The 57,671-nt window shown below is 38.5% G+C and carries 50 protein-coding genes, 1 pseudogene, 1 riboswitch and 1 other annotated feature (2 of these 53 cut by a window edge); of the genes and pseudogenes, 20 read left to right on the top strand and 31 right to left on the bottom strand.

Annotation, left to right across the window (positions count from 1 at the left end; genetic code table 11):
• Together DCE79_RS02130 and DCE79_RS02125 are read right to left on the bottom strand one after the other, a co-directional pair.
• A protein-coding gene (locus tag DCE79_RS02130) for an HD domain-containing protein (RefSeq protein WP_108711484.1) crosses the window boundary here: on the bottom strand, positions 1 to 900 show its 5' portion. The gene continues 405 nt to the left of window position 1, outside the view; only the first 900 of its 1,305 coding nucleotides appear in the window; the start codon lies at positions 898 to 900; the stop codon falls past the left edge of the window.
• A gap of 446 nt (positions 901 to 1,346) precedes the next feature.
• Complete coding sequence (locus DCE79_RS02125; RefSeq protein WP_008404549.1) at positions 1,347 to 1,571, bottom strand: YuzB family protein; 225 nt, start codon at positions 1,569 to 1,571, stop codon at positions 1,347 to 1,349.
• Between the two features lie 216 nt (positions 1,572 to 1,787).
• Between DCE79_RS02125 and DCE79_RS02120 the strand changes: the two genes are divergently transcribed.
• Complete coding sequence (locus tag DCE79_RS02120; protein ID WP_108711483.1) at positions 1,788 to 2,435, top strand: RsfA family transcriptional regulator; 648 nt, start codon at positions 1,788 to 1,790, stop codon at positions 2,433 to 2,435.
• Between the two features lie 15 nt (positions 2,436 to 2,450).
• Here the strand turns inward: DCE79_RS02120 and DCE79_RS02115 are convergent, their stop codons facing one another.
• Complete coding sequence (locus tag DCE79_RS02115; protein WP_108711482.1) at positions 2,451 to 3,275, bottom strand: octanoyl-[GcvH]:protein N-octanoyltransferase; 825 nt, start codon at positions 3,273 to 3,275, stop codon at positions 2,451 to 2,453.
• Between the two features lie 165 nt (positions 3,276 to 3,440).
• Here DCE79_RS02115 and hemQ point away from each other — a divergent pair, with 165 nt between their 5' ends.
• Positions 3,441 to 4,178, top strand: a complete 738-nt coding sequence (gene hemQ / locus DCE79_RS02110) for a hydrogen peroxide-dependent heme synthase (protein WP_108711481.1) — start codon at positions 3,441 to 3,443, stop codon at positions 4,176 to 4,178.
• A gap of 112 nt (positions 4,179 to 4,290) precedes the next feature.
• Here hemQ and DCE79_RS02105 read toward each other — a convergent pair whose 3' ends face one another.
• Positions 4,291 to 4,506 carry a hypothetical protein gene (locus DCE79_RS02105; RefSeq protein WP_108711480.1) on the bottom strand — a complete coding sequence of 72 codons (216 nt, stop codon included), beginning with the start codon at positions 4,504 to 4,506 and terminating at the stop codon, positions 4,291 to 4,293.
• A gap of 418 nt (positions 4,507 to 4,924) precedes the next feature.
• On the opposite strand from DCE79_RS02105, the gene gerQ reads away from it, so the two are divergent.
• Entirely contained in the window at positions 4,925 to 5,236 is a 312-nt protein-coding gene (gerQ, locus tag DCE79_RS02100; protein ID WP_108714401.1) for a spore coat protein GerQ, read from the top strand.
• Positions 5,237 to 5,468: 232 nt separating this feature from the next.
• Here the strand turns inward: gerQ and DCE79_RS02095 are convergent, their stop codons facing one another.
• The 6 genes from DCE79_RS02095 to DCE79_RS02070 all read right to left on the bottom strand — a co-directional run bounded on the left by DCE79_RS02095 (position 5,469) and on the right by DCE79_RS02070 (position 10,184).
• Positions 5,469 to 7,157, bottom strand: coding sequence for a methyl-accepting chemotaxis protein (locus DCE79_RS02095; protein ID WP_108711479.1), 1,689 nt, complete (start codon positions 7,155 to 7,157; stop codon positions 5,469 to 5,471).
• Between the two features lie 58 nt (positions 7,158 to 7,215).
• Complete coding sequence (locus DCE79_RS02090) at positions 7,216 to 8,397, bottom strand: M20 family metallopeptidase (protein WP_108711478.1); 1,182 nt, start codon at positions 8,395 to 8,397, stop codon at positions 7,216 to 7,218.
• Between the two features lie 184 nt (positions 8,398 to 8,581).
• Positions 8,582 to 8,959, bottom strand: a complete 378-nt coding sequence (locus tag DCE79_RS02085; protein ID WP_108711477.1) for a DUF423 domain-containing protein — start codon at positions 8,957 to 8,959, stop codon at positions 8,582 to 8,584.
• Positions 8,960 to 8,983: 24 nt separating this feature from the next.
• On the bottom strand, positions 8,984 to 9,271 hold the full coding sequence (locus DCE79_RS02080) for a YwdI family protein (protein ID WP_108711476.1): 288 nt from the start codon (positions 9,269 to 9,271) through the stop codon (positions 8,984 to 8,986).
• On the bottom strand, positions 9,268 to 9,444 hold the full coding sequence (locus tag DCE79_RS02075; RefSeq protein ID WP_108711475.1) for a uracil-DNA glycosylase: 177 nt from the start codon (positions 9,442 to 9,444) through the stop codon (positions 9,268 to 9,270). The genes DCE79_RS02080 and DCE79_RS02075 overlap by 4 nt, the downstream gene beginning before the upstream one ends.
• Positions 9,445 to 9,467: 23 nt before the next feature.
• On the bottom strand, positions 9,468 to 10,184 hold the full coding sequence (locus DCE79_RS02070; protein ID WP_108711474.1) for a uracil-DNA glycosylase: 717 nt from the start codon (positions 10,182 to 10,184) through the stop codon (positions 9,468 to 9,470).
• 163 nt (positions 10,185 to 10,347) lie between these two features.
• Between DCE79_RS02070 and thiD the strand changes: the two genes are divergently transcribed.
• The 5 genes from thiD (at position 10,348) to ilvA (ending at position 15,423) form a co-directional block, all read left to right on the top strand.
• Positions 10,348 to 11,196: a bifunctional hydroxymethylpyrimidine kinase/phosphomethylpyrimidine kinase gene (thiD, locus tag DCE79_RS02065; protein WP_108711473.1), complete on the top strand. Its 849-nt coding sequence runs from the start codon at positions 10,348 to 10,350 to the stop codon at positions 11,194 to 11,196.
• A 110-nt stretch (positions 11,197 to 11,306) separates the two neighbouring features.
• Complete coding sequence (locus tag DCE79_RS02060; RefSeq protein WP_108711472.1) at positions 11,307 to 11,657, top strand: YojF family protein; 351 nt, start codon at positions 11,307 to 11,309, stop codon at positions 11,655 to 11,657.
• Positions 11,658 to 11,670: 13 nt separating this feature from the next.
• Positions 11,671 to 12,348, top strand: coding sequence for a bacillithiol biosynthesis deacetylase BshB2 (gene bshB2 / locus DCE79_RS02055; RefSeq protein WP_108711471.1), 678 nt, complete (start codon positions 11,671 to 11,673; stop codon positions 12,346 to 12,348).
• Positions 12,349 to 12,618: 270 nt separating this feature from the next.
• Complete coding sequence (locus DCE79_RS02050; protein WP_108711470.1) at positions 12,619 to 13,971, top strand: YjiH family protein; 1,353 nt, start codon at positions 12,619 to 12,621, stop codon at positions 13,969 to 13,971.
• A gap of 189 nt (positions 13,972 to 14,160) precedes the next feature.
• Complete coding sequence (ilvA, locus tag DCE79_RS02045) at positions 14,161 to 15,423, top strand: threonine ammonia-lyase IlvA (protein WP_108711469.1); 1,263 nt, start codon at positions 14,161 to 14,163, stop codon at positions 15,421 to 15,423.
• A gap of 150 nt (positions 15,424 to 15,573) precedes the next feature.
• Here the strand turns inward: ilvA and DCE79_RS02040 are convergent, their stop codons facing one another.
• The 5 genes from DCE79_RS02040 to DCE79_RS02020 all read right to left on the bottom strand — a co-directional run bounded on the left by DCE79_RS02040 (position 15,574) and on the right by DCE79_RS02020 (position 24,945).
• The gene (locus DCE79_RS02040; RefSeq protein ID WP_108711468.1) at positions 15,574 to 20,694 is read right to left on the bottom strand and encodes an ATP-binding protein; all 5,121 of its coding nucleotides are present in this window, start codon (positions 20,692 to 20,694) and stop codon (positions 15,574 to 15,576) included.
• Positions 20,695 to 20,917: 223 nt separating this feature from the next.
• On the bottom strand, positions 20,918 to 21,712 hold the full coding sequence (locus DCE79_RS02035) for an ABC transporter ATP-binding protein (protein ID WP_108711467.1): 795 nt from the start codon (positions 21,710 to 21,712) through the stop codon (positions 20,918 to 20,920).
• A complete protein-coding gene (locus tag DCE79_RS02030) occupies positions 21,705 to 22,748 on the bottom strand; it encodes an ABC transporter permease (protein WP_108711466.1) in 1,044 nt (347 codons plus the stop codon). The genes DCE79_RS02035 and DCE79_RS02030 overlap by 8 nt, the downstream gene beginning before the upstream one ends.
• Before the next feature lie 54 nt (positions 22,749 to 22,802).
• Positions 22,803 to 23,819: an ABC transporter substrate-binding protein gene (locus tag DCE79_RS02025; RefSeq protein WP_108711465.1), complete on the bottom strand. Its 1,017-nt coding sequence runs from the start codon at positions 23,817 to 23,819 to the stop codon at positions 22,803 to 22,805.
• Positions 23,820 to 24,120: 301 nt separating this feature from the next.
• Positions 24,121 to 24,945 carry a methyl-accepting chemotaxis protein gene (locus DCE79_RS02020; RefSeq protein ID WP_108711464.1) on the bottom strand — a complete coding sequence of 275 codons (825 nt, stop codon included), beginning with the start codon at positions 24,943 to 24,945 and terminating at the stop codon, positions 24,121 to 24,123.
• A gap of 176 nt (positions 24,946 to 25,121) precedes the next feature.
• Positions 25,122 to 25,166: riboswitch (PreQ1 riboswitch) on the top strand.
• Between the two features lie 6 nt (positions 25,167 to 25,172).
• On the opposite strand from DCE79_RS02020, the gene DCE79_RS02015 reads away from it, so the two are divergent.
• The 8 genes from DCE79_RS02015 (at position 25,173) to DCE79_RS01980 (ending at position 31,789) form a co-directional block, all read left to right on the top strand.
• The gene (locus DCE79_RS02015; RefSeq protein ID WP_108711463.1) at positions 25,173 to 25,658 is read left to right on the top strand and encodes a QueT transporter family protein; all 486 of its coding nucleotides are present in this window, start codon (positions 25,173 to 25,175) and stop codon (positions 25,656 to 25,658) included.
• A 184-nt stretch (positions 25,659 to 25,842) separates the two neighbouring features.
• Positions 25,843 to 26,049, top strand: a binding site (T-box leader).
• Between the two features lie 94 nt (positions 26,050 to 26,143).
• Positions 26,144 to 27,106: a chorismate-binding protein gene (locus DCE79_RS02010; protein WP_234417309.1), complete on the top strand. Its 963-nt coding sequence runs from the start codon at positions 26,144 to 26,146 to the stop codon at positions 27,104 to 27,106.
• Complete coding sequence (trpD, locus tag DCE79_RS02005) at positions 27,107 to 28,144, top strand: anthranilate phosphoribosyltransferase (protein ID WP_108711461.1); 1,038 nt, start codon at positions 27,107 to 27,109, stop codon at positions 28,142 to 28,144.
• Entirely contained in the window at positions 28,141 to 28,932 is a 792-nt protein-coding gene (trpC, locus tag DCE79_RS02000) for an indole-3-glycerol phosphate synthase TrpC (RefSeq protein WP_108711460.1), read from the top strand. Before trpD ends, trpC begins: the two co-directional genes overlap by 4 nt.
• Positions 28,933 to 29,550: a phosphoribosylanthranilate isomerase gene (locus tag DCE79_RS01995; protein ID WP_108711459.1), complete on the top strand. Its 618-nt coding sequence runs from the start codon at positions 28,933 to 28,935 to the stop codon at positions 29,548 to 29,550.
• Positions 29,547 to 30,734, top strand: coding sequence for a tryptophan synthase subunit beta (gene trpB, locus DCE79_RS01990; protein ID WP_108711458.1), 1,188 nt, complete (start codon positions 29,547 to 29,549; stop codon positions 30,732 to 30,734). Before DCE79_RS01995 ends, trpB begins: the two co-directional genes overlap by 4 nt.
• A complete protein-coding gene (trpA, locus tag DCE79_RS01985) occupies positions 30,731 to 31,510 on the top strand; it encodes a tryptophan synthase subunit alpha (protein ID WP_108711457.1) in 780 nt (259 codons plus the stop codon). The genes trpB and trpA overlap by 4 nt, the downstream gene beginning before the upstream one ends.
• Before the next feature lie 63 nt (positions 31,511 to 31,573).
• A complete protein-coding gene (locus DCE79_RS01980) occupies positions 31,574 to 31,789 on the top strand; it encodes a sulfate permease (protein WP_108711456.1) in 216 nt (71 codons plus the stop codon).
• Between the two features lie 177 nt (positions 31,790 to 31,966).
• Here DCE79_RS01980 and DCE79_RS01975 read toward each other — a convergent pair whose 3' ends face one another.
• The 4 genes from DCE79_RS01975 to DCE79_RS01960 form a co-directional block, all read right to left on the bottom strand.
• Positions 31,967 to 32,905 carry an L-threonine 3-dehydrogenase gene (locus DCE79_RS01975; RefSeq protein ID WP_199912311.1) on the bottom strand — a complete coding sequence of 313 codons (939 nt, stop codon included), beginning with the start codon at positions 32,903 to 32,905 and terminating at the stop codon, positions 31,967 to 31,969.
• A gap of 259 nt (positions 32,906 to 33,164) precedes the next feature.
• A complete protein-coding gene (locus DCE79_RS01970) occupies positions 33,165 to 33,485 on the bottom strand; it encodes a YolD-like family protein (RefSeq protein WP_108711454.1) in 321 nt (106 codons plus the stop codon).
• Between the two features lie 12 nt (positions 33,486 to 33,497).
• Positions 33,498 to 34,751 (bottom strand): Y-family DNA polymerase, encoded by a 1,254-nt coding sequence (locus DCE79_RS01965; RefSeq protein WP_108711453.1) that lies wholly within the window; start codon positions 34,749 to 34,751, stop codon positions 33,498 to 33,500.
• Positions 34,752 to 34,963: 212 nt separating this feature from the next.
• Entirely contained in the window at positions 34,964 to 35,755 is a 792-nt protein-coding gene (locus tag DCE79_RS01960) for a carbon-nitrogen family hydrolase (protein ID WP_108711452.1), read from the bottom strand.
• Positions 35,756 to 35,909: 154 nt separating this feature from the next.
• Here DCE79_RS01960 and DCE79_RS01955 point away from each other — a divergent pair, with 154 nt between their 5' ends.
• Together DCE79_RS01955 and DCE79_RS01950 are read left to right on the top strand one after the other, a co-directional pair.
• A complete protein-coding gene (locus DCE79_RS01955) occupies positions 35,910 to 37,091 on the top strand; it encodes a pyridoxal phosphate-dependent aminotransferase (RefSeq protein ID WP_108711451.1) in 1,182 nt (393 codons plus the stop codon).
• A 158-nt stretch (positions 37,092 to 37,249) separates the two neighbouring features.
• Positions 37,250 to 38,401: a cation:proton antiporter gene (locus DCE79_RS01950; RefSeq protein WP_108711450.1), complete on the top strand. Its 1,152-nt coding sequence runs from the start codon at positions 37,250 to 37,252 to the stop codon at positions 38,399 to 38,401.
• 274 nt (positions 38,402 to 38,675) lie between these two features.
• Here the strand turns inward: DCE79_RS01950 and DCE79_RS01945 are convergent, their stop codons facing one another.
• The 6 genes from DCE79_RS01945 to DCE79_RS01920 all read right to left on the bottom strand — a co-directional run bounded on the left by DCE79_RS01945 (position 38,676) and on the right by DCE79_RS01920 (position 46,253).
• Positions 38,676 to 39,866 carry a glycine C-acetyltransferase gene (locus DCE79_RS01945; protein WP_108711449.1) on the bottom strand — a complete coding sequence of 397 codons (1,191 nt, stop codon included), beginning with the start codon at positions 39,864 to 39,866 and terminating at the stop codon, positions 38,676 to 38,678.
• 71 nt (positions 39,867 to 39,937) lie between these two features.
• The gene (locus DCE79_RS01940) at positions 39,938 to 40,555 is read right to left on the bottom strand and encodes a YczE/YyaS/YitT family protein (RefSeq protein WP_108711448.1); all 618 of its coding nucleotides are present in this window, start codon (positions 40,553 to 40,555) and stop codon (positions 39,938 to 39,940) included.
• Positions 40,556 to 40,578: 23 nt separating this feature from the next.
• A complete protein-coding gene (gene ybaK, locus DCE79_RS01935; protein WP_108711447.1) occupies positions 40,579 to 41,064 on the bottom strand; it encodes a Cys-tRNA(Pro) deacylase in 486 nt (161 codons plus the stop codon).
• Between the two features lie 101 nt (positions 41,065 to 41,165).
• Positions 41,166 to 41,903 carry a hypothetical protein gene (locus tag DCE79_RS01930; RefSeq protein WP_135841911.1) on the bottom strand — a complete coding sequence of 246 codons (738 nt, stop codon included), beginning with the start codon at positions 41,901 to 41,903 and terminating at the stop codon, positions 41,166 to 41,168.
• A gap of 360 nt (positions 41,904 to 42,263) precedes the next feature.
• On the bottom strand, positions 42,264 to 44,450 hold the full coding sequence (locus tag DCE79_RS01925; RefSeq protein WP_108711445.1) for a DNA topoisomerase III: 2,187 nt from the start codon (positions 44,448 to 44,450) through the stop codon (positions 42,264 to 42,266).
• A gap of 120 nt (positions 44,451 to 44,570) precedes the next feature.
• A complete protein-coding gene (locus DCE79_RS01920) occupies positions 44,571 to 46,253 on the bottom strand; it encodes a methyl-accepting chemotaxis protein (RefSeq protein WP_108711444.1) in 1,683 nt (560 codons plus the stop codon).
• Positions 46,254 to 46,767: 514 nt separating this feature from the next.
• On the opposite strand from DCE79_RS01920, the gene DCE79_RS01915 reads away from it, so the two are divergent.
• Complete coding sequence (locus DCE79_RS01915; protein ID WP_108711443.1) at positions 46,768 to 46,968, top strand: cold-shock protein; 201 nt, start codon at positions 46,768 to 46,770, stop codon at positions 46,966 to 46,968.
• Between the two features lie 2,373 nt (positions 46,969 to 49,341).
• On the opposite strand, the gene DCE79_RS01910 is transcribed toward DCE79_RS01915, so the two are convergent.
• The 5 genes and pseudogenes from DCE79_RS01910 to helD form a co-directional block, all read right to left on the bottom strand.
• Positions 49,342 to 50,508: an aminotransferase-like domain-containing protein gene (locus DCE79_RS01910; protein WP_108711442.1), complete on the bottom strand. Its 1,167-nt coding sequence runs from the start codon at positions 50,506 to 50,508 to the stop codon at positions 49,342 to 49,344.
• Positions 50,509 to 50,640: 132 nt separating this feature from the next.
• Positions 50,641 to 51,824, bottom strand: a pseudogene (locus DCE79_RS01905) (MFS transporter).
• Entirely contained in the window at positions 51,817 to 52,236 is a 420-nt protein-coding gene (locus DCE79_RS01900) for a MarR family winged helix-turn-helix transcriptional regulator (protein WP_108711441.1), read from the bottom strand. The pseudogene DCE79_RS01905 and the gene DCE79_RS01900 overlap by 8 nt, the downstream one beginning before the upstream one ends.
• Positions 52,237 to 52,362: 126 nt before the next feature.
• Positions 52,363 to 53,178, bottom strand: coding sequence for an undecaprenyl-diphosphate phosphatase (locus DCE79_RS01895; RefSeq protein WP_108711440.1), 816 nt, complete (start codon positions 53,176 to 53,178; stop codon positions 52,363 to 52,365).
• A 37-nt stretch (positions 53,179 to 53,215) separates the two neighbouring features.
• Complete coding sequence (gene helD / locus DCE79_RS01890; protein WP_108711439.1) at positions 53,216 to 55,408, bottom strand: RNA polymerase recycling motor HelD; 2,193 nt, start codon at positions 55,406 to 55,408, stop codon at positions 53,216 to 53,218.
• Positions 55,409 to 56,050: 642 nt separating this feature from the next.
• Between helD and DCE79_RS01885 the strand changes: the two genes are divergently transcribed.
• Complete coding sequence (locus DCE79_RS01885; RefSeq protein ID WP_234417308.1) at positions 56,051 to 57,094, top strand: Cj0069 family protein; 1,044 nt, start codon at positions 56,051 to 56,053, stop codon at positions 57,092 to 57,094.
• A gap of 54 nt (positions 57,095 to 57,148) precedes the next feature.
• Here the strand turns inward: DCE79_RS01885 and DCE79_RS01880 are convergent, their stop codons facing one another.
• Positions 57,149 to 57,671, bottom strand: partial view of an NADPH-dependent FMN reductase gene (locus DCE79_RS01880; protein ID WP_108711438.1) — the 3' portion only. The gene runs 32 nt beyond the window's last position; the window shows 523 of its 555 coding nt (coding positions 33-555); the start codon falls outside the window, past its right edge; it ends in the stop codon at positions 57,149 to 57,151.

Genomic DNA, 57,671 nt, shown 5'->3' with positions numbered 1-57,671 from the left:
ATGAATCCAAAATTGGAAATACGCGAGCAATATACTTTCATCTAACGCTAAATAATCTTCTACCGTAACGTTCCCTTTGAAAAACGGTTGAAAATACGTTGGTTCTTGTTTAAATTGATATCCTTGTTGGCACAGTACCTTCACGCGTTTTAATATATGATTTAACACGACTTCTGCACTGCGTGACACGGGATGGAAATAAATTTGTAAATACATTTGATAACGAGACATGATATAGTCCTCGACCGCGTGCATACCGCTTTCTTTAATGACCACCCCATTTTCACGTGGGCGCATGACGCGCATAATGCGTTCCATATCAAAATGTCCGTAGCTTACACCTGTATAATAGGCATCTCGCTGCAAGTAATCCATACGATCCGCATCAATTTGACTCGAAATTAGACTAACGACTAATTCATTTGGATACGTTTTTTCAATGACTTGCGCTACTTTTTCAGGAAAATCCTCCGCAACACGGCGAAGTATGCTGTTTACTTCGGTATCTCCTAATAAAATTTGACGCGTAAAATATTCGTGATCGGTTTCAAATACATTTTCAAATGCATGTGAGAATGGGCCATGTCCTAAATCATGGAGAAGTGCTGCACATAATACGAGTAAGCGCTCGTTTTCATCCCATTCCGGGCGTCCTTTAAATACATCATCCATAATACGGCGAACAATTTCGTATACACCAAGAGAATGACTGAAACGGCTATGTTCAGCGCCGTGGAATACTAAATAGGTTGTGCCGAGTTGTTTAATTCTGCGTAAGCGTTGGAATTCACGGGTTTTGACTAAATCCCAAATCACTTGATCGCGTACGTGGACGTATCGGTGGACGGGGTCTTTAAATACTTTTTCTTCTTGTAATTTTGCCGTTGCATATGTAGTCAAATGAACCGACCTCCTTGCTCTTTATTTCCTATTATACTTGGTGCTTGTTATAAAATGAAATGGAGAGTGTCATAGGTTAATCAAAATTCTATGAAAGTGTTTCGGACTTTGGCGGGCTGGGCACCGCATAGGAAGGATTCTATATATTAGAAGACTGGCGCCTACCATTGTAAGCGCCAGTACGTGAATACAAGTAAAAGGAAAATGGATACACCATCTATTGGTGGGTCTTTCACGAAGCACAAAGGCGAGTCGTACAGATATGTGCAACATGTCTGTGCGGCTTGCGTGCGAAGAACCCACCAAATGACTATCCCCGAATCATCTCTATATTAGAAGAACTATCCCCGTTGATAATAGTCTTTACCAACCTTATAGGAACAACGCCGTATTAGAAAACAAAACCACCAATCACAAAATTTCATGTGGTTGGTGGTTTTATGTTGTTACTTCTTTAGTTTGTCGAGTACCTTTACCATTAACTCCTCTTCAGTTAATGCGGCTACTGGACGGTTGTTTACGAATGTGAATGTTTTTTTGCGACCTGGGCCACAGTATGAATGACAGCCAATTTCAATCGTTGCTTCTGGATCAATTTCTTTTAATTTTGGAATTAACGTCTTTAAATTAACGGCCTGACATTCATCGCAAACGTGGAATAAGTTTGCCATTGTGCCAACACCTTTCTATTCTTTTTAACCTATTTGCTATTGTATCGTATCACTACATCTTCCTTCAAGCAAAATCCTAGTATTTCCGCCAAATGTCTGATAGTTAAAATAAGCTGCAGAAATCTAGTAATTGATTACGATTTATTGAATAAGTTCCCCCCCCTTGGACATGATAGATTTGAGCAATCAAACTATCGAAAGGCAGGAGGTCAATGAATGACAAAAGTAAGACAAGATGCTTGGGTAAAAGAAAATGATGAATTATTAGCAGAGGCGGTTTTGCGACATGTAAAGGAAGGCAGTACACAGTTAAATGCCTTTGAAGAAGCAAGCGATTTATTAAATCGAACGGCTGCAGCCTGTGGATTTCGCTGGAATGCGGTCGTACGTCGCATTTACGAAGAAGAATTAACGAGTGCGAAAAAAGAACGGAAAGAACGGATGCGTGTATTAAATGCTGCATCGAAACGAAGAACGAATCCATTTTACTTAGTACCAACGAACGAAGAGGAACCAGCTTCAATCCCTCTTTCAGCGCTCTCACTTGATATTGTGATCGCCTACTTAGTCAGACTTCAACACTCTAATACATCTGAACAGGATATTTTAAAATGGCGGAAATTAACGAGTCTACTGACTGAGCAAAAGAAAGAATTGGAGAAACAGCTAGCCGTTCTTCAAAAAGAAAATAAATCGATTAAAGAAGATTACGAGCAATTTGTATCGATTATGAATCGGGCGCGTCGACTTGTGACACTTGAAACAGAGGAAGAACCCGCTGGACCTACATTTAAAATGGAGAAAAACGGTAATCTTGTTCCTCACAACCCTTTAAATACTGAAAATGGCGAAGTGCATTATTAAGCACCTCGCCTTTTTTTAGCGTAACATCGATTCGTTACGTTTTAAAATACGCTCTAAATAAAATTGATACAGGTCCATTTCATCTTGCTGTAATGGCATTTCGTTATATTGTCCATTCCAACCTTGAAGAAGCTGACGAATGCGTTCGTTCACTTGTTGTACCGTTATATCTGTCCCTGTAAGCTCCTGCAACGACGCCATAACATGCGGTGTGATCACTGGATAGCTAAATTTCGTTTCCTCACCTTGTAAACCTGCTTCATAAAACTTTTTCACAAGCTCCGCGCGTTCACTGCCACTGCCTTCCACGCCCAAATAAATTTGCACAGCAATACCATTTTTCATACGGCGCTGTGAAATACCTGCAAACTTTTTACCATCAATACTCAAATCATATGAACCTGGGCAATACGAGCCGACAATTTCATAAGCTTCGATCTTGTGTGCTATTTCCGGGAACAATAGACGAATAAACTCAACCATATACTCAAATGCTGCATTAATGCTTAACGGTTCATTTTCATTTAATACAATCGAAATATTTAGTACGCCTGCATCTAAAACAACTGCCAAGCCTCCTGAATTTCGGACGATTGGATGGTAGCCATGCGCGATTAATTGATCCATTCCAGATTCAATATGTGGAAGACGGTGATCTTGAATACCTAGCACAACCGCGTCATGATGCACCCAAGTACGAATAGCGGGATTGCTCCTATTTTGTCCAATAAGATGGCAAAGTGTATCATCCACCGCAAAGGATTCTAACGGTGAGCGCTTGTTGGCACTAATCGATTGATCGATAAAACGCCAGTTCGTTTGCTCAAAAATTTCAGTCATAATTTTAACTCCTATAGTTAATTTCTATTTCCTTTAGCATACCGCAAATGAAAGTCATGTCAAATTGATGAAATCTGCCATTTTGCGGGTTTCAGTCGATTTTTTTTAATGCTTTTGTGCTAAACTAATTGTGAATCATTTTCAATAACGAGGAGTGTTTATAATATGAATGAAGCAGCAATTACATTAGATGGCTGGTACGCATTACATGAATTCCGTTCAATGGATTGGACATCATGGAAATTAGTTTCAGCTGAAGAGCGCGAAGCAGCAACAAAAGAATTTATCCAATACTTAGAGGATCTAAATAAAGATACTGGCTCAAATGCCTTCTACTCAATCATTGGTCAAAAAGCAGACTTTATGATGATGACGTTACGTGAAACACCAGAAGAATTAAATGAAATCGAAACAAAATTTGCGAAACTTGCGATTGCAGATTTCACAATTCCAACGTATTCATATGTGTCAGTAGTCGAATTATCAAACTACTTAGCAGGGAAATCAGATGAAGATCCTTACCAAAACCCACATATTCGTGCGCGTTTATACCCTGAATTACCAAAGTCTAAATACGTTTGTTTCTATCCAATGGATAAAAAACGTGAAGGTAACGACAACTGGTACATGCTTTCAATGGAAGAACGTCGTGAATTAATGTATTCACACGGTTTAATCGGTCGTAGTTACGCTGGTAAAATCAAACAAATCATTACAGGTTCTGTTGGTCTAGACGATCACGAATGGGGCGTAACTTTATTCTCTGATAATATGTTAGAATTCAAAAAAATCGTTTATGAAATGCGCTTTGATGAAGTATCAGCTCGCTACGGCGAATTCGGTGAGTTCTTAGTTGGGAACTTATTAGATAACGAAAAATTAGAGAAGCTTTTAGCCATCTAATTAATACATGTTAATGGAGCTATTTGACTCGTCAGATAGCTCCATTTTTTAGATGAAGAAGATTTTTTACGTAACGAAAAAGCGAAAAAGAAAAAAGCTTGATTGGCGTCAATCAAGCTTTCTTTTTCAAGTGGGTATCGGTCGTTTTTTGCTCACTGTCCGTTTGACAAATTAAAATTACGGTATGAACAAAAAAGCCAATGCACAATAATACGATATATAAAAACCACGGTATCTGTGGATTCATCCATTTTCCAAAAGCGATTGCAACAGTAGCACAAATGACAATGACAAGTGCAAGTTTCCATTGTACTTTAGGTTGTTCCACCTATTCACTTCTTTCTTATTTTTTGATGAATTTCTTATATTCTGTCCTCAAACAGTATCATCACCCCTGCTCACCCAATTTGTTAAAAATTTTTACATAATTATTTCACATAGGTTATTCAAGTTTCCATAAAATTATACGCCATTTTGAAATCATCATTTTTTCAATGGTGCATATACTGTTTGAAAAGGAGGTGCTTCATTCGCCTGACTTTCAAACAAATAATCGATATACTACGCTACTAACTCTATCATGCGGGCTGAAGCAGAAGGCGAATGTCCATAAGCAGTACTATGAACAGTTGCATAGCGGGCACTTTAAGGCACGTTGCTTCTTTTCGCCAACGACTTCCGATTGTATTAACATGTAATTTTCTTATAGAAAGGATGCAAAATTGACTTACTATTGGACTTCTCCAATGCAACAAATGAATCCGTCTGGTATACCGTCCCAAGCAAATTTACAAGGTTCGACGTTTCCGCGCGAAGAATCCTATATTGAAAACATTTTACGTTTAAATCGAGGAAAACCTGGGAACTTTTATTTTTCGTTTGATAATGCGGTTGCGGGCAACAATACGCGTGCGGTTCGTGGGGTCGTTGAAGCAGCGGGCCGAGATCATGTGATTTTACGCGATTTAAAAACGGATCATCGCTTTTTATTCCCGATGATTTACTTTGATTATGCAGAATTTGATGAAGAACTCAATTATTTCACCCAAACACCATAAGAACAAAAGTGCTAAAGAGCCGTTTAGCCCCGATAAGCTTTGGAGGACCCGACAAGAAAGTAAACGTTCCACCACTTTCGTAGGAGGGGCCGAAAAGCTCGAGGAGCTGGCGCTGTTGCCTAGACGTGAAGTACACTTTATTTTTAAAATTATCCATACTACGAGCGATTTACAATTTACTTACTTACAAAAAACGCCTCCTACAGCTGTCTAAGCTATAGGAGGCGTTTTATTAACGTACTTTAAATTGTTGGATTTCGCTTTGTAAATCCTGTGCATTTTCCGTTAATGTAATGGCTACTGCATTAACTTGTTGCATTGTTGCAGATTGTTCCTCTACTGCTGCAGCTATCATTTCAAGATTGCTACTCGATTCACTTGAACCAATGGCAATTTCATTAACAGAAGCGGTTACCTCTTCCGCACTTGCTGATAATTGCTCTGACGTTGCGGAAATTTCTTGAATTTGCGTTGTCATTTGATTGACTGCTTTTGCAATCGATGTAAACGACTCGCCCGCTTCCGTAATAATTTGAACGCCGTCTTTTACGGATACTAACGATTCTGATACAGCGCGCTCTACATTTTCGGTGTCTGCTTTAATTTCTAGTGTTAAGCTAACGATTGAGCTTGCTGAGTTTTTCGATTGTTCGGCTAGCTTACGAACTTCATCTGCTACAACAGCGAAGCCTTTTCCATGCTCTCCTGCACGTGCGGCTTCGATCGCTGCATTTAATGATAACAAGTTCGTTTGATCCGTAATATCTGTAATGACTTTTGAAATATTATTAATTTCCTCTGTTTGTTGCGCTAATTTTTGGACTAACGCATTGACTGAATTTGTTGATTCATTAATAATTTTCATTTGGTCTTTTGCTTGAACAATAATCGTTCCACCATTCGTTGCTGTATGTGACGCATCTAATGAATTGGAATGTAAGGCTTGTGTCGCTTCTGCAATTCGGTGTATCCCTTGTGCGGTTTCTTCCATCGCTCGGGCACTTTCCGTTGATGCTTGTGCTGATACTTGCGCAGTTTCTGTCGTAGCCTCTACGCGCATTGTTACTTCTTCGGTCGATGCTGAAATTTCTTCTGTACTTGCTGAAAGCTCCTGTGCAGAACCACTTAACTGCTCTGAATTCACTTGAATATTTTTGATTAAATTCGATAAATTATTTTTCATCGCATTGAATGCATCACCTAATTGACCAATTTCATCTTTTGTTTTCATGCGAACATCTTCACGAGATAAATCACCTGATGCCACATATTTTGCTTCACTAACTACTAGTTTTAATGGCATAGTAATTGTTTTTCGAATAGATATAATAAAGCTAAATACAATAATGACACAAATTATTAAAGCGATGATGGCCACTATTTTTGTTAAAGCAATGGCTGCATCTGTTTCTTTGCTGATTTTATCTAGTTGTTCTTCTTGATATTGTACGATTTGTGCCGCAACCTCTAAAATCCCGTTATTCGCATCACGCAATTTTGTATTGATAAATCCATTTGCTAAACGCGTTTCCCCTCGATTATACGTATCGACCATATCTAACGCCCCATTATTAAAGGCTTTGTTATACGATTTAATTTCTTCAATATAAGCAACCATCTGTTCATTTGTCGTTAAACTTTCTAAATGAGTGATTGCATCAGTTAGATAGGTCTTATAAAGTTCAAAATTTTCGAAACTCTCATCTTTCCCATCTAAAACAACTGAACGAGCATATAAGCCTTGCATGGCAGTCCCAAATCGAATATCATCCACTGCACGAATTTGTTCAACTCGATTATTTAAAGCTTCTTCTGTTTTACTTTCAATATTATTTATACTGAAAAAGTTTACTACTACGGTTAATGTAAATATCGCAATCATCGAATAGAAAGCCATATTTAGCTTTGTTCCAACGCTCATTTCTTACTTCCTCTCTTAAATAACTCTATTTTATTTTTATTTGTCCAGCATTAGTTTTTCATTCAACTTCGCTATTTAAATAGTCTAATGTCGCTTTTCCTAAAACTTGTGCCGCAATTAACATCGCACGCTCATCAAAGTCAAACTTCGCATGATGATGTGGATAAGCCTCTTCCCACTCTGGATTTTTGGCTCCAGTGAAGAAAAATGTACCTGGAACATGCTGCATATAATAACCAAAATCTTCGCCAATCATAAATGGCGGACAAACAGAAACTTGTTCAACCGATGGAATTTGTTGTGCTACTTGCGCAATAAATTGCGTATCGTGCGCATGATTCACTACCGGCGGGTATCCATCAAAATAGGCATATTCATAAGTGGCATGCATCGCTTTACATGTATAGTTTAATAAATGTTCAATTTCTTCTTTAATTTGTTCGCGGACTTGTTCGTCAAATGCTCGAACCGTCCCCTGAATTTTCACTGTATCCGCAATGACATTGAACGGATTAATGGCTTCAAAAAGGCCGACTGTTATCACAGCAGATTGTAAAGGGGCTACTCTACGCGACACAATTGTTTGTAATTGCGTTACAAAATGGGCGCCTACAACAATGGCGTCCACCGAATGTTGTGGTTCTGCACCGTGCCCGCCTTTGCCTTGAATGACGAGTTCAAAGCGGTCTGCTGCCGCCATAATTGCCCCTTCACAGACAAGTACTTCTCCTAGTGGTGTCGGTGCCCATAAATGCGTGCCGTAAATGACGTCAACACCATCTAAACAGCCATCCTCAATCATCGCCTTTGCACCACCCGGAGCTACTTCTTCAGCATGTTGATGAATGAAAACAACATTTCCTGATAACGCTTCACGCATTTCCACCAAAATTTTGGCTAATACTAATAGCGTTGCGGTATGTCCGTCATGTCCACATGCATGCATAATGCCATCGTTTTTTGATTTATAAGGTAAATCATTTAATTCCTGAATCGCTAGACCGTCAAAGTCTGCTCGTAATGCAACCGTTTTTCCAAGCTTTGCACCCCGAAGCGTTGCAACGACACCGCGTCCGCCTACCTGTTCGCGAACTTCTAAGCCGAGCTCGCGGTAAAAACTTGCGATATAAGCGGGTGTATGTACTTCTTCATGAGACAATTCGGGATACTCATGTAAGTAACGTCTAATGATAACCATTTCTTCAAAGCTTTCTTGTAACTTCGTTAATAATTGATCCATTCATTTCCCACCTTTTTCCGATTACTATATAACTATACAATAAATTCCGACAATTTTGAAAAACTTTTACTTTTTACCTAAATTTAGATTTTAAAAAATAGAGAAATGGAAGTATTTCATAAAAAAAAGCACAAATTTGACCAGGTCAAATTCGTACTTTAGGCGTTGTAAGTTATTTTTCTCTTTATGCTTTTTTCAGTGCTGTTTTAATAATCATAAACCAGCCAATTAAAAATAGTACGCCACCAATTGGTGTGATGGCACCTAATACTTTAATTCCTGTAATAGCAAGAACCATTAGGCTACCTGAGAAGAAAATGATTCCTAAGTTGAAGCAGATCATCGCCGTTTTTAATGCTTTTACTTCGCCAAAAATGGCTTTTGACATTAAGATGCCGACTATAATAAGAGCCACGGCATGGAACATTTGGTATTGAACTGCTGTATCCCAAATACCTGCACCGTAATCATCTAATACTTCCTTTAATGCATGTGCAGCGAATGCACCAAGCGCTACAGCTAAAAATCCGTGAATCGCACCTGAAACAATTGAACTTTTCATTAGTATTACCTCTCTTTTTCTCTATTAGAAATCAAAAATAGAATCACCATTCGCATCCGCTTCTTCTAGCTTTTGCGACGAATTCATCACTGGTTGTGTAAAAACGGGCGATGGGATTGATTGATTTACAAAATTCGATTCTGTATATGATGTGCGCGATTGGTTTGACTGAACCGCATCATCATTCAATACGACATCGCATAATGCGCGAATCGCTGTTAGCTGTTCGCGGACATGCTGTTCATCTTTTGTATCGTTCGCTTGTACGGCAAGCTTTGCAATTTGCGCTACAATTTTTTCATATGTAATCATCGCTGATCCTCCCGTTTTTTTGGTACAAATTTTAAGCAATCCATACCAGAAGATTTCTTCACTAGAACAGATGGCAGCTGCTTTGTTTTAAAGCCATATGCTGAGCAGCCACGTGGATTGTTTGGATCCCAAGTTACGCGGAAGTATTGACATTTAAAGCAATCGACATTCATCAGTTACTCCCTCTCTTTCATACTCACTTTACCATGCTTTCATCAAAAAGTTTAGCCTGTTTATGCGGGATACACCAATCGATGGGTGCTTGTCCTAATTGAATTAATGCATCATTTGTTTTGGAATATGGGTTACTGCCAAAAAAGCCACGATGCGCGCTTAATGGACTAGGATGTGGCGCTTCTAAAATGATATGCCCATTTGGATAGCGTTCAATTATTTGACGTTTACTTTGTGCAGGTTTTCCCCACAATAAAAAGACAACAGGCTGCTCGCGTTTGGCTATACTTTCAATAACTGCATCTGTGAATTGTTCCCAACCCTGCCCTTTATGCGAATGTGCTTCACCCGCGCGCACAGTTAATACTGTATTTAATAACAGAACTCCCTGCTTTGCCCAATGTGTCAGCTCCCCGTGATCTGGCAATTCGCACCCTAAATCGTCCTGTAATTCTTTCATCATATTTCTTAGACTGGGTGGAAGCTTTTGTCCTGGTAATACGGAAAAACTTAACCCATGTGCTTGACGTGGTCCATGATACGGATCTTGTCCTAATAATACGACTTTCACATCATCATAATCTGTGTATGTTAATGCGTTAAGGACAGCTTCTTGCTTCGGATAAATCGTAGCTTCGTTATATTCTTTGGCTAAAAATGTTTGCAACTTCTTATAATAATCATAGGTTGTTTGTTCATGTAATACATCACGCCATTTATTCGTTACTGTTTCAATCATTTCGTTCACCTCTTCTTTCAAAAGTAGTCAATTCATAAAAAAATTTCAAGCAGAAATTCTGACCTTATAGTTTTTTTAATTTCTGGCTATTTTTATATAGTCAGTTGCGCGTTATACTAAATGCAATTATACTTCGAATTTTCAATTTAAGGAGAAATGCGATATGACGCTCAAAAAAACATTAACAATTGCAGGTTCAGATACATCAGCTGGTGCAGGAATGCAAGCTGATTTAAAGGCTTTCCAAGAACATGGAACATACGGGATGGTCGCGTTAACGGTTGTTGTCACGATGGATCCAAAAACGTGGAGCCACAATGTGACACCACTTCCAACAGAACTTTTACAAAAACAGTTGGATACCGCGCTATCTACAGGCGTTGATGCCATTAAAACTGGCATGCTTTCTACAGAGGAAATTATTCAAATGGCTTCAAAAGCGATTCAAAACTCTGGTACAGATAAAATTGTCATCGATCCCGTAATGATTTGTAAAGGCGACGACGAAGTGTTGAATCCTGGGAATACTACAGCGATGATTCACTACTTATTACCTTTTGCAACAGTTGTAACACCAAACTTATTTGAGGCAGGTCAGTTAGCTGGCGTACCTACACCAAAAACAATTGAAGAAATGCAAAGCGCTGCCCAAAAAATTCATGCGCTAGGTGCTAAAAATGTTGTCATTAAAGGCGGCAAAGCATTAGCACATGATAAAGCCGTCGATTTATTCTTTAACGGGACTGAGTTTAAATTATTAGAAACAGAAAAAGTCGCTTCTACTTATAATCACGGTGCCGGCTGTACATTTGCTGCGAGCGTTTGTGCAAACTTAGCAATTGGACTTTCTGTTGAAGAAGCAGTCATCGAAGCAAAACAATTTGTTTCTGCTGCCATTAAACATGGATGGGCATTAAACGAGCATGTTGGACCAGTCATGCACGGCGCAAAACCCCGCTACGGCGCGCCTAAAGTAACCGTAACGACGATTTCAAATGAAACGATTATGTAAATGAATGCATTCGTCACACAACAAATTAACCGGTTGTGTGACTTTTTCTTTTCATCCTTTGAAAAACTTTACTATACTTAACTTAATATGATTCGAAAGGAGAATTAGAGATGAAAGAAGTAAATACTCAAGAGCTCCAAGAATTACTCAATTCTTTTGCGAACAAAGACGTATATATTCATCTAGAAACAACAAATGGCTCGTATGCCACACATTATAATGAACAATTTTTCAATGCGGGGGCATTTATCCGCAATGTAAAAATACGCTATGAATTAGGAAAAGTCGTGGATAATTCACCACATCGTGTCGGTTTAAAAATGGAACATGGCTGGGTTTACGCGCAAGGTATTACCCACTTTGAATTGGATGATCAAGGTCGTTTACTAATGGCTGGATTAGATTTTACAGGAAAGCTAGCGGTTGCACTTGAAATTAGTGAATCGCCATTTGCTTATTAAGGAGGAGATTGAGATGACTTTACAAGAAGAACGTCACGTATTAGTTGTTTACCCTCACCCAGATGATGAAGCCTTTTCTGTTGCGGGTTCTGTACGTATGTATCGTAATATGGGGGTCCCTGTTACATATGCTTGCTTAACATTAGGCGAAATGGGACGTAACCTTGGAAATCCCCCATTTGCAACACGTGAATCATTACCTGAAGTCCGTCGTAAAGAATTAATTGCGGCCTGTGCTGCGATGGGGATTGAAGATTTACGTATGATGGGATTACGTGATAAAACAGTGGAATTTGAAGATGATGAAAAAATGGTGCAACTTGTTACGGATTTAATCGACGAATTGAACCCCTCATTAATTTTCACGTTCTTGCCAAACTATGCGGTGCACCCTGACCATGAAGCAACAGCACGTGCTGTTGTTGAAGCAGTACGCCGAATCGATAAAGAAAAACGTCCACGTATTTTAGCCTGTGCATTTGCTAACGATACAATCGAAAAGATTGGCGAACCACATGTTACAATCGATATTCAATCAGTAAAAAATGATAAATTAAATGCTTTAAAAGCACATGCCTCTCAAACGGGCTGGATGATACAAGAAACAGCGAAACGTGCCGATGACGGTGAAGTATTAACGGACAGTTGGTTAAGTGTTGAGAAGTTTTATAATGTCACGTTTAACGATTAATTTTACTAGTTAAAGCATCAGAGCGAGGGATATTTTCTCTCGCTTTTTGTTATGCGTAATTTTGTATTTTTATACTATTCAAATCCACTGAATTTCTTTTAGAAAACTGTCTTCTCTGCCTTTTATCAATACCCTCCAACTCTTTATATTCATATTCTATCCACTTATATTATCTGAAAATATAATCTTTATGCAAAACAGTGGACAAGTGTATATTATTCATTTTATAGTGTATAAATATTCAAATCTACTAGTAAGAGGTTATTATAAATGAAAACAAAATTTTCTTTTTATACATGGTTCCTATTCATCGCCCTCTCTGCATTAGGGGTATTTTTATTTATCACTCCGATTAATACGGCAGATGGCATGAAAGTTCCGATTGCGATTCTTGCCAATTTACTTGCAGGAAAAGTAGAACCGTTTATCCATTGGTTCGCCTTTATTGTGTTTATCATTGCAGCGGTTGGCTCTGTGGTGATGCAGTTTATTCCACAAAAGGGTCCTCGTACGTTAATGGATTCTTTATTCCGTGTCCACTGGTTTTGGATGATCATGCGTGTCCTTGCTGTATTTTTTGCTGGGATGTACATTTTCCAAGTAGGTCCTGAAAGCTTCACGAGTGCTGATACAACGGGTGTATTAATTGATCCTGTTTCTGGACTTGTGACATTTATGTTTGTCCTGTTTTTATTTGCAGGCTTACTTTTACCATTATTAACAGACTACGGTTTGTTAGAGTTTTTCGGCTCCATGATGGTCAAAGTGATGCGTCCATTATTTAAAATTCCAGGGCGTTCTGCCATCGACTGTCTTGCCTCATGGGTTGGGGATGGTACGATTGGTGTTCTTTTAACAAGTAAACAGTACGAAGAAAAGAACTATACCAGTCGAGAAGCAGCGACGATTGCGACAACCTTCTCTGTTGTTTCGATTACATTTTGCTTAGTCGTTGTTGAAACAATTGGTATTGCGGATTACTTCGCTGAGTTTTATATTTCCGTTATTTTATGTGGTGTTATTTTAGCCTTCATCATGCCACGTATTTATCCGTTGAAACAAAAAGCGGATACGTTAATCGATGGCTCTGAAGTTCCAAAAAATCGCGAGGATGTAAAAGAAGGCTTTAACGTCTTTACGTTCGGTTTACACAGTGCATTATCAAAAGCCGATTCCAATCGTAATTTAGGACTAATGTTCAAAAACGGCTTTATCAATGTATTAGAAATGTGGTTCGCTGTCACACCTATTATTATGGCATTCGGTTCCATCGCGTTAGTATTAGCTGAATTCACAAGCTTTTTCCGTATTTTAGGAATGCCGTTCGAACCGATTTTAGCATTATTACAAATTCCTGAAGCCGGTGAAGCTGCACAAACAATGATTGTTGGATTTGCAGATATGCTGCTTCCTTCTATTTTAGGAGCCGGAATTGAATCTGAAATGACTCGCTTCTTTATCGCTACCGTTTCCGTTACACAATTAATTTACATGTCAGAAGTCGGTGGATTAATTCTTGGTACGAAGCTCCCAATTAAATTATGGGACTTGTTCGCGATTTTCTTAATCCGTACACTTATCTCGATTCCAATTATTGCAGTCATTGCACATATTTTATTTTAATTAAACGTAACGCACGACATGTTTTTAATCATGTTCGTGCGTTTTTTTATTTCTTAAATCCAACTATAAACCGCTTTCATTAGGAAGTTTCTGCAAAATTTCTAAATTTACTGAATTTTTAAACATTGAAGGTTCGTTTCGTGATAAAATAATACAATCTTTTACACAGATGACGGAGGTTACATAGAGATGGAACTTACACAAACGAAAACGATAGCAGTGGAAAACGTATTAATCGCACATCACTTTTTAAAAGATGTCGTCGTACACACACCGCTACAATTAAATGATTATTTATCCGAAAAGTACGAGGCAAAAATTTATTTTAAGCGTGAGGACTTACAGCATGTTCGATCATTTAAGTTACGCGGGGCTTACTATAAAATTAAAAAGATTGAAGAACAGGCACGTCTTTCAGGAATTGTTTGTGCGAGTGCTGGTAACCATGCACAAGGTGTGGCTTACGCATGCGCCAAGTTAGAAATTCAAGCGACTATCTTCATGCCAAAAACAACACCAAAACAAAAAATTGACCAAGTGCGCATGTTTGGACGTGAATTTGTGGAGATCCGGTTAGCGGGTGATACATTTGATGATTCTGCAAAAAGTGCAATAGCTTATTGTGAAGAAGAAAATCGCCTCTTCATTCACCCATTCGATGATTATGACGTAATGGCTGGTCAAGGGACGGTTGCTGTTGAAATCATGAATGATATTGAAGAACCGATTGATTTTGTGTTTGGTAGCATTGGTGGTGGTGGGTTAATGTCTGGTGTTTCTGCCTACATTAAGAATTTGTCGCCAACTAGTAAAGTGATCGGTGTTGAGCCTGCTGGGGCATCCAGTATGAAAGCCGCTTTTGAAAAAGAAGGCCCAGTCGCACTTGAATGGATTGATAAATTCGTGGATGGTGCAGCTGTAAAATGTGTTGGAAATGATACGTATCAAGTATGTAAAACCTATTTAGACGATATTCTAACTGTACCAGAAGGGAAAGTTTGTACGACGATTTTAGATTTATATAATAAGCATGCAATTATTGCGGAGCCTGCTGGGGCGTTACCTGTAGCAGCACTTGATTTATATGCTGAGCAAATTCGTGGGAAATCCGTTGTTGTCATTATCTCTGGTGGTAATAACGATATTGGACGCATGCAGGAGATTAAAGAGCGTTCTCTTATTTATGAGGGGTTATTACATTACTTCATCGTTAGTTTCCCACAGCGTTCAGGCGCACTTCGCCAATTTTTAACTGAAGTACTTGGACCAAATGATGATATTACAACATTTGAATATACAAAGAAAAACAACAAAGAAAGCGGTCCCGCCCTCGTTGGTATTGAAATTAGCGACCCAACTGATCATGTTGGCTTGTTAGAACGCATGCGGGCAAATGGTTTTGAATATAAAGAGGTCAATAACGATAGCACTTTGTTCGCGTTGTTGGTGTAAACCATAGCTTTTAAAGGACTTAAGCCCTTCCTACTAGAGGGGTTGAGTCCTTTTTTTGTGGTTTCCCAGTTTTGCAGTACAAAAAGGAGATATCCTGAAATTACTTCCCGAATATCTCCTTGGTTTTTAATTTTTATCTACTCCATTTTCTCATTCCATATTTAGAATAGCAGATGGACTTTCTTTTAAAACAGGCAGTCTAATGGTCATCGTTGTTCCTTTTTGTCCATCACTGCTCACACGAAGGCTACCCCCGTGATGTTCAATAATTTGTTTGCAAATTGCGAGCCCTATTCCATGAGATTCTTTACGATGATTATTGGAAGCAGAGAAATGCATATCAAATATAAATGGAAGGTCCTTTTCTGGTATTCCTTGCCCTTCATCACTTAACGAAATTTCGATGAATTGATCTGTACTATTAATCGAAAAGTGAACCGTTCCTTCATTTGCATATTTTCGAATATTACTCGTTAAATTATCGATGACTTGCGTAATTCTTTCTATATCAACAACAAGCCTTCCATTTTCCCCTCTAAAGCTTCTGACATAGTGAACGGATTTTTCTTCAAGTCCATTTTGGATGGAATCATCAAGTAATGCAAATAATTGTTTAGCCGATAATTCTTCTTTTTTATATTCGATACGTCCGCCTTCTAACAAAGCAATATCAAATAAGTCTTGAATCAAATGATTTAAAGAGAGTAATCGACTTTTACTTCGAGCTAAATATTGCTTTTGTTGCTCTTCCGTCTTAACTAAACCATCTGAAAGCGCCTCAACATAACCTAATACAGATGTAAGCGGCGAACGTAAATCATGCGAGATATGCTGAATGAAATATTTTCGTTCTTCTTCATTTTGCTTTAAGCGATCATTCATTTGTTGCAACTGATTATTAACTTGTACCAGTTCAAGTGTTCTTTCCTTTACCTCTTGTTCTAAAATATTTTTGCTTTCAATATTCTCTTTAGCCATCAACATTTGTGTAGCCAAAATCGTTACTAAATCAATTTTTGTTTTTGTAAATATCGATGCAATCGTATCATTTGAGCAGTAGATTAATGCCTTTAAATGGCCATTCATAAATATTGGTAAACAAATGACTGACTTTCCTTTTGCCATTACCTCATTATTAAAAGCCATTTTCTTTGATGTAATGACTTCCTGCAAAATTTCTGACATAAAAGAAGGAACGATATCATCCTGTGCATTTTCGTAATAGATATACTCCTCTTTCACGCTATTTGCGTAGGCTACTACCTTAGGCGTATCCATCTTTACGGTAAATAAATAAATGGACTCCGCATCTAAATGCTTCATGATTTCTAACAAACTGTTTTTTAATAATTCCTTTACTTCGCTCTCACTTGCGATCGTTTGATACATATTAACAATCGGTTGAATATCAAACCCTTGATTTTCGGAAGGTTGATCAAAGACTAATACTCTTTTTCTTAAATAATAATAATGCTCATCCCATACTTGGACGACTCGGGGTGCTTGCCAAGCATACAACGTTTGAATCGCTCGTTGCATATAGTCTTTCGCTTTTTGGGATTCATGTTGAGATTCATAAAACAGCGCTGCGCTTAATAGGGCAATTGCTTTATCACAATTATTATTAGCTAATTTGGCCAACTGAACGGCACGATCAAAATGAAGTACGGCTTTCGTAATTTGATTTGTAAATCGGTAGTATTGTGCCTTTAGTAGCATCAACATATGTTCGAAATTTTGCGGATTGTGCTGAACATACTTTTTTACTTCCTTCATACAATTTTTAATATCCTTCATCAAACTTACTACCATTTTCTTTGGTAAGTCTTCTTCTAACTGTCTAAAATTCCACAACGCTCGGTAATAGTAATATTGTGGTCGATTTGCCGTTAAAATGGAGTCATTTAAAATAGCCTGAATTTCTTGTAATAGGGCTTCCGCCTGCTGTTTATCATGTAATAAATAACTCATTTGCAAGCGTAAAACTAAATGACTTTCCCAAAAGGAAGCTCGTATTTTCGTCTCTACTGGAAATTCCCAATCAATTTTCACATTTGGATCTTGTAGTATGTGTATCCAATGGACGATTTCATTTGCATATACTTGAGACAATCGATTATTCGTTGCTTCTAAGTAAATTTTTTGGTCGTTATATTCTTCCTTAATCATCGTTAACTTCGCGCCTTGAACAAGCATGAAGTTAAGTGTATAAGCACTGGCCATCGCATTAAATAAATGATGTAAGGAATTATTTAAATGGTATTTTTGGGTTTGTGCTAAATAATAAATAGACGTATCATACGATTTTTTTAAATAGCTAATCGTAATTCCGTAATTCATATACACATTACTTTTATAAAAGGGATTATCGTATTTATCTACATGTTTTACAGAGAGCAATCCAAAACGGTGCGCTTGCTTTAAATCTTTGAATCCTGTCACTAAAATATTCGCAAAGTTTCCGTAAAACACCGAGGCAAATTCGACCTCTCCGTATTTAATAATTAAACGAATCGCCTTCATATTAATCCACGCATATAGTTTCTCATCTACGATCAATGCTGCACCTGAAATATTCATTAATAAGCTTAATACTAATTTCATCGTCTTATTTTTTGTTTTCGGCAAATTCAGCAGTTGATAAGCTGGATATTTATTTAGCATGCTTTTTAATAACAGGTATTCTTTAGCGACCTGAATCGTAGACATATTTGTTCGTATCGAGATGTTCATCGGCTTTAACGCCTCATCAGCCATTTGTAAAATTTCTATTAAATTCATCTGGAAGCTATCGTCGGCTTGTCCCATCATATAAAATAGGCTTTTTTCATTGTAAACAAATAGGCGATCATATGTTTTTTCACAATGCTTTAATGCGGCTTCAAATATTTCATTCGCCTGTTTATGACCATTTAAGTACAGGGCATTGGCATGCATCACATAAACTTCTAATGTTAACTGATAGTCATTTTTCCAGTGCGCTGGTGTTAATACATCGTATGCCACTTGTGAAAAACTCAAACTTTCACGGAACATGCCACTTTTCAACGCTTTATTGCCCAATTCGAAGTTCAATCTCAGAAAATTATCAAGCTCTTGTTTTGTTAATAACTCCTGACAAAAACGCAAATGGTGAACAAGTAAGCGTTTTTCAACATCGATTTGCTCTTTTTCACTAAAAAAATAGGAAGAAATCGCATAATGTATTGTACCTAGTTCTTCTGCTGTCACTAATTTTAATGTTGTTTCAAGTAAATCTTCACATAAGAAGACCACTGGAATTTTGATCTCTCCAAGCATATTAAAATCCATATACGTTCGAAATAATGCTACTTGTTCATGTCTCGCTATAAAAAATCGATTTCTTAATAATTCAGTGAAAATCTGTAAAGTCTTTTCCTTATGAAATGGAACAATGTTTAATAACGTTTCGAGATCGAATTGCATTCCGATGCACGCTGCATACTTCAACACAATCACTTCTTGCTGTGATAACTTTTCGATACCGCGCGCGATAAATTCATGGAAAGTTGCGATATTTCCCTTCAGTTGACTTGCGTGTATATCAAATTGCCATTCATGGCTGTGATGATCGTATTTCAGCACTTGCTGCTCACAAACTACTAAAAATAATTCTTGAATAAATAATGGATTCCCTTGTGTAATATCAAATAAAAATTCTGCTAATTGGCGAAGTGCCTCTTCATTACTTTTAAAAGAATACGCTATCCATTCCATTACTTCTTCTTTTGAAATAAATAAAATTTGATGTTCAATAAACGGTCGATTATTTTGTTGTAGCCAGTGCGTAATATCATTCGTTTGTTGCTCGGCAAACAGGAAAATATACGGTCGTTGTTTTTTTATTAAAAATTCAATAAACTTTTGAGAGTCTAAATCTAATTTCAGCCAATCATCTACAATAATGACTGCTGGCAAGGCTTGTGTATGAAATACTTCGATGATCTGAGAAAATATCATAAATAATTGATCTTGTTCAATGACCTCTTGCTGCTCTGTTATATTCAACTCATCTTTATAAGGTTCTAATTCAGGAAAATATGTGAGCACTAATTTTGGAAACGTTAAGTTGAGCGACAAAAGCCTTTGCTTCCAATTATGCCTTGTTTGTTCATTTACCTCTATGAAACGCATAAATTGTTGACGGTAGGCTAATAAAAATACAGGAATTTTCGTTTTTGCATGCTTCGTATCTTTTGCAAATTGCAGTACAAATCTTGACTCAGCTAAACAGGATTTATACATCGTTAACAGCGCATAACTTTTTCCTGCTCCGTCTTTTCCTTTAAGTAGATGAATTTGTTGCTGTTCTTGGTACTGTTCGATTTGCTTGGATAATTCATTTATCATTCGCTGTCTTGTTGGGATAATGACATTTAAATTTCGTTGGTTGATATTATCTTGCATGGCTAATTCAAAATCACTTAGTGGAAGTTTATTGGTGAAACGGTACCAACAAAGGGCCAAATCCTCTTTCACACCGATTGCACTTTGATAACGATTTTCCTTATTTTTACTTAAGAGCTTCTGAATAATTTTTTCAATAATCGCAGGTACTTTTATACCTAACTCCGTAAATGTTGGTGGGGACGTTGTTAGCATCTTATTTAATAATGTGGTTGAGTCCCCTATATAGGGCGTTCTTCTTGAAATCATTTTAAAAAATAAGACACCTAAACTATATAAATCCGTTTGAAAATCAATTTCGCTCGTTACTCTTCCTGTTTCTTCGGGTGCTACATAATCTAGTCGATGGTTAGGAAGCTCTTTTTCGATTCCTAAGGAGTGCGCATAATTGGAATACTTGAAAACATGTTCGGTATTGTATAGTTTTATATCATATGTCTGTGGATCGATTAAAAAATGTTTCGGATGGACGTTTCGATAAATATAAGAAGCTTGATGTAAATCAATAAAGCAGTTCGTAATATTGATGGCGATTTTTAAGAAGTCATATGTAGTTAAAGACGCAGAAATGTATTCTGCTAACGATATGTATTTTTGTTGCGTGCTTTGATAGGTTAACTTTATGTATTGATCGTTTTGTTCGATTGCAATCGGTTGTAGCATCGTTGATAAATTCAACTCATTGGCTAATTCTAGCTCATAGTGTAACTGGGCGATTTTTTTTTTATTTTTCCGATTAACAACTTTCGACATGTCGTGGTTACCATGCTCATTTACTTTATGTTCTAAGAGCCAGTCATCATGGCTTTCGATTATTGAAAACTGATCTAGCGAATACGACATCTTGAACCACCTTTTTTAATTCATCGTATTATATCCGAAGTTAGAACGCAATATTAGAAAAGCGCTAAAGCCCTCCCTTTAGTTCCGACCGCTTTGGAGAACACGACATAAAAGTAAAACCGCAGCCTATTGATTGTTATCAACAAGCTACGGTATTGTTTTGTTTTAAGCATTATTCTGGTGTTCTTATTTTGCAGGGACCGCTATCATCGATACTCCATTTTCATCCTAGTAACGCACGGTCTGAGTTCATTTTTTCGCCGCGAATACGTTCAAACTCGGCCATTAAATCCGGAATGGTCAAGTCTGGTTTACGATCTTCGGTCACTTCTAAAATGATCTGTCCTTTATCCATCATAATAAGGCGATTACCTAAGTCTAGGGCTTGCTGCATATTATGCGTAACCATTAAAGTTGTTAACTTACTTTCTTCGACAAGCTCTTTTGTTAATTTTGTAATCAGCTCAGCACGTGATGGATCAAGTGCTGCTGTATGTTCATCTAATAATAAAATGGACGGCTTTGTGAATGTTGCCATTAGTAAACTAAGTGCCTGACGTTCTCCACCTGATAACAGCCCTACTTTTGCTGATAAGCGATTTTCTAAATTTAAGTGAAGCTTTTCAAGGGATGTTTTGAAAAATTCTCGACGCTTTTTATCGACACCAAAACGTAAAGCACGCTTCGCATTACGCGAATAAGCAATCGCTAAATTTTCTTCAATCGTCATTGACGGTGCAGTACCAGCCATGGGATCCTGGAATACACGGCCGATATGAACTGCACGCTTATGCTCTGGTAATCGTGTTAAATCATTACCCGCAATTGAAATCACTCCGAAATCTGGTGTTAAAGCACCTGAAATCATATTCATCATCGTCGATTTTCCTGCACCATTACTTCCGATAATGGTAACGAAATCTCCCGGTGCCAAATGCAAATTAATAGTGTCTAGCGCGATTTTTTCATCGGGGGTTCCCTCATTAAATACTTTGTTAATACCATCTAATTTAAGCAAGGCTCTTCCCTCCCTGCTCGATTTCAAGTTGTTTCATTTGTTGTGCTGTACGTCGTTCTTCTAAACGCTTTGCTTTACGCTTTCTTTCTTTTTGCTTGTTTAATAATTGTGGAATGACTAATGCTAAAATGACGATAATGGCTGTAATGAGCTTCATATCCCCTGTATCTAACCAGCCTACGCGCAGTGCTAATGCGTAGATTAAACGGTAAACAATCGCACCTGCGACAACGGCAAATGTTGTACGCACGATTGATTTTGTACCGAAAATGGCCTCCCCGATAATAACCGAAGCTAATCCAACAACGATCATCCCAATACCAAGACCCACATCTGCGAATTTTGTGTATTGTGCGATTAACGCACCCGCTAATGCCACCATTGCATTTGAAATACCAAGTCCTAAAATAATAAGTGAATCTGTATTCGCTGAGAAACTACGAATCATGCGTTTATTGTCCCCTGTTGCACGAATCGCTAGACCCACTTCTGTTTTCAAGAACCAGTCCACGATTAATTTAATAATAAATGTAACGATTAACATCAAAATTAAAATGCCCCATGTTGATGGAACCGATTTTAGACCCATTGCTGTTAAGACATTTGAAAATACACTGTCAATGCCAAGATTTGACCAGAAGCTACCGAACATAGAGAACACCGTATCTGTATTTAATAATGGAATATTGGGACGTGTTACACCTGTATCAGAAGTAATCCCCATAATACGAAGGTTGATGGAATAAAGTGCAATCATCATTAAAATCCCCGAAAGTAGCGGATTAATTTTCCCTTTTGTGTGTAAAATGCCTGTCATACATCCAGCAATAAATCCAGCAACTGTTGCTACCAATGTCGCTAGTATTGGGTTATAGCCGAGCACGATCATTGTCGCTGCTGTTGCTGCACCCGTTACAAAGCTGCCATCAACGGTTAAATCCGGAAAATCTAACACTCGGAATGTTAAATACACCCCGAGCGCCATAATTGCATAGATGATTCCTTGCTCTACCGAACCAAACAAAGCTGTAAACATCTTGAACCATCTCCTAAACTTTTATCCATTATGCTTTGGCATAGAATGAACAAATTATTGTACTTCTGCGCCCCACTCAGATTTAATTTCTATACCTAAGTTTTCTGCAACTGCTTTATTAATGACTAATTTTAAGTTTGCTGGGAAAGCAGCTGGAATTTCTGAAGGTGATTTTCCTTCTATTAAAATCTGCGCTGCCATTTGACCTGCTTCATAGCCGATATCATAGTAATCGAAGCCGTAAGCTGCCAAACCGCCACGTTCTACAGAGTCTATTTCCCCAACGATTAATGGTAACTTGTTTGCATTTGCCACATCGATTACTGATTCTAACGCTGTGACAACTGTGTTATCTGTAATGATGTAAAATGCATCTACTTTACCTAATAACGATTCTGTAGCTTGCTTTACTTCAGCTGATGTTGATGCCGAAGCTTCCACAATTGTAATTCCTTCTTTTGCTGCTAATTCTTTTGCAGTTGAAACTTGAGCTACTGAGTTTTGCTCTCCTGCGTTATAAACCATCCCTACATTTTTAGCACCTAATTCTTTTAAGAACGCCATTGTTTTTGGCATTGTTTCTGGATGTAAATCTATCGTTCCTGTTACGTTTCCACCTGGTGACGCCATAGAATCGATTAACTCTGCACCGACCGCATCTGTTACGGATGTAAAGATGACTGGAATATCAGTTGTCGTACCTTTAGCAGCTTGTGCTGATGGTGTTGAATTGGCAAAAATTAAATCTACGTTTTTACTTACTAATTGTTGTGCAATTGTCATGTTTGCACTATTATCACCATTTGCAGAGTTATCTACGTACTCTGCTTTAATACCCGCATCTTCAATTGCCTTTTTAAAGCCTTCTTTTGCTGAATCTAATGATGGGTGCTCCATAATTTGTGTTGTACCAATTTTAAACGTTTTCGTTTCTTCTGTTTGAGTTGCTTCTCCCCCGTCACTATTCGTTGATGCGCTAGAAGATGTTGCATCATCTTCGCCACCACAAGCTGTTAATAATAATAAAAGCCCGAATAATAAGAATGATAGCTTCATTAATTTACGTTTCATAAAGTATTGTCCCCCTATTTTTTCTCTGTCGCTTTAAAGCGACGAACTTCATCTCGATGAAGTGTGAATTAAAGATATATTACATTTAAGTTTTCAGATAGTCAATAACATTTAGAATGTTCAGAAATCAATAGTTAGATAATTTTTATCTCCCTTACTAATTTAGCGCTTTAAATCACTAAACTCCTTATAATAACTTTATATTCTTATCATTTTCATATTGTGACACTTTTTTGAATGATTTTTATAATTCCACAAAAAAACGCAGCTAGAAATTAATCTAACTACGTCGATTCCCATTCTATTTCAATGCTTTATGCATAAACTCTTTCATTTCTTTACTTAAGTCACTTAATTCTTCGATGACTTCACTGAAATTTTGAATTAACTGCGCTTGTTCGTTAGATGCAGAGTTAATTTGCCCCATGTTTTGCTTTAAATTTGTTAAGTTCATATTAATATTTTGAAGCGATGATTCAATATTTTCTGTTGCGGTAGATGTTTCAAATGACAGCTTACGTACTTCTTGTGCAACGATGTTGAATCCTGCACCTTGTTGGCCTGCACGTGCTGCTTCGATCGATGCATTTAATCCAAGTAAATTCGTTTGACGTGAAATCCCTTTAATTAATGACGTTACGGCATTTGATTTTTCTGCGTCTTCTAATGCAACTTGCGTTTGTTTGTCTATTTCTTCACTTGTTGCCGCTAATTCTTCTGAATGTGATGCCAATGTGTGAACGTTATCTTGTAGGTTCATAACAATATGTTCAATACTTTCCATATAAGTTTCCATTTGGACTTCGTTATCGATTGGCAAGCCAAATGCTAATGCGCCGACAACTTTTCCATTGTCTCGAATTGGAAATGAAAATGCATTGATCGCTACCCCGTATACATCTTCTGGGATGATTACATCGGCATTTTGTCCACGAAATGCAATAAAGACATTTGAATCATTCGGATTGATCTTTTCGCCATCTTTATAGCCTGAATCAACACGTTTACCTGCTAAATATTTTATAACGGTTTCAGTCTCTTTATCCACAACTGCTACGATTGCTTCGTCTTTTAGCGCCATATGGATATACGGTGCTGACATTGCTAATGCTTCTACAATATTCATCTTAGTTCCCCCAAATACTTTTCTGTATATATTAAAAATTGACAATATTTAAAGCAATTACTTACAATATCTAGTCATAAATAGTATTATTTTCGTCATAATTATTTTTTTATTAATGATTTATTTTTTCGTGTTACTATTTACAATAATGATCAAACTTGCTATGATTGCAGTTGCTTCACGTGGTTCGTAACCATCCCACGTAAAAAAACTAGGAGGAACTGAATGTGAAAGTAAAATTTATGGCAACGAGTGCCATTATTGCAGCATTATATATTGCTGTAACAATGCTTGTTGCTCCGATTAGCTTTGGTCAAGTACAATTCCGTATTGCCGAGCTATTCAACCATTTAATCGTCTTTAACCCACGCTATATGCTAGGTGTTGTGATTGGTGTTTTTATTTCGAATTTCCTACTGTCTTCAATTGGTCCAATCGATTTGATTTTTGGCGTAGGACATACAATCATTACATTGGGGATCTTAATTTTCATTTGTAAATTTGTAAAAAATATTTGGGCACGCTTAATTATTAATACATTGTTATTTACGTTTACGATGTTCATCATCGCAGCACAGCTCAACATTGTATTAGAGTTCCCGTTCTGGGAAACATGGGCATTTGTTGCATTCGGCGAATTTGTTGTACTTGCTATTAGTGCACCAATAATGCATGCGTTAAATAAACGATTACATTTCAAAAAATTAATCTAATAGATGATTTCAACCAACTAGCCATTTGTTAGTTGGTTTTTTTATACACTAAACCGTTTTTAGAATTGTTTGACATTTAGGTCGTGCGTGTTTAGAATAGGATTATTCAATTTGTTCGTTATACGGTAGCAGGTTGCGGGAGCGTGACCACCGTTGTAGCAAAGTGGAGCTGAGATTGAGCTGAGAAAAATTAATGACTAAGAAGAGTAGCATTTTTCGTTTGTTTAGAGAGCGCATGGTTGGTGAAAATGCGTCAAAGGTGAAATGTGAATGGGCCTTATGAAAGCTACTAGCGCATAGTTAGTGGACGGTTCCCTGCCGTTATCAGGTTTAGAGCGGAAGCATACACAGCTTCAATCGAGGTGGCAACGCGGTTTCTATCGTCCTCAACAAAAGATCATTCTTTTGTTGAGGGCTTTTTTATTTCCAAAAATTTATTGTGAGAGGTGTTCCAAATGTCTATTAAACAGCGATTTCGCACGTCAATGAAAAAAGTAAATGGTGACTTATTAACACCGATTTCTATTTTCCAGCGATTGCAAGGGCGTCATAAATTTTTATTAGAAAGCTCGACGAAATATGAAGGTAACGGGCGTTATTCCTTCATTGGCGTTAATCCAAGGAAAACCTATCGTGGGCAAGACGAGTATTTGCAAGATATCTCGCATTTAACAAATAAATCGTACCAATATGACGGTGAATTAATTTCCTTATTAAAGCAAGTGATGCCGCGCGTGTCATCACATACAGAATTTCCTTTAACAGGTGGTGGTATTGGTTATATAAACGCCCTGCCAAAATCACTTCCCGCCATGCAATTTCATGTGTACGATACGCTTTTTATTTTCGATCATTTAACGGATGAAATTGCTGTGTTTCACACAAATATTGAAGCGGAGCAAGTTGAACCGAATATCGATGCGTTAATCGAGCAATTATTTGCTGGTCATACACCGATTGAAACAGATTATCTGCTTCACTCTTTGGAAAAAAGCGCCACGAATCGTTATGATGCAAAATTTTCAGGGGATGCCTTTTCACTTTACCGTAAGCTTCGTATTCAGCATGCAGCAGCCTATATGTACTACATCGAGTTTGATGAATGCACAGTTATTGGAACGTCTCCAACAAGCTCAATTCAAATTCGAGATGGTGAACTTTCGACAACTAATACCGAAGCTTCCATCGAGCGCTTTTGTGAGGAAAATTCCATTCACCAAGCGGAGCAAATTCAGCATGGAAAGCTCCTATCTACTTTTCACGCAATGGATGTCGTAAAAGAGTTACAGCCAAACGAAGGCTTAATCGGTTACATCGGCTTTAACGGTCAGGTTGATTTTGCGACACCCCATAGCATGATCACAATTACTGGGGATATTGCTCAGCTTTATACAGCAACTAATGATGGTGAAGTACCCTTTCATACGTTAATAAAAGGAGGACTTTAAATGTCTTTAACTTCCTATATACATCAATTACAACGTGGTAAGCATTTAGATTTCAATGACATGCAGCAAGCGGCTCAGCTCCTATTTGATGAACAAACACCAAAGGAACAAATTGCTACCTTCTTACTCGCAATGAATAAAAAAGGTGAAACCGCTCATGAAGTGGCGGGTCTTGCGGCAGTTATGAAATCCCATGCCGTAACAATCGATGCACCTGAAGGCATTTACATCGACAATTGTGGGACCGGTGGTGACGGCCTGCAAAGTTTTAACATTAGTACGACAGCCGCTTTCGTGTTAGCTGGCGGTGGCATTTTAATTGCGAAGCATGGAAATCGTAAAATTTCGAGTGCATCGGGTAGTTCCGATGTATTAGAAGCACTCGGCATTGCCCTGCTACCGAATACAGCACAAACGACCGAGCTTTTAAAACAGCAAGGTATTGCATTTTTACACGCACCGAATATGCATCCGAAGCTGAAGCGTATTGGAGAAGTTCGCCAGACAATCGGGAAGCCAACCATTTTTAATTTAGTTGGTCCATTAACAAATCCAGTGCCTTTAAAAACACAGTTCGTCGGCATTAATCGGCCAAATTTCACAACCGATTACGCAGAGGTTCTTCATCTATTAGGACGAGAGCGTGCAATTGTTGTCTCGGGTGCTAAGGGTATGGATGAAGCGTCACTTGATGGTGAGAATACATTCGTGTTGCTCGATCACGGCGACATCATTCCGTTTAAATTACGCGCCGAAGATGTTGGTTTACAAGCTCAACCTCTCTCTGCAATCCGCGGCGGAAATCCAACTGAAAATGCTCAGATTATGCGCGAACTATTACAAGGTAAACAAAGTGCCTACTTCGATACCGTCGTGTTAAACGCAGGCATTGGCTTTTTCGCATACGGCTTAGCCGACACGATGAAAGAAGGCATTGAAATGGCAAAAGACAGTATTATTTCTGGTCGTGCCTACGAAAAGCTGGAGCACGTCGCAGCATACAGTCAAAAGACGCTACAGGAGGAATCGATGAAATGACGATTTTAGACAAAATACTTGAGCAAAAAAGATTAGAATTACCTGCACTTCAAGCAGCAAAGCCCAATTTTCAAACCGTCTTGAAAACACGCCCGTCTCTTTATGAAAACTTAATAAAATCAGACACATTACAAGTCATTGCTGAAATGAAGCGTGCCTCCCCTTCAAAGGGTGATATCGCCACACATATCGACCCTATCGACCAAGCTTTGCAATACGAGCAAGCAGGTGCAGCTTGTATTTCTGTTTTAACAGAGCACGCTTATTTCAAAGGATCATTTCAGGATCTAAACGCAGTGGCAAATGCAGTCGCCATCCCTGTTCTATGTAAAGACTTCATCATCGATTCGGTGCAAATCGATTATGCAAAGGCTGCTGGAGCTTCTGTCATTTTACTTATTGTAGCGGCCTTAAAAAACGAACAACTGCAGTCGCTCTATACGTACGCGGCAGCAAAAAATCTAGAAGTACTTGTTGAAGTCCATGACATCGATGAATTGCAGTGCGCCACAGCTATTGGCGCGAAAATTATCGGAGTCAACAACCGCAATTTAAAAACATTTGAAGTGACGCTTTCAAAAACGGCAGAAATTGCACAACATCTTCCTTCCTCTACTACTGCCTTTATTAGCGAAAGTGGCATTTGGAACGCAGAAGATGCAAGGTTTGTGGCGAATGCTGGCGCAAAAGCTGTGTTGGTTGGCGAATCGCTTATGCGCAGTGGCGACGTCAAAACTTCCCTTCAAAACTTACAAATCGACATTACGACGAAAGCTGGCGAAAAATAGATGACAAAAGTAAAAATTTGCGGATTAAAAGAAATCGAACATGTAGAAGCAGCAGTAAAAGCGGGTGCAGATTTTATTGGACTCATGTTTGCCCCGAGTAAACGCCAAATTACAATGGAACAAGCAATTGAACTAGCTAAGGTGATTCCAAGTAATGTGAAAAAAGTAGGTGTATTCGTAAATGAAAAGCCTGAAACGATAAAAGAAATTGCGCAAAAAGTCGGACTTCATTACATTCAATATCACGGGGATGAAACACCGGATATGATTGAAGCGATTGGGTTACCAGCGATTAAAGCATTCTCCGTTCAGACGGAGGAAGATGTCGTGCGTGCGGCTCGTTATCAGGTAGATTACTATTTATTCGATGCACTTGGAACGGATTACCGCGGTGGTAGCGGAAAATCATTTGATTGGCTACTACTCGATAAAATGAAGATTCCTTCTGAAAAAATTATTTTAGCTGGTGGTTTAAATGATGAAAATGTCGGTCTTGCTATAATGCTTGTCGAACCATTTGCTGTCGATGTCTCGAGCGGTGTCGAAATAGACGGACGAAAAAGTTCGACAGCTATCGCAAACTTTATCGAAAAAGCAAAAGGAGAGCTGATTTTATGACGACTTTAAAAGGACGTTTCGGGCAATTCGGTGGACAATTCGTACCCGAAACCTTGATGACGCCACTACATGAATTAGAAGAAGCGTATGAACAAGCAAAAAATGATCCAGAGTTCCAACAAGAACTTGCCTATTATTTAAAGCAATATGTTGGTAGAGAAACACCCCTTTATTTTGCTGAGAGACTGACAGAAAAAATGGGGGGCGCGAAAATTTATTTAAAGCGTGAAGATTTAAATCATACGGGTGCTCATAAAATTAACAATGCGCTTGGGCAAGCATTACTCGCAAAACGTATGGGAAAGAAAAAAATTGTTGCTGAAACGGGCGCAGGTCAGCATGGGGTTGCTACGGCAACAGCTTGTGCACTACTCGATATGGAATGCATCGTTTATATGGGGGCAGAAGATGTACGCCGTCAACAGTTAAACGTCTTTCGTATGGAACTATTAGGAACGAAAGTCATTGCAGTTGAAAAAGGCTCTGCCACTTTGAAAGATGCTGTCAATGAAGCATTGCGTCATTGGGTCACGCATATTGAAGATACGCACTATATTTTAGGTTCAGCGCTTGGACCACATCCATTTCCGACGATTGTTCGTGACTTCCAGCGTATTATTGGGGATGAAACAAGACAGCAAATTCTCGCGCAAGAAGGTCGCCTACCAAACACGGTGATTGCATGTATTGGTGGTGGCAGTAACGCGATTGGAATGTTTTATCCGTTTATCGGTGATTCTGACGTTACACTTTACGGGGTAGAAGCAGCGGGTGATGGTGTGGAAACCGATAAGCATGCAGCAGCCATTCATGTTGGAAAAACAGGTGTCTTACACGGTGCCTTTATGTATTTGCTTCAAGATGATAACGGCTTTATACAAGAGGCTCACTCGATTTCAGCAGGTCTCGATTATCCTGGTGTTGGTCCAGAGCATTGTTATTTACATGAAACAGGCCGCGCTACCTACCCTTCTGTAACCGATGAACAAGCATTGCAAGGTGTGAAATTATTATGTGAAACAGAAGGCATTCTACCAGCGTTAGAAAGTGCGCATGCGGTTTATTTTGCTGCGGAATTTGCAAAAAATCGCCCTGCTGACGAAATTATCGTCGTTTGTTTATCTGGTCGTGGCGATAAAGATGTTCACACGTTAATGGATAAGTTTGGAGGTGCAAAAGTATGACGTTACAGCAAGCAATCGAACAAATTTTAGTCGCAGGTGATAAAGCATTTGTTCCTTATATAATGGCGGGTGATGGTGGACTTGAAACACTAAAGCCAACCATACTGAAGTTTCAACAACTCGGGGTAACGGCCATTGAAATTGGAATTCCATTTACCGATCCCGTTGCAGACGGTCCTGTCATTGAACAAGCTGGTGAACGTGCCCTTGCACATGGTGTCACTTTACGAAAGGTGCTAAAGGAATTAACAAGTTTTGCGGATGAAATTACGGTTCCACTCGTTGCGATGACGTATTTAAATCCGATTTTAGCGTATGGTGTGGAACACTTTGCACGCGACGCGAAGGCTGCTCAAATCCAAGGTCTAATCGTTCCGGATATGCCTTATGAAGAACGTGCGATTATTCATCCTGCGCTCCAAGCACAAAACATCGCACTCGTGCAGCTTGTTTCGTTAACGAGCCCTGCTGAACGTATGAAAAAGTTGGCTAAAGCAAGTGAAGGCTTTATCTATGCGGTAACGGTAAACGGGATTACTGGGGAACGTGCTAGTTTTGCAGATGATTTAAAAAATCACTTTGCTAATTTAAAAGCGTTTAGTGACATCCCAGTTTTAGCAGGCTTCGGTATTTCAACACCTGCGCATGTGAAAAACTTTGGTGAACTTGCAGACGGCGTTATTGTCGGCAGTAAAATCGTCACAGCACTCAAGCAGCAAGACTGGACAACAATTGAAACACTCGTACAAGCATCGAAAAAAGCAGCCGTACTTTAATCTATTTTCCAAATCTTTCATATGGTACAGTAAAGCTATTAGTAATCGATTGGGGGATGGATTATGAGTATTAAAGATTTTATCGGCGGTATATTTTTCATCGGGCTTGCTGGTTATTTTACGTTTATGTTAGTAGACGGGATGTCCGAGCTCTTTGTTGATACGACAACCCTTTGGCAATATTTCGTCGCCTTTTTCCGCGTGGCCCTCATTATTTTCCTTTTCAATTTAGGTTTAACCTTAATCAAGCGCTTTTTTGCAAAAGGAAAAACGGTGTAAAAAAAAGAGAACGCCCAGGGTACTACAACCCCCAGGCGTTCTCTTTTTATGTGTTCTATTGCTTTATCACTTCAATGTAAAACGCTACTAAAATTCGCAAATTACACATCAGAAAACTTCCAAGCAAATTAAAAATGGCGAATGAAATCAACGAAGATTGCATCCACTATTCATCTATTAAATCACTTTATTGTCTAAACGAATTTTTAGTTTTTCTAACATATCTGTCGTCATTTTTTCTAAATCATAGCTTGCTTTGAAGCCCCATTCTTCAATCGCAGCTGATGAATCAATTGAATTTGGCCAGCTGTTAGCGATGGCTTGGCGAACTGAGTCTACTTCATAGTCCATCGTAAAGGTTGGAATATGCTTTGTAATTTCAGCCGCGATTTGAGATGGTTCAAAGCTCATAGCTGAAATGTTGAACGCGTTACGGTGAACAAGTTTTGTTGGATCAGCTTCCATTAAATCAACAATCGCTTGCAGTGCGTCTGGCATATACATCATATCCATGTACGTATTTTCTGCAATATACGATGTGTAGCGACCTTCTAAAATAGCTTTGTAATAAATGTCCACCGCATAATCCGTCGTACCCCCACCAGGAGGCGTTACATACGAGATTAACCCTGGGAAACGAACACCGCGTGTATCTAAACCAAAGCGTGTATGGTAGTAATCACATAATAATTCACCCGCTACTTTATTGACGCCGTACATTGTCGTTGGGCGCTGTAGCGTATCTTGTGGTGTATTGTCTTTTGGTGTTGAAGGACCGAATGCTCCGATTGAGCTTGGCGTGAAGAATTGCATATCTAATTCACGTGCTACTTCAAGGGCGTTCATTAAACCACCCATGTTTAAGTTCCAAGCAAATACCGGATTTTTTTCAGCCGTTGCAGATAATAAGGCGGCCATGTGAATCATTGTGTCCGCACCGAAATCGTTCGCTAATGCATGCATGCGTTTGCCATCTGTTACGTCTAATACTTCAAACGGCCCCTCATGCTGATCAATCTTACGAATATCTGTGGCTAATACATTATCAACGCCATACGTATGGCGTAATTTCTCTACTAATTCCGAACCGATTTGACCTAAAGCTCCGGTCACCATAATTTTTTTCACGATGATGCCTCCTTATCGTCGGTAAGTTTTTCTCACCTACCAAAACAATTGTCCTCTGTAAAAATACATTTATTTTCGTATAAACCATTGATTTAAAACACTTTTCATGAAAACTATTATATTGTGTTCTTTTATAAAATACAATGCTTTATCGATATTCTTTTTCAGTGAGACATTTGTACGCATGAAATATTCGAATAGCGGAATTTTTCTTTCAATTAACTATTTTTTGAGAAATACAGGGCTTTTACTCATCTATTACCGCATCACAAAGGGCTTCAAATAAAAATTTTTGACCATTTTCAAGTTGAATGTACTTTTCATTCATATTCATTTTTTGGATCCTACCACATACTTGATAAATGGCGGTTTTCTCCCACACTTTTAAATTAATCGGTTGTCGCTCGTTGTACGCACGCTGTAAATTTGTATTCAATTGTTCAACTAGTGCTTCATCGAGCTGAGGTTTTGTCACAAGCTGATCTTCCTCTTGCCATTCACGTAAAAATTTTACGTGCTCAGGAAGCATCATCGCATTCCATTTAATCGTCCCACGGTCTTTATTCATCTTGATCACTCCTCACTTTTTGTGTCCACCTAGTAACGAAGCACGCGTAATGGCTGTTCCTGCTTCCGTGTAAGAAATTGCCCGTAGTAATGCCGTCGTGCCATATTTTGTACGTAGCTGATCCATTGTCTCCCCTAGTTTTCGATTACGCCACCTTGCTTCATCAAACAGACTGAGTTGCATGGAATACTCACTTTCAATATTGCTCAGTGTTACCGTCAATTTACGTGCCGGACGCTCAGCATAAAATTCATCGAGCAATTCCTTGCATACATGAAAAATCTTCAACGTATCATTTGTCGGCTCATCGATTGTACGTGCGTGATGAAAGCCTCCACCAAATGCATCCTTACTGTAGCTAAGTCCAAGTGAAATCGTACGTCCTATTTTTCTCGCCTCCCGCGCACGTCTTGCCACATCTTCACACATTTCGAGAAGCACGACTAATAGTTCTTGGCGACTACGGTAATCCCGCATCAGCATTTGCCCTTTTCCAAAGCTAATTTGCCCCTGCATGATTGGTGCACCTACAGTCGAATGATCTATTCCCCAGGCATGATAATAAAGCTGATTGCCCATAACACCCAAGCGCTTTTCTAGTAATTCGAGGTCAGTATGTGCTAAATCATAAACAGAATAAATGCCCATATGATGCAGCGTTTTCTCTGTTCGACGTCCAATGCCCCATACGTCGGTTAGCTGTGTGACTGGCCATAATTTTGTCGGTACATCATCATATGTCCATTTTGCAAAACCTGTTTTTTTTGCCTCGATATCAAGTGCAAGCTTAGCTAAAAGCATATTCGGTCCAAAGCCAACCGCACTTTGAATATCAAATTGTCGATAAATTTGATCGCGAATCCGTTCAGCTGTTTGTTCTGGAGGCCCCCATAATTTTTCTGTGCCTGTTAAATCGATAAAGCTTTCGTCAATGCTGTATACATGAATCGCTTCTTTTGGGACAAAATCATTGAGCAATCGTGTAATTTCCATCGACATACGGATAAAAAAAGACATGCGTGGTTCAAATAAGCGAATATCGGGATGCGGTGGAATCTCATAAAGTCTCGAACCCGTTCGAATATTAAAACGCTTTTTCATCGGTGGTGACGCAGCAAGGACAACACTGCCCTTTTGTTGAAAGTTACCGACGATAGCCATCGGGACTTCCATGACATTCAAATTTTCAATAGACGCGATACAGCTTGCATAAAAACTACGCATATCCACACAAATCATTGAACGCTGTGTTGCATTTTCATACATTTCAAATTCACCTCATTTAAAACGAACGTTTGTTCTTATTTTAAAATGAGACGTGTGAGACCGCAAGTGGGAAGTAATGGATTTTAAAAACAAAAGTGCTAAAGCGTTTGTTCCTAGACATGAAGTACATTTCAAAAGTTATCTACAGTACTCGGAATTTATAATTCGATAAAAAATAAAAGCACACCGAAATTCCGATGTGCTTCCATAAACTATTGTTTTACCACTTTTCCATAAAGACTCGGGCGACGATCTTCGTATACGGGAATGCGTCCGCGTACTTCATCGACATTTGAAAAATCAACATCAATAATCGCAAGCTCCTCGTCTTCAGCACCCGTCCACAACACTTCGCCCCAAGGCCCGATAATCATCGACTGCCCATTAAAGTTCTCCACTTTACGTGCGATACGGTTGACTGCCACAACAAAGCATTGATTTTCAATAGCACGTGCTTGCAATAATGTTTTCCAGTGATCAATGCGCGGTGTTGGCCACTGTGCGGGAATAAATAACACTTTTGCACCGTCTAGCGCGTGGGCACGTAACCATTCTGGGAAACGAATATCGTAGCAAATAACACCACCCGCTTCAATATCCCCAAGTGCAAATCGATTCATCGTATCTCCAGATTCTAAATACAGATGCTCATCCATTAAGCGGAACAAGTGGGCTTTGCTGTACTCACCGACTTGTTCACCGTCACGATTATACGTATACATCGTATTGTAAAACTTACCGTCACGCTTCACTGAAACTGAGCCACCTACAATATGTACCGCTAATTCCTTTGCCAAAGCACTTAAAAATGCTTTCGTACGTTCCCCGTTCACATCTGCAAGTTCTTCTAATTTCTCTAACGCATAGCCTGTATTCCACATTTCTGGTAACACGACGATTTCTGCACCACCAGCGACCGCTTCACGAATGAACTTTTCTGCACGTTCATAGTTTTCATCTACTTTGCCGAAGCCTACATTTAATTGAATACATCCGATTTTCATGAAATGACACTCCTTTAAAATTCGCTTTCTTAACGCCATTTTACCATTACGTGCTTCATTCTAGCACGCTTATCTAAATTATCATAATTTTCACTTTACTAATCCCTAGAAAAGGACTAAGATTAATTTTATTATTTAAAAAAGGTGATGAACGATGGAATTTTCAAAGAAACTACAACAGCTACCCCCACAATTTTTCGCCGCGCTTGTCAGTAAAGTAAATGCTGCACTCGCACAAGGCCGTGACGTCATTAATTTAGGGCAAGGGAATCCCGACCAACCAACGCCTGACCATATTATTGATGCGTTGCAACTAGCCGTAACCAATCCACAAACCCATAAATACTCCCCTTTTCGAGGGATTACAGAATTAAGACAAGCCGCTGCTGACTTTTATAAACGTGAATACAATGTTGATATTGACCCAAACACTGAAGTCGCTATTTTAGGCGGTACAAAGGTAGGGCTCGTTGAGTTACCACTTGCTGTTCTCGATCCAGGTGATTCTATGCTACTTCCTGACCCAGGTTATCCGGATTATTTGTCCGGGGTGGCACTTGCTGATGTCAAATTTGATACGCTGCCATTATATGCGGAAAATGGCTATTTGCCAGACTATAATGCATTAACTGATGAAATAAAACAACGTGCGAAACTTATGTATTTAAACTATCCAAACAATCCAACTGGCGGTGTGGCAACTGCTCCATTTTTTGAAGATACGGTAAAGTTTGCAAAAGAAAACCATATCGTGGTTGCACATGATTTTGCGTATGGTGCAATTGGTTTTGATAATGTGCGTCCTCCAAGCTTTTTACAAGCTGACGGTGCGAAAGAAGTAGGAATTGAACTGTACACGTTGTCGAAATCGTACAATATGGCGGGTTGGCGAATCGGCTTTGCGGTTGGAAATGCCAAAATCATTGAAGCCATTAATCTTATTCAAGATCATCTATTTTGCAGTCAATTTCCTGCTGTTCAACATGCCGCAGCAGCCGCATTAAATGAAGAGCAAACATGCGTTGAAAACTTACGTGCGTTATATGAAAGCCGTCGCAATGTATTAGTCGAAGAAGCACAAAAAATCGGTTGGGACATTACCGCACCAAAAGGGTCTTTCTTTGCTTGGCTTAAAGTTCCTTCTGGTTATACAAGCGAAGCGTTTGCCGACCTGTTACTCGACAAAGCCGATATTGCGGTTGCTGCAGGGAACGGTTTTGGGGAATATGGTGAAGGTTATATCCGTGTAGGACTTCTTGTAGATGAGGTGCGCTTACGTGAAGCAATGACGCGCATTGCAAAGCTTGGGCTATTTACAGCAAACTTGGCAAAATAAGTAACTCAACTGTTCCCTAACTTGAAGAGACTTATTGTAGACTACGATCTCGAGAATATGTTATTATTAATCTAAGAAAATATACGATGCAAGACAAGGTGGAGCCATAGTCAACTATGGCTCCACCTTGTCTTTTTTTGCATTGAAAGGGGAAAATTATGTTTATTATACAAATTGTACTCGTTTTATTTGCTACTAAACTTGCTGGCCATCTAGCTGCGAGGCTAGGTCAGCCATCTGTTTTAGGAAAAATCCTTGTAGGGATTATTTTGGGACCCGCTTTATTGGGGTGGATTCATGAAACTGAATTATTAACGACATTTAGTCAAATTGGTGTGCTGTTATTGATGTTTTTAGCAGGACTTGAAACAGACTTACACGAGATGAATAAAAATAAGAAAGCTGCCATTTATGTAGCATTTGGTGGAATTATCCTGCCAATCATTTTAGGGTATTTAGGATCTCAATATTACGGAATGTCAGTGGGTGAATCCATTTTCATTGGGTTATTACTATCTGCAACATCTGTTAGTATTTCGGTTCAAGCATTACGAGAACTTGGCTGGTTAAACAGTAAAGAGGGTTCTACGCTACTTGGAGCTGCGGTATTAGATGATATCGTTGTTGTGATTCTAATTGCGATTGCAATGAGTGTGTTTGCAGGATCTGATACGAATATTGGGTTACTCATTGGGAAGAAAATTTTATTCTTTGTGGTGTTAATTTTAATTTCGAAATGGGTCATTCCACACTTCATTCGCTTATTTACGAAATTCAAGGTAACGGAGTCTGTACTAAGTGCGGGGTTAATTATTTGCTTTGGTTTGTCTTATTTTGCAGAAATTTTAGGTCTTGCAGGCATTATCGGTGCATTCTTCGCAGGAATTGCAATTGCTCAAACAAAATATAAAAAAGAAATTGAACATAAGGTAGAGCCAATTGCATATGGCATTTTTGTTCCATTCTTCTTTGTAAGCATTGGGTTAGCTGTTTCATTTGATGGAATTGGAGATCAAATAGGGTTTATTTTAATCTTCTCGATTATTGCCATTGCATCTAAATTTATAGGGTCCGGTGTTGGTGCAAAATTAGCAGGGTTTACTACAAAATCATCAATGGGTGTTGGCGCGGGAATGGTATCTCGTGGAGAAGTGGCATTAATTTTAGCGGCAATGGGATTAGAAAGTGGCTTACTACCAGCTAATTACTATACTGCAATGATTATTGTCGTGATTGTCACAACGATTGTGACGCCACCATTATTAAAATTAATTTTTGGCAAACGTCATACAGAGGAAACATCAAAATAATAAATAGGTAGATAGTTTAGTATGGTATACTTTAAAAGTACTTTATCACTAATTGCAAGATACAGCATAGCGAATCCGCTATGCTGTATTTTTTTGCCCTTTTTTCAAATTTCATCGCCCACTTATCAAGTCCCTCTTTTGCCACCACAGGCTAACTTTAGGAGCTATTACAGTTTTAAGACCACAAAAACATAAAACAGGTGAAGCTACACGAATGTATGCTTCACCTGTTTGTATGTTAAATTGTCCAATTAATTGGACAGCCCTAACACGATTATTTAATTACCCCTAATTCACGACCTACTTTTTCGTAAATTGCTAATGCGTCATCTAACATTTCCTTTGTATGCGCTGCTGTTGGCATATTGCGCACGCGACCTGTCCCTTTAGGAACTGTTGGGAAGACGATTGCTTTCGCGTATACGCCCTCTTCGATTAAACGTTTCGAGAAATTCTGCGTTAGCTTCTCATCACCAATAATACATGGTGTAATTGGTGTTTCTGATGCACCAATATTAAAGCCTAATTTCGCTAAGCCTTCTTTTAAATAATGGCCATTTTCCCAAAGTAAATCATGCAGTTCTGTTGATTCCATAATCATTTCAACCGCGCGTGTAATTGCCGCTACATCACCTGGTGGTAACGCTGTTGAAAATAAGAATGGTCGAGAACGAACTTTTAACCAGTCGATTAAGTTTTTCTTTCCTGCTACATAACCACCGACAACACCGATTGCTTTTGATAATGTACCGATTTGGAAGTCAATTTCATTTTGTAAGCCGAAATGCTTCACTGTGCCCGAACCTTTACCTGTTACGCCTGAACCATGCGCGTCATCTACGTAAGTGATTAAATCGAATTCTTTTGCGATTTCTACGATTTCAGGTAATTTTGCAATATCCCCGTCCATCGAAAATACGCCGTCTGTAATGACCATTACTTTATTGTAAAGACCTGATTCCTTGGCTGCTTTTGCTTTTTCGCGTAAATCATTCATATCAGAGTGGGCGAACGGTATAATTTTCGCTCTTGATAAACGACAGCCATCAATGATCGACGCATGGTTTAATGCATCAGATAAAATCGCGTCGTTTTTATCCATAACAGCTGAAATCGCCGCCATATTACAGTTGAAGCCTGATTGATAACTAATCGCTGCTTCTGTACCTTTAAATTTTGCGAGTGTTTCTTCTAATTTTACGTGTAAATCCAGTGTTCCGTTAATTGTACGAACGGCACCTGCACCCACACCGTATGTATCAATTGTTTTTTGGGCAATTTTCTTTAACTCATCATTAGTTGCTAAGCCTAAATAGTTGTTTGATGATAAGTTCACTAACTTTTTGCCTGCAACTTGAATAATCGGACCGTTTGCACCTTCTACAGGGTCGATTTCATTGTATAAACCTTGCGAGCGTAACGCGTCTAAATTTTCATCTAAAAAAGTCGTTAATACGTTTGACATGCTGTTCATCCTTTCGATTTCAAGGTTAGCCCCATTTTAGCATATTGACAGAAATTTTCCGCATTATTTCTTTATGTAAGTGGCTCTCCAATAATTTGTTCAAGCTTCTGTTTAAAGTAAAATAATGATGGCTGAATAATGTAGCCAGTGCCGAGCGCTAAAATGACCGTTCCAATACCGACTGGACCACCAAGTAACCACCCTGCAGCTGCGGCAAATACCTCCATCACCATTCGTCCTGTTTTGACTGAATAACCCTTGCTCGCAATAATCATCATCACGGTATCACGGGGACCCGCACCAAGACTTGCCGCGATATAAAGACCACACCCTACGCTCATCACCAAAAAGCCTGCTACAAAATATGCGAGTTCAAAGCCAAATGCATGTACTTCTGGTAACAGCCAGTTAAACACATCAATAAATGAGCCAATTAATAGCATATTTAATAAAGTCGCTAACTTCGGAAACCTTCTTAAATAAAGCGACGTCGTGCAAATAATTAAAAGTCCCGTTAAAATCGACCAAGAACCAATTGTTAATCCAAATTGTTTAAAAAGACCAATATGGAAAACATCCCACGGGCCTGTGCCGACGACATTTCCTTTAATCGTCATCGTAATGCCAAGTGACATGACGATTAACCCTACAAAAAAGCTACCCCACTGCCATTTAAATTTTTTCGACATAGCAAACCTTCTCTCTCTATAACCTACATAGTAATTGATGCAAATTGTGCGTGGGCTGCTTTTGCTAAATCGATTGGTGAAAGCTTGAGTTGCATACCGATTTTTCCAGCACTCACGAGTAGATAATCTAGTGTTTCCGCAGCTTGCTCGATATACGTTGGGAATGGTTTTTTCATGCCAATTGGTGAACACCCCCCGCGCACATAGCCCGTTAAGCCAAGTAATTCCTTTACCGGAATCATTTCAACTTTTTTCTCACCAACTGCTTTTGCCGCTGCTTTTAAATTAAGTTCCGCTGCGACTGGAATAACGAATACAAAATAGTGTCCTTTACCGGCTGTGGCGATTAATGTTTTATATACATGTTCTACTGGCTGTCCAATTTTGTTGGCAACCGTAATGCCATCTACTGCTCCACCGTCTTCTGTTGTATATTCAAATACTTCATGCGGGATTTTTTGTTGCTCGATTAAACGCACCGCATTGGTTTTTGCCTGCTTTTTCGCCAAGACATTCACTCCCTATTCTTTCAACTTTGTAAACAGTATACACTGCCTTAGTTGGGAACAAAATAAAAACTCGCCCAAAGTTATTTGAGCGAGTCGGTACATTATGCGATTTGAGAAAATATTGGTTCATATACCGGACGATAGCCGTTTTTCACCATCGCGACATGAGAGTTATATTTGGTTGCGGCATTATTAAAGGTCCGTTTAAATAAGAGCTTTTCTAAATCTTGACCAAATACCGTTTTCTCCTGTGGATCACGAGCGAAATCTTTTTCAAAGCGCTCTGGCATCGTAAATGTTAAATCTTCCTCTGCATGCGGTGCCAATTCCTCTAGTTCTTCAACTGGTTCGCCGGTTTTTTCGGCGCGTACTTGTTGAAGTTGTGCTGAGGCACTTGCTGCGACACGTAAATCTTGAGGTGAAGGTTGTGCAGGTGCTAATGCTGCCTGGCGTAATTTTTCTAGCAGTGCACCCGTGTCATCCGATTCTTCGTTACTAATTGGCATTGCGCTTGCAACGGCAACTGACCCATTGACTCCTGTTACTTCATTTTCAGTTTCAGGGGCAATGACGTCTTTATTCGTTTGCTGTAGCTGTCCATTAATACTAGGCTGCTCAAAAAATCGTTCTCTTACTTCAACTGATGATGCTTGAGTTTCTTTACGGACAGCTGCATCTGCCTCGTGTAAATCCTTTTCCGTTTTACCAGAAAGTAAATTTTCAAGCGCTTGAAGCATTGGATTTTTACTTGCATCCGCATATTTGGCATGCTTTTTGTAAACATCTCCAACCTCTTTGCGTTGAAGTGAGCGTTTTCTTTCTTCAAAATCTGGACTCATTTGATGCAACAAGCTAGCGACTTTCATATCATTCACCTCTACTTTGTTCGTAATCTATTAATATTTACGTTGTATTTATATGTTAATATCGGGGAAAGACGCAAAATATTCATTAATTGTTCATATTTAAACCTTTATTACTATATAAAAAGTAATTTGTACCTATAAACATTTCCAAATATTCATAATTACTATTAAATACCCGAGATGATTTAACAAAAAACATTTTCACCGTTATTTACAGAGAATTTTTTGGGGCAAAAATACGCTTTAATCGATAAGTTCCATCTTTTCTAATACAAAAGGGATGTCCTGTAAGTTTGAAGCTTACGAGACATCCCTTCTTTTTATAGTACTTAATTAATCAAACTTCATCCCTTTTAATAGGTCAGCAAAGGCATTATTAATCGGTTCTTCCTCTTTTTGCTGTTCTTTCATGAACTTTTGAACACTGCGCTTATCGACCTTGCCGCCACCTTCTTTTTTACGGCGTGCTTCAAAGGCAGATAGTTTTTCACGGTGACCACATTTACATACGAAAATTTGCCCATCACCTTGTCCGTGTAGCTCAAGCTTTTTCTTACATTGTGGACAGCGAGCATTCGTTACGCGTGATACGTTTTTACGGTGGCCACATTCACGGTCTTGGCACACGAGCATTTTGCCTTTTTTGCCGTTCACTTCTAGCATTGGTTTCCCACAATCAGGACAAGACTTCGTAGAAATATTATCGTGTTTGAATTTTTTATCGCTCTTTTTAATGTCTGAAACGATTGCTTGTGTATGTTGCTTCATTTCATTAATGAAAGTTTCTTTTTTCAGTTTACCATTAGCAATTTGCTCTAGCTTTTGTTCCCATTGAGCCGTTGTTTCAGGTGATTTTAATTCACTTGGTACTAAATCAAGAAGCTGACGACCTTTTGATGTAATATGAATATCTTTTCCACGTTTTTCGATTAAGAATGAGTTGAATAACTTCTCAATAATATCCGCGCGCGTGGCAACTGTTCCTAAACCACCAGTCGATTTTAATGTATCAGCTAACTGTTTGTTTTGTGTGTCCATATACTTTGTTGGATTTTCCATTGCTGTTAGTAATGTTGCCTCTGTAAAGCGTGCAGGTGGCTTTGTTTGACCTGAAGTTTGGGCAATCAAATTCGTTTTTAAGATTTGCCCCTTTTCAAGGCGAGGTAGTAATTGTTCTTTCACCTCTTCGTTTGATTCTTCATCATCAAAACGATTTGAATAGACTTCTTTCCAACCCGCAACAAGGACTGTTTTCCCACGTGCGATAAATTTTTCTTTGCCGATTTGTGCTTGTAATGTTAATTGCTCGTACTCGTAGGCTGGGAAAAGTACCGCTAAGAAACGTTTTACGACTAAATCATAAATTTTACGCTCTTTATCAGTAAAGTTTGCGAAGTTCACATATTCCTCAGTTGGGATAATGGCGTGGTGATCACTTACTTTGCTATCGTCAACGAATGATTTGTTCGCTTTGATTGGCTTTGTTAACACTTTATTGGCGTGTGCGCGATATTCTCCAACACCACAAGCTTTTAAGCGCTCTGGTAAAGTACCTACGATATCTGAAGAAAGGTATCGTGAATCCGTACGAGGATACGTCAATACTTTATGAGACTCATATAATTTTTGCATAATATTTAATGTTTCTTTTGCTGAATAGCCGAATATTTTGTTGGCATCACGTTGTAATTCTGTTAAGTCATAAAGACCTGGCGAGAATGATTTCTTCGGCTTGCGCTCGATATCAATTACTTTAGCGTCTTGATTTTCAAGAGAATGAACGATTTCATCCACTTTTTCTTTATTGAAGCTACGTGAATTACCGTTTGCATCTTGCCATGTTAATTTAAGTTCTTTTGTTTGTGCTTCAATGCCGTAATACGTTTGGGCTTTGAAATTTTTTATTTCATCTTCGCGTGCAGCAACCATTGCGACAACCGGTGTCTGAACACGCCCCGTATTTAATTGTGCATTGAACTTTGTAGAAAGTGCGCGACTTGCATTTAAACCGATATACCAGTCTGCTTCACTACGAGCTACTGCTGCTTGATAAAGATTTTCATAGGCTTTCCCTGGCTTTAAATTTGCAAAGCCTTCTTTAATGGCTTTATCAGTAACAGATGAAATCCATAAGCGTTTAATGGGTTTGTTTACTTTTGCACGGTCAATAATCCAGCGTGCTACTAATTCCCCTTCACGCCCAGCATCGGTAGCAATAATAATTTCATTCACGTCTGCACGTGTCAATTGAGATTTTACTGCATTATATTGTTTGCTCGTTTGTTTAATTGTCATTAACTTTAAGCGTTCTGGAAGCATCGGTAGATCTTCTAAATTCCACTTTTTATACTTTTCATCATAGCTTTCTGGATCTGCTAATGTCACTAAATGCCCTAGCGCCCAAGTGACGATATATTTGTCTCCTTCTAAAAAACCATTTCCTTTTTTAGTACACTTCAGCACATTGGCAATATCGCGCGCGACTGAAGGTTTTTCTGCTAATACTAAACTTTTAGCCATTGTTTACACCCTTTCATAAATCCTTGTGTTTACTATAGCATAGAAAATTTTGTTGTATCTGCTTTTGGAAATGCAAATAAAAATAGCCTGTGAATTTTTCATCACAGGCTGTTTAGCATATTATAGTTTGAAGTGATTTACTTCATTTTGTAGTTGTTCTGCAAGTTCAGATAAAGAATGTGCATTGTGAGAAATTTCCTCTGTCGCAGCTAACTGTTCTTCTGTTGCAGCACTTGTATCACCTGCTGTATCAGCAGTTTGAGTAGCCAACTGTTGAACATGACTCACGCTTTCTGTTACAGAGCCAGTCATTGCTTGAATTTCCTCTACTGCTGCGGAAACAGATTCAACACGGAACACGACTTCACCAATACCTGTTTCGATATTTTTGAATACGTGTAAAGATTCTGTTGTTTTGTTCATTCCAACATCGACTTTTGTACCGCCTTCAACGATTGTTTTCGTTGCTTGGCTTGAAGTTTGTTGAATTTGCTCTACCATACTACCAATTTCAGTTGCTGAATTTTTCGATTGCTCTGCTAACTTACGAACTTCATCAGCTACAACTGCAAAGCCTTTACCATGCTCACCAGCACGTGCGGCCTCAATCGCTGCATTTAATGCTAGTAAGTTTGTTTGGTCTGCAATATCAGTAATTAAACCTGTAATATTTTGAATGCTATTTGAATGTTGCTCCATTGCTCGCATCATTTCAGTTGTTTCAGTAAATGTCTCATGGATTGTCTCCATTTGATCAACAACGTTTTTAATCGATGTTGCCCCTTTATCAATTAACGTTTTAACTCCATTTGTGGCTTGAAGCATTTGCTCATTATCGCCTGAAATTTGATCAATACTTGTACGTAATTCATTCATCGACTCAATCGAAGAATTCATATAACGAGCTTGTTCTGTACTTGTATGTAATTGATTTTCTGCCGATGTTGCAACCATTTGAGAAGAAGCTAAGCTTTCTTGAGAACTTGCTGAAAGTTCCTCTGCATTTGCTGCTACTTGCATTGATGAATCACTAACACTAGCAACAATATTACGTAAGTCCTCTAGCATGACATTAAAGCTTTTCGCCATGACACCAATCTCATCACGGTTTTTAATTTGAAGTGGTTCAATTGTTAAGTTACCTTTTGCAATATCACCAAGAGCCGCTGTCACTATGCCAACTGGTCTTGAAATATGTCTGCTCATGAGATATGAAATACCGATTGCTAAAATAATTGCAATAATCGTTAAAATAACCATCGTCGTTATTGCCGTTTTTTGGAAAGCGTTTATCTCAGCACGTGTTTTTGTGATATTTTGCTGCTGTAATTCAACGATTTCATCGATAATTGTTAATACGTCACTATTTAAAGTCATAGATGTTGCTTGAGCAGCAGACATATCTTTTCGACTTTCTTTTAACTCTACTATTTGATTATTTGAATCGAATAATAGTAATGTTTTTTCTTTTAAATCCTCTAAAAGCTTAAGAGAGGCTTCGTCAGTGCTTAATGCAATCAGTCCTCTTGCAGCAGTTGACCCGTTCTCGATTTCTTTCTCCATTTCTTGTTTTGCTGTTGCCTTATTAATCGTTACAAATTCTAATAAATTGGTTGCTAAATCTTTCTGTGCAACTTCCAAATCACGAGCAAAGTTAATACGTGCAACATCATTATCCAATACTTCTTCATATCGGTTTTTTACACTATTAATCGCAATTGAGCCGACCGTGTTGATAATTAGTATTAATACAATTGTAGCTGAAAATGAAAGCCACAATTTTTTTGAAATAGAAAACTTCACTTACTAGACCTCCTATAGATAAATTTTGGAATTTAATCACTATTGAAATTATAAACTTAATATAGTCTATAAGTCATCAAAATTTTCAAAAATAATTTAAATCTTTCTTACTAGAGTCTAAATTAGTTACATGAGATAACAAGTCAATCGTTAATTATAGGAAAATAATTACATTCTAATTGAAGATTTGTTTTTCCTACATTTATTTTTTGAATTTTCGGTGTTTAAATAATAAAAGTCGGTGGTACAATAAATAATAGATAAGAACAACTAAATAAAATCCCCGTTGATTTCACTTCATTTGTAAGAAAAATCAAAATTTTCATCACCATACACAGAAAATTTTGTAGACAGTTAAATGAATTTGTTATACAATAAGAGTAATTAAATTGCTTAAGCTGTTAACGATTATTCACATATTAAAAAAGTGAACGTCTACGCTCCCTTTTTTAATGTGTGAATTTTTTTATACATTTAGCAAATTAATTTAATTTATTTTTGGAGGTTTTCTCTCATGCAACAAGGTACAGTAAAATGGTTTAACTCAGAAAAAGGTTTCGGTTTCATCGAAGTTGAAGGCGGTAACGACGTATTCGTTCACTTCTCAGCTATCCAAGGTGAAGGATTCAAATCTTTAGACGAAGGTCAAAAAGTTGAATTCGAAGTGGAAGACGGTAACCGTGGACCACAAGCTACTAACGTAACAAAACTTTAATTCCAACGAATTAAGTTCAGATAGTTAGCTGGAAAGAGGCATACTCAAACGAGTATGCCTCTTTTTTTTATGCATTTAATTCGCCACTGGAGTGTAACATTGTAAAGCTTCTTTCATTAAATTCATTCTTTCTCTAATAAAGTTGGATATATTAAAGTGGTTATTCGGGTGTAGTCATTTGGCGGGTTCTTCGCACGCAAGCCGCACAGCCATGTTGCACATGTCTGTACGACTCGCCTTTGTGCTTCGTGAAAGACCCGCCAATACTTGGTGTATCCATTTTCCTTTTGCTTGTATTCACATGCTGGCGCTTACAGTGGTAGGCGCCAGTCTTTTTATTGGGTGAATCTTTTTATACAGTAGGGTTTATCATAGTGAATTCATCCTTTGTTATAGGGGTATTCGGGTGTTTCGTTTGGGCGGGCGCAGCACACATTCACAAAGCCTCTTACGGTCTTCTAATGAAAAGGTTATTCAGGTGTAGTCATTTTTGGCAGGTTCTTCGCACGCAAGCCGCACAGCCATGTTGCACATGCCTGTACGACTCGCCTTTGTGCTTCGTGAAAGACCTGCCAATATAAGGTGTATCCATTTTCCTTTTACTTATATTCACGTGCTGGCGCTTACAGTGGTAGGCGCCAGTCTTTTTATTAGGCGAATCTTTTTATAAAATAGGTAAAATTACAATGTATTTATTTATCATCTAAATACTGTGAACTCATTTATCTAGAGTTTTAGTAGAAAAGGCAATCCTGCCATTATAGAAAATGAAGGCATTGACAACTATTGAACCCTATCCGTATATTCATCCCTTTATAAAAAGAGAATCTGTGGCAGTCCCTTTCTCACTTAATTCAACGGACTCCTTTAAAAGTAAACGGCGCCTTTGCTCGCCAACAGCGCCGCACCTGAATACAAGCAAAAGTAGAATCGACTATCCTTTGATTTGGCAGGCCTAGCATACCGCAACAGTATCAGTAGTAGGGACACGTACCACGTGACCCTGCTGCTGATATGCGGTCGCCTGCCAAAATACGAAACACCTTCATAGAATATTTATGAAATTGACTAGCTCTGACAATCCCCTTGCTCAAAATTCAACGGACTCGTTTTAAAGAAAAACGGCGCCTTTGCTCGTCAACAGCGCCGCACCTGAATACATGTAAAAGTAGAATCGACTATCCTTTGATTTGGCAGGCCTAGCATACCGCAACAGTATCAGTAGTAGGGACACGTACCACGTGACCCTGCTGCTGATATGCGGTCGCCTGCCAAAATACGAAACACCTTAATAGAATATTTATTTGAATTTGACTAGCTCTGACAATACCTTCAGCCCACCAAATTCAACGGACTCGCTTTAAAAGTAAACAGCGCCTTTGCTCGTCAACAGCGCCGCCCCTGAATACATGCAAAAGCAGAATGGACTATCCTTTGATTTGGCAGGCCTAGCACAAGGCGCAAAGAAGAGTCGTACAGATATGTGCAACATATCTTTGCGACTCTGGCGCCCAGCCTGCCAAAACCCAATACACTTTCATAACATCTCTATTAGAAGATGACTAGTTTGACAATCCCTTCAACCCACAAAATTCAAAGGACTCACTTTAAAAGTAAACGGCGCCTTTGCTCGCCAACAGCGCCGCACCCGAATACATGCAAAGGCATAATGGATTACACTTTGATTTGGCAGGCCTAGCACAAGGCGCAAAGAAGAGTCGTACAGATATGTGCAACATATCTTTGCGACTCTGGGCGCCCAGCCTGCCAAAAACCGATACACTTTCATAACATCTCTATTAGAAAATGATTAAGCTCTGACAATCCTTTCAACCCATAAATTCAACAGACTCACTTTAAAGAAAAACGGCGCCTTTGCTCGCCAACAGCGCCGCCCCTGAATACATGCAAAAGCATAATGGATTACACTTTGATTTGGCAGGCCTAGCCCAAGGCGCAAAGAAGAGTCGTACAGATATGTGCAACATATCTTTGCGACTCTGGGCGCCCAGCCTGCCAAAACACGATACACTTTAATTACATCACTATTAGAAGATGATTAAGCTCTGACAATCCCTTCAACCCACAAAATTCAACGGACTCGCTTTAAAGAAAAACGGCGCCTTTGCTCGCCAACAGCGCCGCCCCTGAATACATGCAAAAGTAGAATTGACTATCCTTTGATTTGGCAGGCCTAGCCTAAGGCGCAAAGAAGAGTCGTACAGATATGTGCAACATATCTTTGCGACTCTGGGCGCCCAGCCTGCCAATACATGATACACTTTCATAACATCTCTATTAGAAGATGACTAGCTCTGACAATCCCTTTGCTAAATTCAAAAGCCACCACAAATTGTGATGGCCTTTTTTGTTTTATAAAATTTGCCCTAAACGCTTAATGCCCTCTTCAATTACTTCAGGTGTGGCATTTGTGTAGTTTAGGCGCATCGTGTTGACTTCAGATTTATTCGTATAGAATGGATTGCCTGGTACGAACGCTACCTTTTGATCCATGGCTTCATGGAATTTATCGAGTGCGTTGGCGCCATTTTCCATCGTTACCCAAATGAACATGCCGCCTTCTGGTTTTGTATAGGTTACATGCGATGGGAAGTATTTATCCATCGCTGCAAGCATCGTATCTGCTTGTGCTTTATAAAGTGCTGTAATTTTTTCAACATGGGCTTCATAGTCATTGTTTATTAAATAATCATGTAAAATATATTGTGCAAAAATGTTCGTATGAAGATCTGATGCTTGTTTCGCTGTTTCAATATGGTCTAATAGCTCATGGTTTTTCGTTAAAATATAACCTAAACGCATACCAGGTGTAACGGTTTTAGAAAATGACCCTAATACAACACTATTTGTCATTTTTCCAGCTGCGACATAAGGTAAGTGCTCGCCAGTAAATCGCAGTTCGCCGTATGGATCGTCCTCGATGAAAATAACATCCTCATCTTTAATTGCTTCATATATTTCTTCTCGACGTTCTTTTGTGTAAGTGAGGCCCGTTGGATTTTGGAAGTTGGGTACGGTGTAGACCATTTTGACATTAGGCTCTTTTAATGCCGCTTTTAGTTCGGCAACATTTATCCCTTCTGTCTCTAGTGTTACACCATGGAATGTTGGTTCACGTAAAGTGAAGGCTTGAATAGCCCCAAGATAGCCTGGCTCTTCAATAATAACCCCATCCCCTTTATTTAATAACACTTTTGAAATTAACTCTAACGCTTGCTGAGAGCCTGTTGTGATAAGTACGTCTTCAGGTTTAAAGTCTAAACCGGGTTGTTTTTTATTATATTTATCTGCAATATACTGACGAAGTGGTAAATAACCTTGTGTTGTTGAATATTGGAAAACCTTCGCTCCACTTTCATCAATCGCGTGTGTGACCGATTGCTTAATTTGCTCCATTGGAAATGAAATTGGGTTTGGTAAGCCCCCCGCAAACGAAATCACATCGTCTGCATCGGTTACTTTTAAAATGTTGCGAATGAATGAAGATGGTGTGTTTAAAATACTATCAGAATATTGCATAATCGATTCTCTTCCCTTATTTGTAATTTTCAAAATTTTATCATTTTATTTCTATACAAACAATAGGCATGTACCAATTTAAGTTGATACATGCCTATTTCTAGTAAAACTATGACACGAATACGTGATGTTTTATAATGCTTTTTGTTTGCGGCCTACTAATAAATGATAAAGCGGGATACAGATGATAATAATTGGAATCATCATTGTGAAAATCATGCGATACGTCGTATGTGGCTCGATAAAGCCTAAGATGAACGGACCAACCCCTAAACCTAAATCATATAAAATAAAGTATGTTGATGTTGCTAAACCAAAACGGTGTGGCTCTGTTACTTTTACAGCAACGGTTTGTGCAATCGAGTTAAAGTTCCCGTAACCAAAACCAATTAACGCCGCAGCGACAAGTAACATCCAACCTGCAGATGCCTGGCTAAATAGCACCATGCCGAGAGCAAAGACAATTATACACGGGTACACAATTAAATTGGGCCCGCGCGAATCCATCAACTTCCCTGTAAATGGACGTGAGAAAATAATAACAATGGCATACACTAAGAAGAAATAGCTTGCCGCCTCCACTAAATCGATTTGCTTCGCATAAAATGTTATGAATGACATAACCCTGAATATGAGAAACCAATTAGTAACGCAATAAATGACACAGGAATTGCTTTTGGTTCGATGAATTTTTCAAGTAAAGACAATTTCTTTTCTTCTTTTGGATCTACCTTTTTCATCGTAATTGTAATTTTTGCGAAGAAGAAGCCGATTAAAATAAGGACTGATAATATAATATTTAAATAGAAAATCACATCAAAGCCGTTTTCTAGCTTCATTAAGAACATCCCGATAAACGGTCCAATCGCTGTGGCTAAAATGGCACTTAAACTAAAGTAGCCAATTCCTTCCCCTTTACGTGATGCTGGTAAAATGTACGCAACAATGGTACCTGTCGCTGTCCCAATTGTTCCGACTGCAATCCCTTGTAGTAAACGAATTGTTAATAAATAACCAACGCCCCACTCTAATAAATAAAGTGCTGACATAATAAATAATCCAATCAGACCGATTAATAATATTTTTTGAGGTCCAATTGCCCCGATTAGTCGACCTGCTCCAAGTCGACCTACTAATGTACCGATAATAAAAATACTCGATACAAGCCCTGCGATACTTGTTGAAACACTGTACGTTTCAACCGCATAGCTCGATATTGTTACCATAAGTAAGAAAAACATCAAAATCGACATAAAGTTAATAACTGAAACGATAATGAAATCCTTCGTCCAAATGGATTCTTTTACTTCACTCATTAAAATCCTCCTTCAAACGTGCCTCCATGTCGAACAGCACTTGCTGAAATTCGCCCTTTTGCTGTTGTGTTAACACGCTTAATAAATGTTTTTGTAGATTTTTAATTTCCGGGGAAATAGTTTCGTGCAATTTTTCGCCCTTTTCTGTCAGGCTTAAATATTTTTCGCGTTTGTCTTCCCCTTGCTTTGTTTGGACAAGTTCATGTTTCATAAGCGTTTTTACATTAGCTGATACAGTTGGCTTTTCAACATCCCAATATTTTGCGATTTGACTTGTCGTCGCTACTTGCTCTTCGTATAAAAAATTTAGTAATGACCAGTTCGAGCTTGATAGCTCATATGGTGCCAATAACGCTGAAAGGTGCGCCATATATTTTCTATGAAAACGATGCACTTGTAAAAAGAATGTCATCTTTAATCCTCCAAGGAAATTAGTTAGTTAGCCTAACTAATTAAACAGAAAAATAGCATGAATGTCAATAGAATAAAAAAAAGGCGATGAAATTCGCATACGATTTCATCGCCTTTAAATACTATTTTAAAAGAAAATTAATAATAAAATACCTACTAAGAAACAGTAGTAGGTGAAGTAATGTAACTTCCCATTTTTCATGATACCCATGAACCAACGCATCGCGAAGTAGGTCATGAATAATGTTGCGAAGAATGTCACTGCATAAGGTAACGCGAGATCCATTTTGTTTGGCTCATCTAGAAAATCGCTTATTCCTAGTACAACACCGCCAAGACTTACCGGAATATAAAGCATGAATGAAAAGCGTAACGCCGTTTCTTGGTTCATGCCAACGCCGATTGCTGAAATAATCGTCGCACCCGAGCGGCTAATTCCTGGCGTTAATGCAACAGCTTGCCCTAACCCAACGATAAACGCATCTTTTGCTGTTAAATCCCCATCACGCTTCGAACCACGTAGATTACGGATCAACCATAATGCGATACCTGTTACAAATAGCATACAAGCAATAGTCGTCATGCTCACGCTATCCGCAATGATGTCACTTAGTAATACGCCTAATACACCTGCTGGAATCGAACCGATAATCACATACAAGGCAAAATTAAAATCTGTGCGGTAACGCGGATTACGTGTTTTAATAAACAGTAAAAACCCTGTAATTAAACGAATAATATCCTCGCGGTAAATGAACATTATCGCAAGCAGACTTGCCGTATTGGTTAAAATGGCAAATGTAAATCCTTGTTCCCCCATCCCTAAAACTTCACTAGCAATCATGACGTGACCACTCGAAGAAACTGGAATCGGTTCTGTGAAGCCTTGCACTAAACCGATAATTAAGTGCTTTAAAATTAAAATTAAATCAAAGTTTTCCATTGAAATCTCCTAAAACATTAGTATTGCGTACATGCATTTAGTTAGTCACTTTTTTAAGATAATACTGTTCACTAATGTGTGCTAGCGCCTTTGGTAATGTGCCATCTGATAATAAAAATAATTTTCGTGTTGCACGAGAAGCAATCGTATATAAAAGATATGCATCCATCTCCTCATGATATACATGCGCACTGGCATCCGCTAATACAACCGTTGTAAACTCAAAGCCCTTCGCCATATATCCTGGCATGATTAAAATGCCCTTCATATACACTTTTTGTTCCTCTGTTACGAGCTGCAATGTGGGGATAAGTGATTTTAAATCATTATATAACCGTTCACTTGCGGCTCTATTTTTGCACAAAATCACAAAGCTATCATCTTGTTCATAATGGGCAACGACTAATTGCTGAATCGTTTCAAGGAGCGCTTTCGTTTCAATCAATTGCGGCTTGTCCCCTGAAACACCCAGTGAAAGCGTCGTTGTGTTGTGTAGAATAGCGCTCATAAAGTCCGTAATTTCATTGGTTGAACGGTATGATTTGTTTAATTCGATTACTTTAAAATGCTTTGATAATGGACCTGCTAGTGAATCCTTCATTTGTGGATGCACCATTTGATTTTTGTCTCCGAGTAATGTGTAATGCGCTTTTGGATGCATCGCTTTAATCGTTAATAATTGGAGATACGAGTAATCTTGAATTTCATCAATTACGATATGTTTAATTGTTTTGTCTGTATAGAGCCCTTTAATGACTGCTTGTAAATACATGATTGGTGCTAGATCTTCATATAACAGCTTATGCTGCTTTAGCTTTTCTGCAGTTGTTGCTTGGATGCTCTGCGTGAATAAATTGTCATTACGAAACGTTAGTGATTGCAAGTACATTTTGTTCAAATTAACAAAGCCGAGCTGTTCTATCGTCACTTCGAGCTTACCGTATTTCTTTTGTACATCTTGATAGGCTTGTTGCTCCAGCTCCTTATCGGAACCAATATAGGCGTTAACCGCGCGCAATTCTTTTATACGCTTGCGCTGTTCTTTATTTTTGCGCTCCTGCAATTTCGTTTGTAGCAAGGTACGAATTTTTTTCAGACGAAAATCAACATCTAGCCCGCCAAACTTTTCATAAAATAGCTGTGAGATTTTTTTCGCTGAGGCAAACACGTCATCCCCCATTTTCAAATTGTAGAACGGCATCCCTGCTTTTTTAATGCTCTCCATATAATTTAATAATTGTTTCACATACAAATGTGACCCTTTAAATGCGTAATGCTCACGAGCTACTTCGTCTGCTATTTGCAGGCGTTCGATATTTTCATAATTCGTCTCACAGTCGTAGCGCGATAATTTTAAATCGCGTAATAATCGGTAGTAAGTCGTATGCTGCACGTTTTCCTCGCCTAACTCTGGTAAGACATTCGAAATATAGTCATTGAACAAATCAGACGGTGAAATTAGTAAGATGCTGCGCGCATTCATCGTTTTACGGTATTCATAAAGTAAAAAGGCAATTCGCTGCATCGCAACCGACGTCTTCCCACTACCAGGAGGTCCGAGCACGATTAAATTATCCTGATTTGATGAACGAATAACGGCATTTTGATCACTTTGAATCGTTGCGACAATCGACTTCATTTTTTCCTTCGCTGTATCTGCTAGTAATCCTTGTAATACCTCATCGCCAACATAAACATCCGCATCAAATAACTGAATGAGTTCATCATACTTCACTTTATATTGACGACGACCTTCAATCACAACATCGATATATTCCCCGTCTGGAATTTGATAGCGCGATAATCCGACCTTGTTTTCATAAAACAGACTCGAGATTGGTGCGCGCCAGTCAAAGATTAATACATCATCTGTCTCTGGCTCGCGAAATGTCGATAAGCCAATGTATAAATGCTCTTTTTCGCCTTGTTCGTTTTCAATTGAAATACGCCCAAAATAGGGACTTTTATATAAGATTTTTGTCTTGGCTAATTGTTCGCTCGCATTTAAATATTCACGTTCTCGCAGTTGCATCGTTTGTAGCATTTGCGAAAACTGAATCGCATTTTCTCCTGATACATCATTAAATTCAGAAGACGCTTGCGTACGCTCTTCCACAATGTCGCCCTTTTGTCTTTTTAATTGGATTTCTAATGCCTCGACCTGCTTTTTTAATAGCTCGCTCATTTGCTTCAAATGTGCTTGTTCTTGTTGCCAAATTGTTTGTTCCATATTGGATTCGCCCCCACTTGCTGTCGAAAATTAGAAAACATATCTCGTTATAAAACGTGTGCGATTAGATGTTTTTTTATGTGGATTCTTTGAAAGCTGATTCTTTATTATCCACCAAATTTACAAATTCACGTAAAAATATATGCTACATCAAATTGTCTCGTGATTCAAATCTCGTCTATTTCCTCCGTTTTTCTTCGCCCTTTTTAAAATGCCATCGCTACTATTTCAAAAAAAGTCCTAACGACACATTTTGTTCATATTTGAATTGCTTTTTTCGAACACAAAAATTTATTTCATATTGCCCATTTCTTCCTATTTTCTTGGCATTTGAGAAAAAGACTTTGAAATGTTTATTTTTGGTTAGGTCTCTTTATTTCCTTATATTTCGATTGAAATTTTGTTTTTTTTTGCATAAATTTCATTTTTATTTCACTTTAGCGTAGTTCGATAATTACTGTAAATAACCAATTTTATACATTTTAAAGCATCAATCTCTACTAGCATACTATGATTTAATCGAGCCATTTTCATTCACTTTCTAGCATTTCGTAACAATTTAGCTACATTTTAATCCATTAATAATCAAAATTCCACGTTATGATGAAAAGAGAAATACATAATTCGAAAGGAGTAGTCATTATGAAAAAAGTCATATTTTTTGAAGTACAAGGTGGAAGCGATAAAGGTCCAGATGGTCATCGCAAAGATACGATGCCAATGGTTGAGGCATTAAAGGAGCGCGGGCAAGAAGCAGAGGTCCTGTTTTTTGAAAACGAAAAGCGTGATGAAATTTTTAATTATGTAAAAGATAATGCCATTGCTTATGTTTCTCGTATCAATCCAGGGAACTTAAAGTATGAAGCGGAGTACTTTGAAATGCTACGTGAGTTATGTGTAGAAGGTGTGATTGGTATGCCACACCCTGATGCGATGATCGGTTACGGTGCGAAAGATGCGTTAGTAAAATTACGTCATACATCTTTAGTGCCTGAAGATACGTATGCCTACTATACGATTGAAGAGTTTAAAGAAATATTCCCGACATCATTAGCTAAAGGTGAGCGCGTATTAAAGCAAAACCGTGGATCTACGGGTGAAGGCATTTGGCGTGTGCAATTAGTGGATGCATTAGAAGATGATGTTACAGAAGTGCCACTAAACGCGAAAGTGAAATGCACAGAAGCAAAAGACAATCACGTTGAGTACCATGAGCTTAATGCATTTATGACATTTTGTGAGCAATACATCGTTGGCGCAAACGGCATGCTCGTTGATATGACATTCCTACCGCGCATTAAAGAAGGCGAAATTCGCTTATTCATGCTTCGTGATAAGCCAATTAACGTCGTACACAAAAAGCCAGCAGAAGATGCAGATGCATTCAGTGCGACATTATTCTCTGGCGCTCAGTATCGTTATGATAGTCCGGATGAATGGGCGACGCTTGTACATGGTTTCTTGGGTCAGCTAAGTGAAATAACGGAGCTATTAGGTGGCTATGATTTACCACTTATTTGGACAGCAGACTTCATTTTAGATACAGATGAAAAAGGTCAAGATACGTACATTTTAGGTGAGATGAACTGTTCATGTGTTGGCTTTACTTCTGAATTAGAGCTTGCTCACAATGTAGCAGAAGAAATCCTAGCGTGTATCAATGAAAAAGCAGCAGTTTTAGGCTAATAAAAAAGGAATCTCCCCGGCAGTTTAATTGCACGAGGGATTCCTTTTTCATGACTACTGCATATCAACGGCTTGCTTTGATAATGTTTTGGTCATTTCGCAATATTGAACGAATACACGTGCTAATTCACGTAAACGATTGTGTACCTCTTCATCGATAATTTTGTTATCTTTATCGAAATGATCTGCGTGTGTGTACACATAGTTTGGTGTCACTAAACAACGGAAGTAATCTAAAATGGGACGTAATTGATTTTCTAATACTAAATGGTGTTGGTAAGTACCACCATTTCCAACGATTGCAGCTGGTTTATAACGCATTGCTTTCGGTGGAATCATATCAAATGCATTTTTTAATACACCTGGGATAGAGGCTTGGAAAATTGGTGAAGCAAAGATATAGCCATCTGCTTCCTCAAATTTTTGAATCATCATTTTCATATCATCATTTAGCGGACTACCGTCTAAAATTTGGTGTTTTAGTTTCGAGAAATATAAAATTTCTAACTCTAATTCTGGATTGAAAGCTTGAATATATTGTTGAACCTGCTCTAAAACGACGCCAGTTTTACGACCA

Origin of the sequence: Lysinibacillus sp. 2017 (assembly GCF_003073375.1) — a bacterium.
In the GTDB taxonomy this organism is placed as follows: Bacteria; Bacillota; Bacilli; order Bacillales_A; family Planococcaceae; genus Solibacillus.
Note: the sequence above shows the minus strand (reverse complement) of the source record. Positions and strands in the feature narration are given on the sequence as shown.

What these genes read in the sequence shown, in the direction of transcription:
- DCE79_RS02075 (WP_108711475.1), bottom strand. Translation starts at nt 9,444, where the DNA reads ATGAATGTCGATTGCTTTAAATGTCAATACTTCCGCGTAACTTGGGAT.
- DCE79_RS01950 (WP_108711450.1), top strand. Translation starts at nt 37,250, where the DNA reads ATGTTTATTATACAAATTGTACTCGTTTTATTTGCTACTAAACTTGCT.
- gerQ (WP_108714401.1), top strand. Translation starts at nt 4,925, where the DNA reads ATGCAACAAATGAATCCGTCTGGTATACCGTCCCAAGCAAATTTACAA.
- DCE79_RS01930 (WP_135841911.1), bottom strand. Translation starts at nt 41,903, where the DNA reads ATGAGTCCAGATTTTGAAGAAAGAAAACGCTCACTTCAACGCAAAGAG.
- DCE79_RS02050 (WP_108711470.1), top strand. Translation starts at nt 12,619, where the DNA reads ATGAAAACAAAATTTTCTTTTTATACATGGTTCCTATTCATCGCCCTC.
- DCE79_RS01980 (WP_108711456.1), top strand. Translation starts at nt 31,574, where the DNA reads ATGAGTATTAAAGATTTTATCGGCGGTATATTTTTCATCGGGCTTGCT.
- DCE79_RS01940 (WP_108711448.1), bottom strand. Translation starts at nt 40,555, where the DNA reads ATGTCGAAAAAATTTAAATGGCAGTGGGGTAGCTTTTTTGTAGGGTTA.
- DCE79_RS02070 (WP_108711474.1), bottom strand. Translation starts at nt 10,184, where the DNA reads ATGATTGAAACAGTAACGAATAAATGGCGTGATGTATTACATGAACAA.
- DCE79_RS01895 (WP_108711440.1), bottom strand. Translation starts at nt 53,178, where the DNA reads ATGGAAAACTTTGATTTAATTTTAATTTTAAAGCACTTAATTATCGGT.
- DCE79_RS01960 (WP_108711452.1), bottom strand. Translation starts at nt 35,755, where the DNA reads ATGAAAATCGGATGTATTCAATTAAATGTAGGCTTCGGCAAAGTAGAT.
- DCE79_RS01975 (WP_199912311.1), bottom strand. Translation starts at nt 32,905, where the DNA reads ATGGTGACCGGAGCTTTAGGTCAAATCGGTTCGGAATTAGTAGAGAAA.
- DCE79_RS02010 (WP_234417309.1), top strand. Translation starts at nt 26,144, where the DNA reads ATGAAAAAAGTAAATGGTGACTTATTAACACCGATTTCTATTTTCCAG.
- DCE79_RS01885 (WP_234417308.1), top strand. Translation starts at nt 56,051, where the DNA reads ATGAAAAAAGTCATATTTTTTGAAGTACAAGGTGGAAGCGATAAAGGT.
- hemQ (WP_108711481.1), top strand. Translation starts at nt 3,441, where the DNA reads ATGAATGAAGCAGCAATTACATTAGATGGCTGGTACGCATTACATGAA.
- DCE79_RS02085 (WP_108711477.1), bottom strand. Translation starts at nt 8,959, where the DNA reads ATGAAAAGTTCAATTGTTTCAGGTGCGATTCACGGATTTTTAGCTGTA.
- DCE79_RS01925 (WP_108711445.1), bottom strand. Translation starts at nt 44,450, where the DNA reads ATGGCTAAAAGTTTAGTATTAGCAGAAAAACCTTCAGTCGCGCGCGAT.
- DCE79_RS02025 (WP_108711465.1), bottom strand. Translation starts at nt 23,819, where the DNA reads ATGAAACGTAAATTAATGAAGCTATCATTCTTATTATTCGGGCTTTTA.
- DCE79_RS02120 (WP_108711483.1), top strand. Translation starts at nt 1,788, where the DNA reads ATGACAAAAGTAAGACAAGATGCTTGGGTAAAAGAAAATGATGAATTA.
- DCE79_RS01955 (WP_108711451.1), top strand. Translation starts at nt 35,910, where the DNA reads ATGGAATTTTCAAAGAAACTACAACAGCTACCCCCACAATTTTTCGCC.
- bshB2 (WP_108711471.1), top strand. Translation starts at nt 11,671, where the DNA reads ATGACTTTACAAGAAGAACGTCACGTATTAGTTGTTTACCCTCACCCA.
- trpA (WP_108711457.1), top strand. Translation starts at nt 30,731, where the DNA reads ATGACGTTACAGCAAGCAATCGAACAAATTTTAGTCGCAGGTGATAAA.
- DCE79_RS01910 (WP_108711442.1), bottom strand. Translation starts at nt 50,508, where the DNA reads ATGCAATATTCTGATAGTATTTTAAACACACCATCTTCATTCATTCGC.
- DCE79_RS02020 (WP_108711464.1), bottom strand. Translation starts at nt 24,945, where the DNA reads ATGAATATTGTAGAAGCATTAGCAATGTCAGCACCGTATATCCATATG.
- DCE79_RS02095 (WP_108711479.1), bottom strand. Translation starts at nt 7,157, where the DNA reads ATGAGCGTTGGAACAAAGCTAAATATGGCTTTCTATTCGATGATTGCG.
- DCE79_RS02115 (WP_108711482.1), bottom strand. Translation starts at nt 3,275, where the DNA reads ATGACTGAAATTTTTGAGCAAACGAACTGGCGTTTTATCGATCAATCG.
- DCE79_RS02030 (WP_108711466.1), bottom strand. Translation starts at nt 22,748, where the DNA reads ATGTTTACAGCTTTGTTTGGTTCGGTAGAGCAAGGAATCATCTATGCA.
- DCE79_RS02080 (WP_108711476.1), bottom strand. Translation starts at nt 9,271, where the DNA reads ATGATTACATATGAAAAAATTGTAGCGCAAATTGCAAAGCTTGCCGTA.
- DCE79_RS01965 (WP_108711453.1), bottom strand. Translation starts at nt 34,751, where the DNA reads ATGTATGAAAATGCAACACAGCGTTCAATGATTTGTGTGGATATGCGT.
- DCE79_RS01900 (WP_108711441.1), bottom strand. Translation starts at nt 52,236, where the DNA reads ATGACATTCTTTTTACAAGTGCATCGTTTTCATAGAAAATATATGGCG.
- DCE79_RS01970 (WP_108711454.1), bottom strand. Translation starts at nt 33,485, where the DNA reads ATGAATAAAGACCGTGGGACGATTAAATGGAATGCGATGATGCTTCCT.
- DCE79_RS01915 (WP_108711443.1), top strand. Translation starts at nt 46,768, where the DNA reads ATGCAACAAGGTACAGTAAAATGGTTTAACTCAGAAAAAGGTTTCGGT.
- trpD (WP_108711461.1), top strand. Translation starts at nt 27,107, where the DNA reads ATGTCTTTAACTTCCTATATACATCAATTACAACGTGGTAAGCATTTA.
- ilvA (WP_108711469.1), top strand. Translation starts at nt 14,161, where the DNA reads ATGGAACTTACACAAACGAAAACGATAGCAGTGGAAAACGTATTAATC.
- DCE79_RS02090 (WP_108711478.1), bottom strand. Translation starts at nt 8,397, where the DNA reads ATGGATCAATTATTAACGAAGTTACAAGAAAGCTTTGAAGAAATGGTT.
- thiD (WP_108711473.1), top strand. Translation starts at nt 10,348, where the DNA reads ATGACGCTCAAAAAAACATTAACAATTGCAGGTTCAGATACATCAGCT.
- trpC (WP_108711460.1), top strand. Translation starts at nt 28,141, where the DNA reads ATGACGATTTTAGACAAAATACTTGAGCAAAAAAGATTAGAATTACCT.
- DCE79_RS02040 (WP_108711468.1), bottom strand. Translation starts at nt 20,694, where the DNA reads ATGTCGTATTCGCTAGATCAGTTTTCAATAATCGAAAGCCATGATGAC.
- DCE79_RS02125 (WP_008404549.1), bottom strand. Translation starts at nt 1,571, where the DNA reads ATGGCAAACTTATTCCACGTTTGCGATGAATGTCAGGCCGTTAATTTA.
- helD (WP_108711439.1), bottom strand. Translation starts at nt 55,408, where the DNA reads ATGGAACAAACAATTTGGCAACAAGAACAAGCACATTTGAAGCAAATG.
- DCE79_RS01995 (WP_108711459.1), top strand. Translation starts at nt 28,933, where the DNA reads ATGACAAAAGTAAAAATTTGCGGATTAAAAGAAATCGAACATGTAGAA.
- trpB (WP_108711458.1), top strand. Translation starts at nt 29,547, where the DNA reads ATGACGACTTTAAAAGGACGTTTCGGGCAATTCGGTGGACAATTCGTA.
- DCE79_RS01945 (WP_108711449.1), bottom strand. Translation starts at nt 39,866, where the DNA reads ATGTCAAACGTATTAACGACTTTTTTAGATGAAAATTTAGACGCGTTA.
- DCE79_RS02060 (WP_108711472.1), top strand. Translation starts at nt 11,307, where the DNA reads ATGAAAGAAGTAAATACTCAAGAGCTCCAAGAATTACTCAATTCTTTT.